This window comes from Alcanivorax hongdengensis A-11-3, assembly GCF_000300995.1.
Classification (GTDB): domain Bacteria; phylum Pseudomonadota; class Gammaproteobacteria; order Pseudomonadales; family Alcanivoracaceae; genus Alcanivorax; species Alcanivorax hongdengensis.
In genome coordinates, this window is the sequence record NZ_AMRJ01000002.1 from 114328 (window position 1) to 170235 (window position 55908).

A 55908-nucleotide genomic window follows, 5' to 3' on the forward strand; every position below is an offset into this window, starting at 1 on the left:
TCGATGATGTCGGCCACCACCGCCGAAGCGGTCGGCTCGGCGCCGGCACCGGCGCCGTAGAACATGGTCGGGCCCACCGCATCGCCGTGGATCATCACCGCGTTCATCACGCCGTTCACTGCCGACAGCATGGTTTCCTTGGGAATCAGGGTCGGGTGCACGCGCAGCTCGATGCCGTTACCGGTATCCTTGGCGATGCCCAGGTGCTTGATGCGGTAGCCGAAGTGGGCGGCACTGGCCACGTCTTCGGTGGTGATGCGGCTGATCCCCTCGGTGTACACCCGGGAAAACTGCAGCGGAATACCGAAGGCAATGGAGGCCAGGATGGTCAGCTTGTGGGCCGCGTCGATGCCTTCCACATCAAAGGTGGGGTCCGCCTCGGCGTAACCGAGCTGCTGGGCTTCGTCGAGCACGTCCTTGAAGTCACGGCCCCCCTCTTCCATCTCGGTGAGGATGAAGTTACCGGTGCCATTGATGATGCCGGCCAGCCAGTTGATATGGTTGGCGGCCAGGCCTTCCCCCAGGGACTTGAGGATGGGGATGCCGCCGGCCACGGACGCTTCAAAGGCCACGTCCACGCCATTGTCCTGGGCGGCCTGGAAGATCTCGTTGCCGTGCTCGGCGATCAGTGCCTTGTTGGCGGTGACCACGTGCTTGCCGTTTCTGATGGCCGTGAGCACCAGCTCGCGGGCGGTGTCGATGCCGCCGATCAGCTCCACCAGGATGTCGATATCCGGGTCGGTGGCCACGGCAAAAATATCCCGGGAAATACGCATACCGGTAGTATCGCAGGCCGGATTGTCGCGGCGGGCGCCAATATGGGTAATCTCAATGGGGCGCCCCACACGACGGGCAATATCCCGCGCGTTGCGCTTGAGTACATTTACGGTGCCCGAGCCAACCGTGCCCAGGCCTGCAATACCCACCTTCACCGGATTCACGTTACTTCCTCATGGTTAGTCCAGCAGGCCATCCTGGCGGAACATCTTCTTGATGCCGCGGATCGCCTGCCGGGTGCGTTGTTCGTTTTCAATCAGGCCGAAACGGACGTGATCGTCGCCGTATTCGCCAAAACCGACGCCCGGTGACACGGCCACCCCGGCATCGGCGAGCAATTTCTTGGAAAACTCCAGGGAGCCCAGCGCCTTGTAGTGGTCGGGGATCGGCGCCCACACGAACATGGTGGCACGGGGCTTTTCCACCTGCCAACCGATCTCCGCCAGGCCGTCCACCAGCACATCGCGGCGCTTGCGGTACATCTCGCAAATCTCGCTGACGCAGCTCTGGTCGCCCTCCAGGGCGGCAATGGCGGCCACCTGGATGGGGGTAAAGGTGCCGTAATCCAGGTAGGACTTGATGCGGGCCAGGGCGTGAATCAGCTCCTTGTTGCCGCAGCAGAAGCCCACCCGCCAGCCGGGCATATTGTAACTCTTGGACAGGGAGAAGAACTCCACCGCCACGTCCTTGGCCCCTTCCACCTCCAGGATGGAGGGCGCCTTGTAGCCATCAAAGACGATATCCGCATAGGCGATATCGTGGACCACCCAGATCTGGTGCTCGCGGGCAATGGCCACCACCTTCTCGAAGAACTCCCGTTCCACGCACTGTCCGGTGGGGTTGCCGGGAAAATTGAGCACCAGCATCTTCGGCCTGGGCCAGGATTCCTTGATGGCCCGCTCCAGCTCAACAAAGAAGTCCACGCCCTTGACCAGTGGCACATGGCGGATATCCGCATTGGAGATCACGAAGCCATAGGGGTGGATCGGGTAGCTGGGGTTGGGCACCAGCACGGTGTCACCCGGGCCCATGGTGGCCAGGGCCAGATGCGCCAGGCCTTCCTTGGAACCGATGGTGACAATGGCCTCGGATTCCGGGTCCAGGTCCACATTGTAGCGGCGCTGGTACCAGTCGGTGATGGCCTTGCGCAGGCGCGGGATACCCCGGGACTGGGAATAGCGGTGGGTGTCGCCGCGCTGCACCGTCTCGGTGAGCTTGTCGACGATGTGTTTCGGGGTGGGCTGGTCCGGGTTGCCCATGCCGAAATCGATGATGTCCTCGCCCCGCGCACGCGCCGCCTTCTTCAGCTCACCGACAATGTTGAACACATAGGGCGGCAAACGACGAATTCGCTGGAAATCGGTTTCCACGGCATCACCTTGAGGCGGGGTTGAAAGGAGCCGGACACATTAACGGCGCATCAAGGCGCCGTCAATGTATCCACGCTGTCCGGCCGCCGCAAAGCGCCGGCTGGCGGGGCTTGCACACCCCGTCAGGCATTACAGGTCGAGGGATTTCTTCATCTGATCCGGGGTCAGGTAACCACCCAGCTGCTTGCCATCCGTGGTAAAGATGGCGGGCGTGCCGTGCACACCGAATTTGACGCCCAGGTTGTAGTCCTGGTTAACGGTATCGGCGCAGTCACCCAGCGTGTTGTTGCTGACCGAATTGTTCAGCTTGGCGTCGGTGAGCGCCTTGGCGCGGTCCTCGGCGCACCACACATGGCGCATGCCCTGGGCCGCCGCAGAGCTGGGGCCGCCGCGGGGGAAAGCCAGGTAATGGACGGTGATGCCGTCAGCATTGTAGGCCTCGATATGGCGATGCAGCTTGCGGCAATAACCGCAGGTGATATCGGTGAAGACAAACACCTCGGCTTTCTGGTCCTTGGCCGCGAAGGTGATCATGTCGCTGCGATCCAGCTTGGCAATGCCTGCCTTGCGGACTTTCTCGAACTTGGCCTCGGCCACGTTGACCACATCCCCGTCCTTCAGCTCCAGCAGATCGCCGGTGAAGACATAATGACCATCCGGGGTACTGTAAACGGTATCGCGGCCGTTCACTTCCACTTCCACCATACCGGGCACCGGCGCCGCTTTGACGCTGGTCACCTTGACGTTGCCGAAGGCATCGGCAAAGGCTTTTTCCACGGCGGCCTTGTCGATCACAGCGGACTTGTCGGTCTTGCCGGAACTCGCCTCATCAGTCTGTGCACTACAGGCGGTGATGACCCCCAGCAATGCGAGAAACAGCCAACGTTTCATTCTTTTATACTCCTGGTTTTTCTGTTTGGAGCCCGGCCCGCTGGCTCAGGTTCCCGAACGGGGGTGGTGCTTTTGGTACAGATCCTGTAACCGTTGCTGCGCCACATGGGTGTAGATCTGGGTTGTCGACAGATCGCTGTGCCCCAGCAACAGCTGCACCACCCGCAGATCCGCGCCATGATTGAGCAGGTGTGTGGCAAACGCATGGCGCAGTGTATGGGGTGACAGGGATTTTTGCACCCCGGCCTTTACCGCCAGCTGCTTGATGCGGTGCCAGAACGTCTGCCGCGTCATGCAGGTACCGCGCCGACTGGGAAACAACAGCTCCTGGTCATTACCCAGCAGCAACGCCCTGGCCTCGCGCTGATAACGGCCCAGCCAGTGCAGCGCCTCCTCGCCCAGCGGCACCAGCCGCTCCTTGTTGCCCTTGCCGATCACGCGGATCAGCCCCTGGCGGGGGTTGATCTGCCCCTGGGTCAAGCTGACCAGCTCGGTGACCCGCAGGCCGGTGGCGTAGAGCACTTCCAGCATGGCCCGGTCACGCAGTCCCAGCGGATCGTCAAGGTCCGGGGCGGCCAGCAGCGCCTCCACATCCGCCTCGGACAGGCTCTTGGGCAGGGGCCGGCCGGTGCGCGGGCGCTCGATCAGCAACGCCGGGTCTTGCTCTATCATCCCCTCGCGTTTGAGCCAGCGGTAGAAACTCTTGATGGCCGATAGCTGACGGGCGACGGAACGGGCGCTGACGCCCTGCTGATGGCGGTCGGCCAGGAATTGCAGCAGCTGAAAACGCTGGCAACGGGCCAGCGGCAGGCTCTGCGGCCGGGCCCAGAGGGCCAGCTGCCGCAGATCCCGGCGGTAGTTGTCGAGGCTGTGATCACTGAGGCCCTTTTCCAGCCACTGCTGGTCAAGCCAGCGATCAATCAGCTGCTGATCGGCGTCGCTTACGGTATTCACGCTGGCAGTATTGACTCTTTGTACTGAGAAAACAACAAGTTAGAAATCCACTGACTTTTACGAATTATTACCCAAAAACGCCCGGCATCATGGCAATAATGAAAACTCAGCGTTGACGCCATTCAACAGGACCAAGGAGAGGAAAAATGGGCATTCTATCGTGGATCGTATTCGGCCTGATCGCCGGCATCATTGCCAAATGGATCATGCCGGGCAAGGACCCGGGCGGTTTTATCATCACCATCCTGCTGGGTATCGCCGGCGCCTTTGTCGGCGGCTGGCTGGGCTCGCTGGTGGGCATGGGGTCCATGGGCAGTTTCAGTCTTGGCAGCTTTGTCACCGCCATTGTCGGCGCCCTGATTCTGCTGGCGCTTTACCGGATGATGAAAAAGGCCTGAGCCCGCCCGCCAGGCACAAAAAAGGCCGCCCGAGAGGCGGCCTTTTTTGTGGAGCGGGTTTATCCGGCCAGAGGTTGGTTCCGCAGGTGCCCTACAGCAAAGGCTGAACCAACATTCGCGCTTCGATAAACCGGTGTTACCGGATTTTTTCCTTGATCCGGGCGGACTTGCCGGAGCGGTCGCGCAGGTAGTACAGCTTGGCGCGGCTCACGTCACCACGACGGTTCACTTCGATGGAATCGATCAGCGGGCTGTGCAGCTGGAAAACACGCTCAACGCCCACACCGTGGGATACCTTGCGCACGGTGAACGCCGAGTTCAGGCCGCGGTTACGACGGGCAATGACGACGCCCTGGAACGCCTGCAGACGCTCACGGTTACCTTCCTTCACCTTTACCTGCACGGTAACGGTGTCACCGGCGCCGAATTCCGGCACGTCGGTTTTCAGCTGGGCATTTTCCACGCCCTGGATAATCAGATTTTTGCCGCTCATGGCTGGCTCCTAATCATTCGGTTTTGCTGTATGCGACGACTGCTCGGCGATGTATTCGTCCAGCAGCTGCTGCTCTTCGTTGCTGAGGCCCCGCGCCCGGCGGCGCTCCAGCAGGTCAGGACGCTGTTGCCAGGTCCGTCCCAGCGCCTGTTTCAGGCGCCAGCGGCGAATCCGCTCGTGATTGCCGCTCAGCAGTACCTCCGGTACTGCCTGCCCCTGATACACCTCCGGGCGGGTGTAATGGGGGCAATCAAGCAGGTCTTCGAATTCGCCTGAAAACGAGTCCTGCTCGGCGGAGTCCTGGTGACCCAGCACTCCGGGTAACAGTCGGCTGACCGCGTCGATCAGCACCAGCGCCGGCAGTTCACCGCCGCTGAGTACATAGTCGCCAATGGAAACCTGCTCATCCACCTGGGCGTCGAGCAGGCGCTCATCCACGCCTTCGTAGCGCCCGGCCAGCAATACCAGGCCGGGCTGCGCCGCCAACGCCACGGCTTTTGCCTGGGTCAGCGGCTGCCCCTGGGGGGACAGGTAAATCACCCGGGCACCGGGGTTGCCCTCGCGGGCCGCCAGCAGTGCCTTTTCCAGCGGCGCCACCTTCATCACCATGCCGGGACCGCCGCCGAAGGGGCGATCGTCCACGGTGCGATGGCGATCCTCGGTGAAATCCCTCGGGTTCACCGTTTCCAGGGCCAGCAGGCCGTTTTCCACCGCCCGGCGGGTCACGCCGAAGTCGGTCACGGCGCGGGCCATATCCGGGAACAGGGTCACCAGGGTGACCGCAAAGGGTGCCTGACTCATCAGAAGTCCGGGTCCCAGTCCACGGTCAGCTCACCGGCGGCCAGATCCACCTTCATGACCACCTGGTCGGGCAGCCAGGGGATCAGCCGCTCGCGGCGATCGAGACTTTGGCCGTCGCCACGGACCACCAGCACATCGTTGGCGCCGGTTTCCATCATGCTGTGAACGCGGCCCAGATCGACCCCGTTCACATGGCGAACCCGCAGATCAATCAGGTCTCGCCAGTAATATTCATCGCCCCGGGACTGCGGCAGCAGCGCCTCGGGTACCGCGATATCGCGGCCGGCCAGGCTATTGACCGCATCGCGGTCATTCAGGCCGTCGATCTTGGCAATCAGTCCCTTGCCCTGGCGCCGAAACCCCTCCAGGGACAGCGGCTGCCAGCCCTGGTCGCCTTTCACGTACCAGGGCTGATAGCTGGACAGGTTGTCCATGGGATCGGTATAGGAAAAGACCCGCACCCACCCCTTGACGCCGTGGGCGCCCAGAAAGCGGCCCACTACGGTCAGCTCGGAGGACGACATCAGTCCTCTCTCCTTGATGCCGGTGGCAATCAGGCGCTCTTGCGCGCCTTCTTGGCCAGGGTTTTAACGCGCTCGGAAAGCTGCGCACCCTTGGCAACCCAGGCGTCCAGGCTTTCCAGGTTCAGTTTCAGGGGAATTTCACCGCCACGGGCGATGGGGTTGTAGAAACCCAGCTGCTCGATAAAACGGCCGTCACGGGCGTTACGGCTATCGGCAACAACGATGCTGTAGAACGGGCGCTTCTTGGAACCGCCACGGGCGAGACGAATAACTACCATGGTTTATCTACCTTTTATCAATCCGGTTTCCCGGCTCACCCTGCTGGGTGAACCATCGTATCCGCTTGAAAGCCAGCCCCGGACAAGGGGCAGGCCGCGAAGGGCGCGAATTATACAGGCAGTTGCCATGGGCAACAAGCCTTGAGGCCGGGCAGGCGCGCCGCCTGCGGCCATGCAGCCTGGCCGGGCTTACATCGGCGGCATGCCGCCTGGCCCCCCCATGCCGCCCATGCCACCGGGACCGCCCGGACCACCCTGGCCTCCCATCATGCCTTCCAGGCCACGCATCATGTTCTTCATGCCGCCCTTGGTGCGCATCTTCTTCATCATTTTGGCCATCATCTTCTGCTGCTTCATCAGACGATTCAGGTCCGGGATGTCCAGGCCGGCACCGGCGGCAATACGCTTCTTGCGCGAGCCCTTGATCAAATCCGGGTTACGACGCTCCTTGGGGGTCATGGAATCAATCAGGGCTTCCATGTGCTTCATCTGCTTGAGGGCCGCCGGATCCTGGGCAGCCTGCATCATGCCGCCCATGCCGGGCAGCTTGTCGAGCAGGCCGGCCATGCCACCCATGTTGCGCATCTGCTGGAACTGGTCCTTGAGGTCCTCGAAGTCCATGGCCTTGCCTTTCTTGAACTTCTTGGCAATTTTCTCGGCCTTGGACTTGTCCAGCTTGCGCTCGGCTTCTTCCACCAGCGACAGCACATCGCCCATGCCGAGAATCCGGCTGGCAATACGGTCCGGGTGGAACGGCTCCAGGGCGTCGGTCTTCTCGCCCATGCCGATGAACTTGATCGGCTTGCCGGTGAGATGGCGCACGGACAGGGCCGCACCACCGCGGGAATCACCGTCCGCCTTGGTCAGAATCACACCGGTGAGCGGCAGCGCCTCGTTGAAGGCCTGGGCGGTGTTGGCGGCATCCTGACCGGTCATGGCATCCACCACGAACAGGGTCTCTGCCGGGCTGATGGCGCCATGCAGGCGCTTGATCTCGGTCATCATGTCTTCATCGACATGCAGACGGCCGGCGGTATCGACGATCAACACATCCATGTAGCGACGACGGGCTTCATCCAGCGCCGCGTTGGCAATATCCACCGGGTCCTGGTCGCCGCTGGACGGGAAGAAATGGGTCTCCACTTCGCCGGCCAGGGTCTTGAGCTGCTCGATGGCCGCCGGGCGATAGACGTCGGCGGACACCACCATGACCTTTTTCTTCTCGCGCTCTTGCAGAAAACGGGCGAGCTTGGCCACGGAGGTGGTCTTGCCCGCCCCCTGCAGACCGGCCATGAGGATGATGGCCGGCGGCTTGGTGGCCAGGTTGAGGGCGTCGTTGGCGTCGCCCATGGTATGGATGAGCTCGTCATTGACGATCTTGACGAACGCCTGGCCCGGGTTGAGGCTCTTGAGCACATCCTGGCCCAGGGCCTTTTCCTTGACCTGTTCGACAAACTCTTTCACCACCGGCAGGGCCACGTCGGCCTCCAGCAGTGCCTTGCGCACTTCGCGCAGGGTGTCGCGGATATTGTCTTCGGTCAGCGAACCCTGACCTGCCAGGTTTTTAAGCGACGATCCCAACCGATCGGTGAGATTCTCGAACATGTGTTTCCACCTCCAAACGAACCGTGGCCCCGCTCAAACAGACATGTCGGGGTAACAGGGGCGCGATTATAGCCCCAGGCAGCCCCCAGCGTCATGGCCCTGTACCAGGAATCGCCGACAAGGGCACAGCCGACAGCCATCGCCGGGCGTGATAATGTTTCTTGAAGGACAACCAGCGGCTATGCCAGACTTCCGCGGGCTTACCACCGGATAACAAAGACTTATGAATCTTGCCATGCTCAGCGGCCTGACGGCCTTTGCCCTCTACGCTGTCGCCAGCCTGATCCTGTATCGACAGTTTCGCGGGCAGTCGGCGCCGTCACGCATGGCCATCCTTACCCACGGTGGCGCCGCCGTGGCCGCCCACTTTGTCTGCCTGTGGCAACTGATGATCACCCCGGATGGCCTGCAACTGGGTATTTTCCCGGTGACCTCGGCGGTGGCGGCCGTGGGTGGCGCCCTGGTGCTGCTATCCAGCCTGTACCGGCCGTTCGAATGGATCACGGCGCTGGTTTACCCCTTTGCCGCCGCCACCCTGCCCGCCGCCCTGTGGCTGAAAACCGGTTACACCGCCCGGCCCCTGGAGCACGGCCTGGGCGTGCATGTGCTGTTTTCCATTGTCGCCTACGCGGTACTGGCCCTGGCGGCCTGCCAGGCAATCCTGCTGTTCATCCAGCACCGCCAGCTCAAGGAAGGCCACATTCGCGGCGTCATGCGCCTGTTCCCGCCCATCCAGGTGATGGAATCCATGCTGTTCGAGGCCATCTGGCTGGGCGAAGTGCTGCTCACCGTGGCCATCATCTCCGGCTTTCTCTACGTGGACGACCTGTTCGCCCAGCATCTGGTGCACAAGACCGTGCTGACACTGGCCTCCTGGGTGGTCTTTGCGGTGCTGCTCGGTGGCCGCTATCTGCGCGGCTGGCGTGGCGTTACGGCGGTGCGGTTCACCCTGGTGGGCTTTGCCGTGCTGCTGGTGGCCTTTGTCGGCACCCAGTTCGTGCTGCAGGTGATTCTGCACGAACCGCCCATGGTATCTTGACACTGGCGAACCCCAGCCCGAACAATAGGCGGCCAACTGGCTGAAGAATTACATTTCCCTTGGATACGTTCTCGGATGGGTGGCTGATCGGCGCCCTGATATTCCTGATTCTCGGTTCCGCCTTTTTCTCCAGCAGTGAAACCGGCATGGTGGCCATCAACCGCTACCGTCTGCGTCACCTGGCGCGCCAGGGGCACCGTGCCGCCTCCCGGGTGGAAGCCCTGCTCAAGCGCACCGACCGCCTGCTGTCGGTGATCCTGATCGGTAACAATTTCGTCAACAATTTCGCCGCCACCCTGGCCGCCATTCTTGCCATTCGCTGGCTCGGCGACAGTGGTGCGGCCATCGCCCCGGTGGTGATCACCATCGTCATGCTGGTATTTGCGGAAATCACCCCGAAAACCTACGCCGCCATGAAGCCGGAGCGGGTGGCCTTCCCCGCCAGCCTGGTACTCAAACCCCTGCAGACGTTGCTGGCCCCCCTGGTCTGGCTGGTCAACGGCGTCAGCAGCCTGCTGCTGAGACTGGGCGGCATCAGGCCCGGCGAGCAGGATGACGACCACCTCAGCCCGGAAGAGCTGCGCACCGTGGTCAACGAGGCCGGCGGCCTGATCCCCGAACGTCACCAGAAGATGCTGCTCAACATTCTCGACCTGGAAAGCGTCACCGTGGAGGACATCATGATCCCCCGCAACGAGATGGTGGGCATCGACATCGACGATGACATGGCGGACATCGTCGCCACCCTGCGCTCCAGCCAGCACACCCGGCTGCCGGTCTACAACGGTGACCCCAACAACATGATCGGCCTGCTGCACCTGCGTAAACTCAGCCGCCTGATGCTGCGCGACGACATCAACAAGGCCGAGCTGATGCAGTACACGGTGGAGCCCTACTTCGTGCCCGAAGGCACGCCGCTCAATCGCCAGCTGATCAACTTCCAGAACGCCAAGCGGCGCATCGGCATCGTGGTGGACGAATACGGCGACGTGCTCGGCCTGGTGACCCTGGAAGACATTCTTGAAGAGATCGTCGGTGAATTCACCACCGACCTGGCCGCCACCAGCCAGGATATTCACCCGCAGGAGGATGGCAGCTACGTGATCGACGGCTCCACCCACCTGCGCGAAATCAACCGCACCCTGCACTGGGAACTGCCCACCGACGGGCCCAAGACCCTCAACGGCCTGATCCTGGAATATCTGCAGGACATCCCCGACGCCAACATCTCGGTGAAAATCGACCAGTACCTGATCGAAATCCTGCAGGTGAAGGACAATATGGTGAAGGCCGCGAGGATGAGGAAGGCGGAGGTTAGTTAATTGATAATTGAGAATGGATAATTGATAACGACGCGAGATGTGTTATCGAATCCTGAAAGCCAAGAGGCCGCGCATAGAATTTGAGCGCGGCCTCTTGCGTTGAGAAACAAAAACAACGGGAACGCGAGTTATCAATTATCCATTCTCAATTATCAATTATCAATTCCCATCAAACCCTATCCGCCAGTGGCGATCCCACCCAGGCACGGATGTCCGTGGCGTAGCGTTCCACCAGTTGGCGGCCCTCCTCGATGGCTTCGCTGGCGCGGTGGAAATCCATCAGGGCGAAGTCTTCCAGCAAGGGCACCAGAGTCACTTCCGGCGGGTCGCCGGCCATGCGTGAACGGGTGATGCGGTCCTGCATGATGTTGACGCTGGCGGCCACCACATCGAAAAAGCCCGGGTTTTCATCATCGCCGGGCGCGAAGTAGTTCATCATTTTCTGCCAGATACTGTGCTCTTCTTCACTGCCATGCTCCTGATCCGCCTGGCTGCGGGTATCTCGGGACAGGTGAGCGCCCACCAGCTGGGCATTGAGGTTGACGGCAATCACCACATCCGCGCCCATGGCGCGGGCGGCAGAGACCGGTACCGGGTTGACCAGGCCGCCATCGAGCATCCATCGACCCTGCATTTTCACCGGCGAGAACAGACCCGGCAGCGCACAGGACGCGCGGGCAGCATCCAGCATGGGGCCCTTGCTGATCCAGACTTCACGGCCACTGCGCATGTCCGTGGCCACGGTGACCAGCTTCTGCTCCAGGGTTTCGATATCCGGGTTGTGGTGGTGTTGCTCGAAATAGCCGAACAGCTTTTCACCCTTGACCACACCACCGGAAAAACTGATATCCATCAGCCCGAACACATCCTTGACGGTCAGGCGTTTCACCCAGTCGGCGAAATCGTCCAGGGTGCCACTCACGTAGGCACCGCCAACCAGGGCGCCGATGGAGGTACCGGCCACCACCTGGGGGCGAACGCCCATTTCTTCCAGCGCCTGAATCACGCCGATATGGGCCCAGCCCCGGGCGGAACCACTGCCCAGCGCCAGCCCCACCACCGGCTGGTGGCGGTTATCCGGTTGCACCCCGTCATTCATGTTATCGCTTCCTCACCACACAGGGCGCCGGCTCCCCGTCCATACGCAAGGGGATTCGGCGCATGACTTCCTGCTTCTCCGCGTGGGAAAGCAGGCCCCAGATGGAAATTTCCCCGCCGGTGCGAAAGCACCCCACGCAGATGTCGTTCTCGTCCAGCGCGCAGATCGACACGCAAGGGGACGCAATCGGCTGCGGCTCATCCGCCATGGAAGCGCTCATCCACTTCCAGGTGGGCATCGAATTCCTTGGCATGGGCCACATAATGCATGCTGCTCATGGTCAGCATGGCCTTGTGCCCGTCGGAAATTTCCTTGACCACCTTGGCGGGCGAACCCATGACCAGAGAATTGTCTGGGATTTTCATGCCTTCAGGGACCAGCGAGTTGGCGCCGATAATGCAGTTCTTGCCGATCACCGCCTTGTTGAGCACCACGGCGTTGATGCCGATCAGGCTGTTATCGCCAATGGTACAGCCATGCAGCATCACCTTGTGGCCGACGGTCACGCCCTTGCCGATTTTCATGGGCACGCCCGGGTCCACATGGAGGACCGAACCATCCTGAATATTGGTGTTCTCACCGATCTCGATCACATCGTTGTCGGCCCGCAGCACCGCGTTGAACCAGATACTGGTGTTGGCCTCCATGATCACCGAACCGATCACGGTGGCATTGTCCGCGATCCAGTGACCTTCACCGCGCTGCTCCAGACGACGTTCGCCAATTTTATAAATCATAAGTAAGAGCCTAATCCTGGTCGGTTACATCAAAGCGGATACCGGCATCATAGACGTGATTGATCAGGTCCAGAATCATGAAGGCCGTCAGCCCCCAGATCCGCTTGTCCTCAAAGTAGTAACTGGGAATGCACAGCCGACGGCCAAAAAAGTCGATCGGGCTGGACAGCTCCGGCGCCTGCTCCAGAAAGAATCCCAGGGGCACCTGGAAAATGGTATCAATCTCGCCGGGCTCGGCCACCAGCCGGGCCGCCGGGTCCACCACCCCTACAAAGGGCACCACCTTCATGCCATAACGGGAGGCCAGCGGCGACAACTGCCCGAGAATTTCCACCTGCGCCGGATCCAGCCCCACTTCCTCTTCGCTTTCACGCAGGGCTGTCATCAGCAGGTCCCGGTCACCGGGATCACGTTTGCCGCCCGGGAAGGCCACTTCACCGGCATGGGTCGGCATGGAACTGGAGCGCACCGTGAGAATCAGGTGCGGCTCCGGAAGATCCAGTACGGGCATCAACACCGCCGCCTCCGGCAGGGCCAGTGGCAATTCCGTGCGTTGGTAATCAGGCAGGCGCTGCCTGAGACGCTCAAGCACTCTCTTCTCCAGTCACTTGGATTCAAACGGTAGTTTGAACAGCCCGGCTGACAGGAGCAAGCCTGATCACACCGCCCCGGCACGGCAAGGCGTATTTTGTGGCGCTTGTCCTGCCCGTCGACATGGCTTACACCGAACGGCTAATCAACCGCGCCTGGCCGGCGCCCCGCTATTTCAGGCAGTTATCTCTTTGCCCCAGTATCCCCGGCCCATCACGGCCCGGCCAACCGTTCATGGCCCTACCCCGCAGGCTAGCCTGGCCCCTGCAAATTCGGCACCCCTGGCCAATTTTCCTGTCGTTTGCACAGCGCAACACTGTGTGTACAGGGACGTATCCATAACACCAAGTATCGCGCGCCAGGGGTGGCAATGAATTTCCAGGGATGGACAAAAACCATAATGCTGTGCGGCATGCTGCTGTGTGCCGCCAGCAGCCACGGGTGGGATCTTAGCCCCACACCGGAATTCCCCCTGGGCAATGGCGCGGACATTGCCCAGGACGGCAGTGACCTGCAGGCCGACATTCGCCAGGCGGGCAACAACCGCGCCAGCATTACGCAACAGGGCCAGTCCCATCAAGCCTCCATCCAGCAGTCCGGCGGCCACAACCAGGCCGAACTTCTTCAATACGGCACCGACCAGCAGGCGGACATTACCCAGCTGGGCTGGGAAAACCTGGCCGTGGTCAACCAGTACGGGCTTGGCAACCAGGCGGATATCTATCAGCGCGGTGCCTACAACAGCGCCACCGTACTGCAAAACGGCAGCTACAACACCGCCAGCGTCAACCAGATCGGCACCGCCAATACCGCCGTCATTAGCCAGAACGGTTTTTCCAACAACGTTTCGGTCACCCAGGTGGGGGCCGGAATGTATGTATCCATCCAGCAGTGGAATTGATTTAAACCTAGAGGAGAAAGACCATGAAAACCTTGAAACCGCTTGCCGCCGCCATCCTCGCCACCCTGGCAACGGGGGCCTGGGCAGACACGGCAACCACCAACCAGACCGGCTCCGGCAATACCGCCAGCACCACCCAGAGCAATACCTTTGCCGCTGACGCCACCATCGATCAGACCGGTGACAACAACGCGGCCACGGTATCCCAGAGCAACAGCGCCGCGCCCATGTCTGCGGACATCGACACCGTTGGCAACGACAACACTGCCAGCATCACCCAGGATGACAGCTGGTTTGCCCAGGGCACCATTTTGCAGGATGGCACCACCAACACGGCGGATATCACCCAGGTGAATATCTCTGATGTCAGTGATGCCACCATCAACCAGATCAATGGCGCCGACCAGTCCGCGGCCAGCATCACCCAGGATGGAGCCCAGACCAGCAGCGCCACCATCACCCAGGACACCACTGGCGCCGGCACCACCGCCACCGTGGGTCAGATCAACGTGGACACCGCCCTGGCCACCGTTACCCAGAGCAACGGCAGCGGCAGCATGACCAATGTGCAGCAGCATGATGGTGTCGACCTGACCACCACCGTGAACCAGAGCGACAGCAGCTTTGCCACTGCCCTGGTAGACCAGACCGGTGACACCAACAGCACCAACATCAGCCAGCAGAACGTGTCTGATTACGCCTATGCGGAAGTGAACCAGGCCGGTGACAACAGCTCCGTGGACGTGCTGCAGGATCAGTCCCACGACTCCTACGCCTATGTGGACCAGAACGGTTCCATGCTGACCGCAGAAGTGGATCAGGGTCTGGGCGATCGCAACCTGGCCGACATCAATCAGACCGGCACCGACAACTTTGCGCGGGTGGAACAGTCCGGCTCGGACAATGAAGGCATGATCACCCAGAGCGGTGGTAATAACAGCGCCGACATTGATCAGTGGGGTGGCAACGGCCATGCCGCCATCACCCAGAGCAACGTTAATAACGATGCCTATATCAACCAGACCGCCCCGGCGGAATTCGGTGTCGCCGATATTACCCAGAGCGGCAGCAACAACCAGGCAGACATTCTGCAAACCGGCCTGGGTACGGCACTGGACCCGAACACCGCCACCATTACCCAGACCTCCAGCTTTAACAATGCCAGCATTATGCAGGCCGGTGGTGCCGGAAACAGCGCCACTATTACCCAGATGTAACACAGCCCCCTGGGCCGCCCTTCGGGGCGGCCCTTTTTTGCTTGCCTTAGGATTACCCATGCGAGCGTTAACACTGGTAATGCTGCTGATGATTACCTACATCGCCCAGGCCGACTGCCGTCTGGCCATCTTACAATCCGAATCCTCTGCCAAAGGCACCGCGCGTTTTCGCCTGCAGGTGCACTGTGATCAGGCAAAACTGCCGCTGCAGTATCAATTGACATTGAACAAGCATGGCAAGAGTGGCCGAACCACCAGCAGCCAGTCCGGTTACTTCAACAGCACCGGAGAGGTTCAGGTGATCGGTAATGTGGGAATCAATCTGACCGGCGACGACCGGGTCGAGGTGGTTGGCAAGGTGCTTCACCAGTCGCGGTTACTGGCCCGCACCGAAAAGACCTTTCCCTGAGTGGTTATTGCACCGGTCCCATCATTCGGCCCCGCCGGCCAGGGTGGTCAGATAGGTCTGAATCACCGGGCTTTTCATATCGGCCGGATCTTTCAGTGACCAGTTGCCGTCCTTGACCCCCTTGACGATCAGGTTGGCCACCGCCGACTCGATGGCCAGCTTCACGCATTCCTGCACCGGCTCGTTGCTGGTGACGCCGGCTTCCGCCTCCAGCAGTTTCTTGAACTCGATAAACCGGAACACCCCCATCTGCAGCTCCTTGCTGTAGATTTTCTTGGTGGTGGAAACGGTATTGATAATCCGGCCGGTACGCACATCCACCGCCCGCAGGTTCACTGTCACCTGGTCGGCGCGATATTCATCCGAGGCACCAACACCCAGATAACGGGCCCCCAGGCCCCCGGTCTGAATATTGGTTTCATAGGCAATGATGCCGCCCTGGAAGAGAATGTCCGAGGACATCAGGTCCGGCACATCCGGGGTGGCGACACCCCGTTGCTGGCGTTTTTCCACCACGGCGCGGGCGATCTTCCTCTCGGTCAGCAGATCCTGCAGGCCTTCGCGCTCCAGCGTCACGAACCAGCCGGAGCGATTGAGCGCATCGACCAGATAGGCTGCCGCGCCCTGGGTCACCGCCGTGGAAAAGGACGACGCCGGCGCCGGCCGATACTGGCCGGTCAGATCGCGAAAACTGTAGACCGAAGCCTTGATCACCCCACGGGGTGGCGGCAGCTTTTCCAGGTCTTCACCGATCTCGGATTTTTGCACCAGGGCCGGGGCGTCGTTTTTCAGCGGCGGCGTCACACAGCCCCCCAGCGACGCCAGCATGAGCGCAGCACACAGCGTTTTTGTTTGTGTTTTCACTTTCAATGCATCCCTGCTCTGCCAGGCAGCTGGAAAACAGCCGGTTAGAAAGTATCGGGCACCAGACCATCCACATCGATCTGGGTCACTTCACCGCTGGCCAGGTCCTGGATCAGGATCGACAAACCGTCACCGGAATCGTTATTGACGATGTTGATACTGAAATCATCGGTGACGATGCTGCCCTCCTGGCCATCGCCCACATCCGATAACAGCTGACTGAGCAGACGGGACTGCAACGACGAGGCCAGACGCTCCAGGTCGGACGGCCGCTCATAGGTGGTGGCATCCGGGTCCTTGTAGTCGTTCTGTGCCTGGGCATTGCCCAGCAGATAATTGCCATTGAGGGGATTACCGCCAAAGTTCGGGTTGACCGGCTGGTAAACCAGCTCACTGGCGGTCGCATCCAGCGACAGGGCAAGCAGGGAAAAAGCGATAACCTGTTTCATCAGTAGCCATCCTTGGCCAGGTCCGGATTGTTCACCAGCAGGCTGTTCAGTTTGAGACGCCTGACCTCGATCTCAACTGCCCTAACCAGCGCCTGCACACGGTCATCATCCCAGTGGTAGGCGAACGAAAGCACAAAGCGTTTCAGGGGTGTATCAAATGCCTTGATGGTGATAATGCTGCCCGAGCGGGCAGAGGGTTGTTCGTAAATGGCAACGGTAAAAGGCGTGTCCGGGAACAGGTAGTGCCGCTCCGAGGAAAATTGCTGATAAAAGCGTTTGCCCACCGGGGAGATGGTCTGATCAACCACCAGCCCCATGTCCATTTCATTCTGCGCTGTCGCCGGCGGCGGCAGACAAAACAGGGCGGTGATGCACAATGCGGTCCGCGGTGCGCGCCACATCAACACTCCTGGCCTTCTTCCAGATGGTTGTCATGGACCCAGCGAATGACACCGACCCGGTTCTTGACCCCCACCTTGCGATAGAGACTCTGCAGGTGGGCCTTGACCGTGTGGGTACTCAGGCACAGCGCATCGGCAATCTCGTGGTTGCTCATGCCCCGAACCACATGATCCAGCATCTGCCGCTCACGACTGGTCAGGCTCTCGTAAATATGGCCGCAACGGGTGGGCGTCTTGCGGTGGCGGACCAGATAATCCATGTAACTGCGCGGAAACCAGCTGCGCCCCCGGCTAACCACCTCGATGGCCTTGGACACCAGAGCATCATTGTCCTGCTGGTAGATCACGCCCTTCACCACCGGCCAGTTGAGCAGGAAAAAGATATCGTCGCCGCGATCGGCATTGACCAGAATCACCCGGCAAAGCCCCTTGCGCTCCTGAATCTTGCCCAGCAGCTGCTCCAGTTCGGTGGCGGAAAAATCCAGCACATTGACCAGCACCAGCTCGTCCTGAATCTGGTCGTGGAAAAGGTCATCGCGATTGATTGCACGGCAGGTGGTGCCCCGTTGCGTTTCAATGGAGCGGGCCAACAACCGGATTGCCAGGTTGTTGCAGTGAGAGACCACCAGGTAAGTATTTCCCCCGTCACGCATATTGCGTGCCATTGACATGTCCATATCGAAAGTCCCTTATCCCCAATTTCATACTGCCTTGTGTCGGTATGAAGTTTTCCCCCCAGGCCTGGGGGACCAGCGGGTCCGGCTTCCATGACCGGGACAATCAGTCTAGAGTTGCCCACCGGCTCAATCACTAGCTCTTCTGGCTAATTTTTAAATTTCGTAAACTTGCGTAAGCAGTCGTAACTTCTACTGTATATACCGTCACAACCGAGCGGGACAATCAGCCGAATGGGTTATTGCCGGTAGCTTGGGTTAGGATACGAAATATCAGAAATCCGACTTGGGGTGGTTATGAAATTCTGCAGCCATTGTGGCAGCGGCGATCTGCAATTCAGTGTTCCAGAGGGCGATAACCGGCCCCGCTACTGGTGTGATCAGTGCCAGACCATCCACTACCAGAACCCCAAGATCGTGGTTGGCGCGGTCCCCATGTGGAAAGGGCGGGTGCTTTTGTGCAAGCGCGCCATTGAGCCTCGCAAGGGCTTCTGGACCCTGCCCGCGGGCTTCATGGAAAACGGCGAAACCCTGCAGGAAGGCGCCGCCCGGGAAACCTGGGAAGAAGCCTGTGCCACCGTGGCCATCGGCGACCTCTACACCGTATTCAACCTGCCGCACATCAACCAGGTGTATGTGTTTTTTCTCGGTGAACTGGTGGACGGCAAATACGACGTGGGCGATGAGAGCAGTGATGCCGGGCTGTTCGCCCTGGACGAAATCCCCTGGGACGAGCTGGCTTTCCCCACCATCGGCCGCACCCTCAAGTATTACATTGACGATCTGGCCCGCAACGACTTCCCCAGCCGCATCCAGGACATTCCGCCCCTGCGGGCACGGCCCAGGGACGATTAGCCGGGCAGCGGCTCCAGCCGCCACAGGTCGATGGCGGGCTCCTCATAGGGGTGCGCCAGGCGCAGGGCGCTGACCGCCGCCTGCAGGTATTGCTCCATGCAGACGGTCTCGATGCAGTACTCCTCCACCACCTCTACCTTGTCCTGACTGCCCAGGAAGGGGTTGCTGCCCTGCAACGGGCGAAACTGCCCCTGCCCCGCTGACTGAAAACAGCAGCAATCGTAATCCCCCATGTGGCCGGCACCGGCTTCAAACACCGCCTGCTTGACCTGCTCCACATGGGTCACCGGCACATAGAAACAGAGCTTGTAGAGGGCAGATGTGTCCATTAATCCTCCGTGACAACAGGCTGTGATTCAGCGTATTCCGGTTTGTAGACATAGTCACCGTGGGCGCTGATCCAGATTCCTTCCGCCGCCACGGTCTGCTGGCCATTGACCAGCACCTTGCCCTCGCAGCGCAGCTTGCGCCGCTCCAGCTGAATCAGACGTGCTTCAAAGTCTACCGGCGTATGGATCGGCGTGCCCGCCAGGTAGCGGATATTAAGCGTGCCGGTCATGCCGATCTGCTTGACCAGATCCTGCGTCTTGGCCATCAGCATATCCAGAGCCAGGGCGATGACGCCGCCGTGCACACGCCCGGGCGGGCCCTGAAAGGCCATGCCGAAGGTGGCACGGCCTCGCACCACATCCCCGTCCAGCCATAACTCCAGCGGCGGTGACATGGGCGACGCCTTGCCGGAGAGAATCTCGAAATCCACCAGGTCAGTGACATCATCACCGCTGCCCTCGCCGCGCAACAGCCGCTGCAGGATGGCGTTGTAATCACGCTGGCCATGGGACTGCATGTCCTGTCGCAGACGGCGCACCTGATCGATGTAGCCTTGCAACTCGGCTTGCGGGGCATCCAGGCGCAACAACTGCTCGTTGAGGGCCAGTAACTCTGCACCCAGCGTTCGGTGCAATCGGGCTCGCTCGGACGGGGCCGGCGTTTCCGCCACCCGGATATCACGAAAATGGTAGGTGTCACTCATGATTTACCCCAGACTCTTCGGTGTCAGCCAGATGCCTTCGGCGCTCACGGTCTGGGTCTCGCCCTGCCAGATACCGCCTTCCACAAAGATCTTGCGCCCCTCCTGGCCGGTAATTCGCGCGCGACAATGCAGGGTTTCCTCGATCGGCGAGGCGGCCAGATAACGGATATTGAGCGTGCCGGTCACCCCCAACCGGAAAGCGGCGTGCAGGGCCCGCGACAGGGCCGCATCCAGCAGCCAGGCGATCACGCCACCATGGACCCGACCCGGCGGGCCCTGATATTGCAGCCCCAGGTGCACGGCGCCTTCAATGCCGTCCTGATCCTCATGTAACCACGCCACCTGCGGCGCCACCGGGTTAGACGGCCCACCCACCGGGTCGTAGTCCATCATGTGAAAAATATCCTCGGCGGTGGCCGCGCCGGTGAACAGCTTGCGATTGGCCTCGCGGGTATCGCGCCGATCCGGCTCGCCAATGGCGGCCACCACGCTTTCCAGTTGCTGCGCCCAGCCCGCCAGCGTGGCCTCGTCCGCCTCCGCCCGGATCAAGCGCTCGGCCAGGGTATGCATGGCCGCACTAATACGACGACGCTGAACAAAATCCGCCGGAACGGGCTCGGTCTTGTAGGCCTTTTGCAGCTCGAAAGGGCCGAAGGTTTTTTCGGACACAGGGGCACCAATTGATAATGGATAATTGAGAACTGATAACGACTCGCCATCAAACGATCGTTTGATTCTGATGGCCAACCCGCCAAGCCACAAGCTCCATAAGTGACAGAAAAAAGGCGGAAATAGCCAAGCCATTTCCGCCTTTGTGTGTCGCTATTAATTATTAGCTATTCATTATTAGCTATTCATTATCAATTGCCGTTTACCCCACCCACTTGCGGGCATTGGCAAACATGCGCAGCCAGGGGCCGTTTTCGTGGCCGCGCCAGTCGTCCGGTACCCAGCTGTTCTGCAGCACACGGAATACCCGCTCCGGGTGCGGCATCATGATGGTCACGCGGCCATCATTGGTGGTGAAGCCGGTGACGCCCTGGGGCGAACCGTTGGGGTTGGCCGGGTACTGCTCGGTGGGGTTGCCCAGGCCGTCCACATAACGCAGTGCCACCAGGCGCTGTTCGATATTGCGGTTGAGGGCATCGTCGGCCAGTTCCACGCGCCCCTCGCCGTGGGCCACGGCAATGGGAATACGCGTGCCGGCCATGTCGCGCAGCAGGATGGACGGCGAATCCTGGATTTCCACCAGTGAGGTACGCGCCTCGAACTGCTCGGACAGGTTGCGCACAAACCGCGGCCAATGCTCGGCGCCGGGGATCAGGTCCTTCAGGTGCGACAGCATCTGGCAGCCGTTGCACACGCCCAGGGCGAAGGTATCTTCGCGGTAGAAGAACCGGTTGAAGGCCTCACGCAGGGCGTCGTTGTAGAGCACGGTCTTGGCCCAGCCACCACCGGCGCCCAGCACGTCACCGTAGGAGAAGCCGCCACAGGCCACCAGACCCTTGAAGTCTTCCAGCTGCACACGACCTTCCAGCAGGTCGCTCATGTGCACATCCACCGCCGAGAAACCGACCCGGTCAAAGGCGGCGGCCATCTCGGTCTGGCCGTTGACGCCCTGCTCTCGCAGGATCGCCATCTTCGGTCTGGAACCGGTGTTGATGTAGGGCGCCGCCGGGTTTTCGGTCATGTCGAAGGTCAGGCGCACATTCAGGCCCGGGGTATTGCTGGCCGGAATGGCATCGAATTCCTGGCGGGCACAATCCGGGTTGTCGCGCAGGCCCTGGATGCGATAACTGGTTTCCGCCCAGATGCGTTGCAGCTCCCGACGCGGGGTTTCCAGCAGGATACCGCCACCCAGGCGCAGGCGGATTACATCATCACCCTCCGGCTGGCCAAGGCGATGCACGCCCTGCCCCAGGCCGGCCTGGGCATAACGGCTGACCACCTCGTCGGCGTGCTCGCTGGCCACCTGCACAACCGCGCCCAGCTCTTCGGCGAACAGGGCCGCCACGGCTTCCGCGGTGTCACCGGCCAAGTGATCGAGAGTGATGTCCAGGCCGGTACGACCGGCAAAGGCCATTTCCACCAGGGTGGTGTAGAGGCCGCCATCGGAGCGGTCGTGGTAGGCCAACAGTTTGCGCTCGGCCAGCAGCTGCTGGGTTACCTCGAAGAAGGCAATCAGGTCCTTGGCGTCGTCCAGATCCGGCGGCACATCGCCCACCTGACCATAGACCTGGGCCAGAGCGGAACCGGCCAGGCGGTTCTGGCCACGGCCCAGATCCACCAGCAGCAGCTCACTGTCCAGCCCGCTCTTGAGTTCCGGAGTGACGGTCAGGTCGATATCGGTAACGGTGGAGAACGCGGAAATGATCAATGACAGCGGCGCAGTGACGCTCTTGTCGATCCCCTTGTCATTCCACACGGTGCGCATGGACAGCGAATCCTTGCCCACCGGAATGGCGATACCCAGCTGCGGGCACAATTCCATACCTACGGTCTTGACGGTATCGAACAGGGCCTGGTCTTCGCCGGGGTGGCCGGCGGCGGCCATCCAGTTGGCGGACAGACGAATCTGGCCCAGGTCGCCGATGTGGGCACTGCAGATATTGGTGATGGACTCGGCCACCGCCATGCGCCCGGATGCCGCCGCATCCACCAGCGCCACCGGGGTGCGTTCGCCCATGGCCATGGCTTCCCCCAGGTTCTGGTTGAAGCCGGTGGCCGTGACCGCGCAATCCGCCACCGGCACCTGCCAGGGGCCCACCATCTGGTCCCGGTGTACCAAGCCAGTGATGGAGCGGTCGCCAATGGTGATCAAAAAGCTCTTGGAGGCCACCGTGGGCAGGCGCAATACCCGCTCGCCGGCTTCCTGCAGGTCAATACCGTCGGTGGTGAAGGTCTGGCGCTGGAAGTCCTCGCGGTCGAAGCGGCGCTGCATCTTCGGCGGCTTGCCGAACAGCAGGTCCATGGGCAGGTCCACCGGCGCATTGCCAAAGTGCTCGTCACTGACGGTCAGGTGCTCTTGCGTGGTGGCCTCGCCCAGCACCGCGTAGGGAGTGCGCTCGCGCTGGCAGATGGCATCAAAGCGGTCGATATCTTCCGGCATGACCGCCAGTACATAACGCTCCTGGGCCTCGTTGCACCAGATTTCCACCGGGCTCATGCCCGGCTCGGTGCTGGGCACCTTGCGCAGTTCCAGGCGGGCGCCCATGTCGTGGTCGTGGACCAGCTCCGGCAGGGCATTGGACAGGCCGCCCGCCCCCACGTCGTGGATGGAAACAATCGGGTTGTTGTCGCCCTGGGCCCAGCAGCGATCAATCACTTCCTGCACCCGGCGTTCGATTTCCGGGTTGTCGCGCTGTACGGAGGCAAAGTCCAGGGTCTCGTCGGATTCACCGGAGGCCATGGAGCTGGCCGCGCCGCCGCCCAGGCCGATCAGCATGGCCGGGCCACCCAGCACGATGATCTTGGCCCCCTCGGGGATCGGATTCTTCTCCACATGGCCGTCACGGATGTTGCCCATGCCGCCGGCAATCATGATCGGCTTGTGATAGCCGCGAACTTCCTCACCGTGGACACCGGGCGCCTGAATTTCCAGAGTCCGGAAGTAACCACACAGGTTGGGGCGACCGAATTCGTTGTTGAAGGCGGCACCGCCGATGGGGCCCTCGATCATGATATCCAGGGCCGAAGCAATGCGTCCGGGCTTGCCGTAAGGAGTTTCCCAGGGCTGGACAAAATCCGGAATGTTCAGGTTGGACACCGAGAAACCGGTGAGGCCGGCCTTGGGTTTGGAGCCACGACCGGTGGCCCCCTCATCACGGATTTCACCGCCGGAACCGGTGGCGGCGCCCGGGTGCGGAGCGATGGCGGTCGGGTGGTTATGGGTTTCCACCTTCATCAGCAGATGCACCGGCTCGTTCACGAAGGCATATTCGGCGCTGTCCGGTGCCGGGAAAAAGCGGTCGGCCACCGGCCCGGCCACCACCGAGGCGTTGTCCTTGTAGGCACTGAGAACGCCATCCGGGGCGTTGTTGTAGGTGTTGCGGATCATGCCGAACAGGCTCAGGTCCTGGGCTTCCCCGTCGATGGTCCAGTCGGCATTGAAGATCTTGTGACGGCAATGCTCGGAGTTGGCCTGGGCAAACATCATCAGTTCGGCGTCCGAGGGGTTACGGCCCAGGGCGGTGAAACGCTCCACCAGATAATCGATTTCATCGTCGGCCAGGGCCAGGCCCAGCTCGCCGTTGGCCGCCGCCAGTGCCGCCCGGCCACCGGCAAGAATATCCACGGTGGTCAGTTGCCGGGGCTGGTGGTGGGTAAACAGGGCCTGGGCCTCATCCAGCTCCGCCAGCACCGCCTCCACCATGCGATCATGGAGGGCGGCCGCCAGACTCTGGCGATCCCCCTCGCCCACCAGGCGATATTCGATACCGCGCTCCACCCGTTCCACCTCGGTCAGGCCGGCGTTGTGGCAGATGTCGGTGGCCTTGGACGACCAGGGCGAAATGGTGCCAGGGCGCGGCACCACCACAAAACGCTGGCCGTCCACCTCGCTTTCCTCGATCGTCGGTCCGTACTGCAGCAACCCTTCCAGTACCTGCTGACGGGCACTGTCCAGCGGCTGGTGCAGCGCCACGAAGTGCACGTAGCGGGCCGACAGCGCGGTGACGCCGGGCAGGGACTCAAGCAGTTTTTCCTTGCGAAATGCGGACAGGGCCGGGCTTCCGGGGAGGATCAGCATAGTGCGCCTTATTTCATTGCCAGTGGGGGAGTCTGTGAAGCCATCACATCAGGGCCGCAATGATAAGGGATGCGCTGTTCGATTCCTACACGACCTTAGGCATTGGCGGGCGCCTTTTACGCCGCCGGCTGAGATACACGCTGTTGCCCTAGGACACATTACCGATAAGCAAATTAATGACTGTGCATGGAGTTTCCCTCCATTGTTCAAAAAGCCGTCAATTGTCAGACAAAGGGTTACAGAACATACAGTTGCCGATGGTAGAGTGCCCGCCGATTGCGTGATACAGATCACAGGTATGGCCGGTTACGCCATACACCGGTCGGCGGTAAGCAGTACCGACCCTGTCTGAAGGATTCGGCAGAGGGCATCACCAAGATGAAATTTTTGCGCTATAACAGAAAATACCTGAAGCACCTGCTGGCCTCGCTGGCCCTGTTCAGCGTGCTCGGCATGATGCTGGCCATGCGCCCGACTCCCACGGCCATGGAACGGGTTATGTCCCGTGGTGAACTGGTGGTGATCACTCGCCCCTCCAGCACCACCTACTACCAGGACCAGCACGGCTTTACCGGCATGGAATACGAACTGGCTCGCGGCTTCGCCGACAGCCTGGGCGTCAAACTGCGCGTGCTGGAATCCGATGATCTGGCCTATGTGCGCTATGCGGTACGCAAAGGCACCGCGGACCTGGCCGCCGCCGGCCTGGTGGCCACCCCGGAAAGCAGCGAAAGCCTGCGCTTCACCACCCCCTACCAGACCGTGCGTACGCTGGTGGTCCATCGCCGCAACAGCCCGTCTGTTTCCGACATGAGGGACCTGGAAGACCGCAACCTGGCCGTGGCTGCCGGCACCAGTCATGCCGAGCTGCTGCTCAAGGCCCAGCTGCAGGACCCGGCCATCAAGTACCAGGAAGTGGAAGATGCCACCCCGGAGCAACTGCTGGCGCTGGTGGAAAACGGCAAGCTGGATTACACCCTGATCAACTCCAACAGCTATACCCTGCAGCGCCCCCTGTACCCGGACCTGAAGGCCGATTACGTGGTGGCCGCCAAGCAGCCGCTGGCGTGGGCGTTCAGCCAGAAGGACGACCAGAGCCTCTATCTGGCCGCCCAGCGCTACCTGACCCAGGCCAAGGCCGACGGCACCATTGCCAAGCTGGAAGACCGTTTCTACGGCCATGTGGAGCAGTTCAATCCCTATGCGGCACGCAGCTTTATGCGCCACCTGGATGACCGCCTGCCCCGCTATGAGGCCACCTTCCGCCAGGCGGAAGGGGATACCGGCTTTGACTGGCGCCTGCTGGCCGCCGTGGCCTACCAGGAATCCCTGTGGGATCCGCGCGCCATTTCCCCCACCGGGGTGGAAGGCCTGATGATGCTGACCAACGACACGGCCCGGGAAATGGGTATCAGTGACCGCACGGACCCGACCCAGAGCATCACCGCCGGCGCGGCGTACCTGCGCAGCATCCATGACCGCATTCCCGAGCGCATCGCCGAGCCCAGCCGCACCTGGATGACCCTGGCCGCCTACAACGTGGGCATGGGTCATCTGGAAGATGCCCGGGTACTCACCGAGCGCCAGGGCGGCAACCCGGATAACTGGCAGGATGTGAAACAACGCCTGCCGATGCTGGCCAACAGCGCCTATGCCGGCCAGCTTCGTTATGGCCCGGCCCGTGGCGGCCAGGCGGTGGTCTACGTGCGCCACATCCGTCGCTACTACGACCTGCTGGTATGGGCGGAGAACAGCCGCCGCAAGAGCGATACCCTGCTGGCGCTGAACTAGAGCCCTAACGTTTAACCCGACGACCGGCGAAAAAGGTTTTCAGCAAGGTGGCGCTCTGCGCCGCCAGCAGCCCCCCTTCCACCACCATCCTGTGGTTATAGAAATCCACCTGCGGCAACTGCAGCTGGCTTTCACAGACACCGGCCCGCGGTTCACTGGCGGCGTATACCAGCCGTGACACCCGCGCATGGACCAGCGCGCCGAAACACATGGTGCACGGTTCCAGGGTCACGTAGAGCGTGCTGCCTGGCAGCCGGTAATTGGCCTGCGCCCGGGCCGCCTGGCGCAGAGCCACGATTTCCGCATGGGCACTGGGATCGCAGGCACGAATCGGCTGGTTGAAGCCTTCACCGAGCACCCGGTCATCGCGTACCAGCACCGCACCCACCGGCACTTCGCCCACGGCGGCGGCCTGTTCGGCCAATGCCAGCGCCCGCTGCATCCAGTCATGATCGTCCAAAAGCGTCCCCTTTTCCGTTCGCGCCAATGGTAAGAGGCTGCCCCCATGCTGGCTAGGGGCCTTTCCGTTACAATCGGGGCATTCATTTTTCAGGAGCCACTATGACTACCACCGGGACCATCATCGGCACCCCTTTCACCGACACCGCCACCCGCGTCATGCTGCTCGGCTCCGGCGAGCTGGGCCGGGAAGTGGCCCTGGAACTGATTCGCTATGGCTGTGAAGTGATCGCCGTGGATCGCTATGACCATGCCCCGGCAATGCAGGTGGCCCAGCGCAGCCATGTGATCAACATGCTGGACGGCGCCGCCCTGCGCGCCCTGGTGGAGCAGGAAAAACCGGCGCTGATCGTGCCGGAAATCGAAGCCATCGCCACCGATGAACTGGTGCGCCTGGAAAGCGAAGGCTACACCGTGGTGCCCACCGCCCGGGCCGCACAGCTGACCATGAACCGCGAAGGCATCCGCCGACTGGTCGCCGAAGAACTGTCGCTGCCCACCTCGCCCTATCACTTTGCCGAAACCCAGGAAGAATACCGCCAGGCCATTGCCGATATCGGCCTGCCCTGCGTGGTGAAACCGATCATGAGCTCCTCGGGCAAGGGCCAGAGCACGGTAAAGACCGATGCGGATATCCAGAAAGCCTGGGACTATGCCCAATCCGGCGGCCGCGCCGGCCAGGGCCGAGTGATTGTCGAAGGCTTTGTGGATTTCGATTACGAAATCACCCTGCTGACCGTGCGCCACCGGGCCGGTGACAGCATCCAGACCGCCTTCTGCGCCCCCATCGGCCACCGTCAGGAAAACGGTGATTACCAGGAATCCTGGCAGCCCCAGGCCATGAGCGACGCCGCCCTGCAGGCCTCACGCCAGGTGGCCGGCGCCATTACCGAAGCCCTGGGCGGGCTCGGTATCTTCGGGGTGGAGCTGTTCATCAAGGGCGACCAGGTGTATTTCAGCGAGGTCTCCCCCCGGCCCCATGACACCGGCCTGGTGACGCTGATTTCCCAGAACCTGTCCGAGTTTGCCCTGCATGCCCGGGCCATCCTCGGCCTGCCGATTCCGACCATCGAGCAGCGCGGCCCCTCCGCCTCCTCGGTACTGCTGGTACAGGGGGAATCCCGGGCCATGCGCTACCGGGGGCTGACCGAGGCATTGACTGACCCTGGCACCGAGGTGCGCCTGTTCGGCAAACCGGAAGTGAAAGGCAGCCGCCGGCTGGGCGTGGCCCTGGCCACCGGCAATGACATAGATAACGCCCGCGACAAGGCCAACCGTGCCAGCGCGGCCCTCCACGTGGATTTATAAGGACGACCTCCATGCAACAACCCAACCTGACCCAGGACACCCACAGCAAACTGTTTGGCTATCTGTTGTGGATTTTCGGTTTCATGGGCGCTCACCGTTTCTACTACGGTCGCCAGATCACCGGCACCATCTGGTTTTTTACCCTGGGACTGTTTTTCATCGGCTGGATCATCGACCTGTTCCTGATTCCGGGCATGGATGATGCCGCTGACCAGCGCTATCAGGCAGGCCCCATTGATTACAACATCAGCTGGATCCTGCTCACCTTCCTGGGCATTTTCGGCATTCACCGCTTTTACATGGGCAAGGTGATCACCGGCATTCTCTACCTGCTTACCGCCGGTTTTTTTGGTCTGGGCATTCTTTACGATTTCTGGACACTCAACGGCCAGATCGCCGAAAAAAATCGCCTGGCTGGCTAAGCGTCAGGCAGCAAAAAGGCCGCGTAACGCGGCCTTTTTTACAACGCCCGGTTTCAGTTTTTCATGGCGTACTTGCCTGCCCCCAGGAAAAACAGTGCCGCAGCGGTAAACAGGTAAAAGCCCTGCAACTCCAGCGCCCAACCACCCTGCTGACCGAGGGTAAAAATCTGCCCCATGTGCACCAGCACAATCGCCACCAGCATGTTGCCGACGATCAACGCCGCCCCCACCCTGGTGTAGTAACCGGCGATGATCATCAATGGCGCCACCAGTTCACCGATGAAAACCCCGTAGGCAAGAAACCCGGGTAGATGATGCTGGGCCAGCATGCCATCAATCCAGCCGACGCCATGCTGCAGTTTGTTGAGCCCATGCAGAATCAACATCAGGCCCAGGGACAGTCGCAGAATCAGTTTGCCGATATCCGGGTTGTTCATGTTTTTGCTCCGGTTGATGATGCGTTGGCCCTATTGAACGTTTTCGGCAGGCAAAAGAAAAGACACTCGCTACACTGTAGGCCCAGACCAACAAGGGCAGCCCATGGACCCCCGACAACGCTGGCGTATCCACAAGGCCGGCAACATCGCCAACCTGATCCTGGATGACACACCCCTGGGGCCGTTGGCCGAAGACCAGGTTCGCGTGCACGTGCAGGCGGTGGGGCTCAACTTTGCCGACATCTTTGCCCTGACCGGCCTCTACTCGGCCACCCCGTCCGGCCCCTTCACCCCGGGGCTGGAGTTTGCCGGCACGGTGGACGCCATCGGCGCCAGGGTTGCTGATTACCGTCCCGGCGACCGGGTTATGGGCGTGACGCGTTTTGGCGGTTATACCACCCGTATCGACAGCCCCGAAGGCTACCTGCGGATACTGCCCGATCACTGGTCTATGGAACAGGGTGCCGCCTACCTGGCCCAGACACTCACCGCCTGGTATGCCCTCACCGAGCTTGGTCAGGTACGACCAGGCCACCGGGTACTGATCCACAGCGCCGCCGGCGGCGTCGGGCTACAGGCCATGAAACTGTGTCAGGCTCTGGGCGCCCACCCGGTGGGCACCGTCAGCCACATCGACAAACAGGATTTTCTGCACCAGGCCGGGTTCGAGGCGGTACTGGTGCGCGAGAAGGATTTCGCCGCGCAGCTTCGCCGTCATTCCCTGCAGTTTGATCTGGTGCTGGATGCCATTGGCGGACACATTCAGAAAGCCAGCTTTGATGCCCTAGATGCCATGGGCCGTCTGGTGGTGTTCGGCGCCGCCGAGTTCACCCCGTCCGGTCAGCGGCCGGATTATCTGCGCGCCCTGTGGCGCTATCTGCGCCGGCCCCGCTATGACGTCATGGACATGATCAGCAGCAACCGTTCGGTGATGGCGTTCAACCTGATCTGGCTATGGGAGCAACAGGACACCCTGCAACGCCTGCTGGATGCACTGGAAAAGGTGCAAATCAGCCCGCCCCATGTGGGGCACCACTTCGCCTTCGAGCAGGCCCACCAGGCGCTGGATTGCCTGCGTAGCGGCAAAACCGTGGGCAAGGTGGTGCTAATCCAGCAGTAACGACAGCTGCTCGGCAATCACATCCGCATTGCCCGGGCGAACCAGTCGCGCCAGCTCCTGACCCTCGCGCATGAAAATCAGTGTGGGCCAGAGCTTGACCCGGAAACTGCGCCCCAGCGGCCGGCCCGGGCCATCTTCCACCTTGAGATGCGCCAGGGCATCGGCGCCGGCCAACTCAAAGGCACGGGCGATATCCGGCTGGGCGGCCAGACAGTAGCCACACCAGTTGGTACCGAACTCCACCACCCGCAAACCGGGCAGCGCATCCAGTTGCTCCCGGGTCAGGGTTTCCGGCTGATAGGTTTTTACATAGCCCACAATCATGACTCCTGGCCGGCAAGCCGGTCTTTGAGAAAGGCGACAAAACGACGCACCCGCGCCGGCACATGGTCACCGGGCGGATACACCGCATGGATGCCCCCTTCCGGCAACTGCCAATCAGGTAGCACCCTGACCAGCGTACCGTTTTCCACCGCAGGCCGTGCAATGGAATCGGCCAGCACCGACAGTCCGGTGCCTGCCTGCAACATGGCCCGGGTCACGGCGGTGGTGTTGGCCTTCAGGCGCGAATGCATTTTTACCTGACATTGCGCCTTGCCCCGCCGGAACTGCCAGGTCAGCGGCGCCACCAGCGGCGTAAAGGCCACCCAGTCATGGTCACTCAACGCATCGGGGTGCACCGGCGTGCCATGGCGGCGCAGGTAATCAGGCGAAGCGACCAGCCATTGCTCGAAATGCCCCAGCCGCGTGGCGCGCAGACTGGAATCCTTCAGCCACCCCAGGCGAATGGCCAGATCCACCCCTTCGCTGACCATATCCGCCACCCGGTCACCACTGCGCAACTCCACGTTCAGCTGCGGGTGCTGATGACAAAACGCCACCACCGCCGGCGTGATCACCTGTACGGCATAATCCTCCGGCGCACTGATGCGCAGTGTTCCCTGCAGGCTGGACTGATCCGCCTCCACTTCACTAACCAGTGACTGCATCTGCAGCAGCCAGGGCTGACAGCCCTGATAAAAGCGCTCGCCTGCCGGCGTCAGCTGTACCTGCCGGGTGGTACGGGTGAACAACGCCAGTCCCAGGGTTTTTTCCAGCCGCTGAATCGCCAGGCTGACCTTGCTTTTGTTGACCCCCAGTCGGTCGGCAGCGGCCGTAAAGGATCCCGCCTCTACCAGCGCCACGAATAACGGCAGGCTATTGAGATCCAGCTTGGGGTTAAGCGCCATCATTGTTCCTTTTTCAGCAACAATGAATTATTGATTGACCAGTTTATCAATGCAATAGCCCGGCGCACACTGTCCCCATCATTATCCCCTACCCAGGAGACACACCATGAATATTGCCTTGATCGGCGCCAGCGGTTTTATCGGCAGCGCCCTTCGCGAAGAAGCCCTGCAACGCGGTCACCGGGTTACCGCCCTGGTCAGCCACCCGGACAAACTGCAGGCTACGGACCGGCTGAGCGTGATAAAAAGTGACGTACAGGACAGTGCCACCCTGGCCCGGCAGCTCAATGACTTCGATCTGGTCATCAGTGCCTTTAGCGGCCACGCACAGAATGACATCCACGGTTACTATGTCAGCGGCATGCGCGCCATTATCCAAGCCAGCAAGGCGGCCGGTGCCCGCCTGCTGGTGGTCGGCGGCGCCGGCTCCCTGTCTGTGGGCGACGACACCCTGCTGATCGACACCCCTGAGTTTCCCGAGGCCTACAAGGCCACCGCCCGAGGCGCCCAGGACGCTCTGCGGATGCTGCGCGAAGAGACTGAGCTGAACTGGACCATGCTGTCGCCGGCGGCGGCGATCTTCCCCGGCGAGCGTACCGGTCATTTCCGCCTGGGAGGCGACCACCTGCTGGTGGACGATCAGGGCCAGAGTCGCATCTCGGTACAGGACTTTGCCGTGGCCATGCTGGATGAAGCCGAAAAGCCGGCCCACCCACGGCAGCGTTTCACCCTCGCCTACTGACCTGTAACAGGGGCTTCGCCACGGCATCAAAATCCCATCGCTGGATCACCGTTGCGGAGCCCCCTGATGCGAACCCTGACGATCCTGATACTGCTCAGCCTGCCGGCACTGGCAAGCGCCGACACGCTGACATTCAGCAGCGGCCCCGAGCAGGTGCCCCTGGTAGAGCTTTATACCTCCCAGGGGTGCAGCAGTTGCCCACCGGCGGATGCCTTGCTATCGCGACTGGCCGATGAGCCGGGCCTGTTCCATGACTTCATCCCCGTGGCATTCCATGTGGATTACTGGGATTACCTGGGCTGGCAGGACCCTTACGCTCGCCCGGCATTCAGTCAGCGTCAGCGCGATTACGCGCGCACCCCGGCTGTCGGTTCGGTCTATACACCGGGCTGGGTGGTGGCGGGTCGGGAATGGCGAGGTTATTTCCGCCATCCGGCACAATGGCGTTCACAGCTCCAACACCCGACAGTGGGCACCCTGTCGGCCACCCTGAACGCCGCCCATCTGCGGGTGCAATTCAGCGGCGAACTGCCGGCACACGGCCAGTTGCATCTGGCCTGGCTGGGCAACGGCCTGAGCACCCCGGTTGCCGGCGGTGAAAACGGCGGTCGCACCCTGCGCAATGACTTCGTTGTACTGTACAGCCAGGCCCTGCCCTTCGACGGGGAAACATCATTGACCCTGCCCCCAGTCCCTCAACGGGACCAACAACGCACGGCGCTGGTGCTGTGGGTGAGCCCGACGGACTCGCCGATACCAATTCAGGCCACCGGGGGTTATCTGCCGGACCATTGATACTGGCAGCGGATTGATAACAATAGGGGAAACGCCAACCAGAGACCGCCCATGAATGACCAGGTAATCACCGAACGTGACGGGTCGCTTTTCATCATTACCCTCAACCGGCCGGACAAGCGCAACGCGGTGGACCGGCCCACCGCCGATGCCCTGCGCCACGCCTTCGAACAGTTTGAAAAAGATGACGACCTGCATGTGGCCATCCTCACCGGCGCCGGCGGCAACTTCTGCGCCGGCGCCGACCTGGCTGCCATTGCCGACCCGGAAAAACGCAACCAGATCGAACCGCAGGGCACGGGCCCGGGCCCCATGGGCCCCTCGCGCATGACCCTCAACAAACCGGTGATTGCCGCCGTCAGTGGCTATGCCGTGGCCGGCGGCCTGGAACTTGCGCTGCTGTGTGACCTGCGCGTGGCCGAGCGCTCCGCGGTCTTCGGGGTCTTCTGCCGACGCTGGGGGGTACCACTGATTGACGGCGGCACCGTGCGCCTGCCTCGTCTGATCGGCCACAGCCGGGCCATGGACATGATCCTTACCGGCCGCCCTGTCGCCGCGGATGAGGCATTGCAGATGGGGCTGGCGAACCGGGTCGTGGACGATGGCCAGGCACTGTCAGCCGCCAGGGATCTGGCCAGGCAGATCGCCGACTTCCCGCAGCAATGCCTGCGCGCCGACCGGCAGTCCGCCTATCAGCAATGGGATCAATCCATGGCCGACGCCCTGCGCCACGAGGGCGCCGGCGGTTATCCGGTGGTCTTTGAGGAGGCCATCCAGGGAGCCCGACGCTTTAGTCAGGGGGCCGGCCGTCACGGTCAGTTCGAAGAATAATCCGCAACAGGTTCAAGGCGTTGGGCTAGCAGGCTGCGGCCTGCTAGAGTGCGCTCTCGTGCAGCGCTTCCAGTCCCTCAGCCGTTTTGCTTGGCACAAATTCAACAATATCGAAATCGGCAATACCTGCCTGATGAAACGGGTCCTGTTCGAGCAAGCTCAACAAGTCATTGCGGCTATCCGCCCGTGCCAGAATCACACCGCCGGTTCTCGGTACTTTACGCCCTGAAACGATGAAATGCCCTGCCGCATAGCCACGATCCAGATAGGCCAAATGAGCCTCAAGATACTGGTCAACCGTAGTGAGTGGGACTTTGTAGGTTAGTGTCACAACAAACATGGGTTACTCCTGTTCACACTTCACCCAGCCAGAATGTATGGCAGGTTTCACTGCGACAACGCATAGATGCCTTGATACCGGCAAGGTTGATTGACGCCCTGCGGCTCCCTCAATCATCAGGGATGGCTTTTACTATAATGACCCGGCCCCCCAGCGCAAAAAAAACCACTTCCGGGGAAGTGGCTTTTTTCAGATCACGGCATCCGTTATTCCCACTCGATGGTGGCCGGCGGTTTGGACGAGATGTCGTAGGTCACCCGGCTGATGCCCGGGATCTCGTTGATGATGCGGCTGGAAACCAGCTCCAGGAATTCGTAGGGCAGGTGTGCCCAACGGGCGGTCATGAAGTCAATGGTTTCCACGGCGCGCAGGGCCACCACGTATTCGTAGCGACGGGCATCACCGACCACGCCGACGGACTTGACCGGCAGGAACACGGCAAACGCCTGGCTGGTCTTGTGGTAGAGGCCGGCGGCCTTGAGCTCTTCGATGAAGATATTGTCGGCCAGACGCAGGATATCGGCGTATTCCTTTTTCACTTCACCGAGGATACGCACGCCCAGACCCGGGCCCGGGAACGGGTGGCGATAGACCATGTCGTAGGGCAGGCCCAGCTCCAGGCCGATCTTGCGCACTTCGTCCTTGAACAACTCGCGCAGCGGCTCCACCAGCTTGAGCTTCATGTCTTCCGGCAGGCCGCCCACATTGTGGTGGCTCTTGATCACATGGGCCTTGCCGGTCTTGCTGGCAGCGGATTCGATCACGTCCGGGTAGATGGTGCCCTGGGCCAGCCAGTTGGCATTTTTCAGCTTGCCGGCCTGGTCGTCGAAAATATCGATAAAGGTATTGCCGATAATCTTGCGCTTTTTCTCCGGGTCCGCTTCACCGGCCAGCTTGCCCAGGAAGGTGTCTTCCGCGTCCACACGGATAACGCGCACGCCCATGTTGTCGGCGAACATTTCCATCACCTGGTCGCCTTCCTGGTGGCGCAGCAGACCATTATCCACGAACACACAGGTAAGCTGATCACCAATGGCCTTGTGCAGCAGTGCCGCCACCACGGAGGAATCCACACCACCGGACAGGCCGAGAATCACCTCGTCACTGCCGACCTGATTGCGGATGGTCTCGATGGCGTCGTTAATGATGTTGCTGGGCGTCCACAGGGCCTCGCAGTCACACAGCTCACGCACGAAGCGTTCCAGCAGACGACCGCCCTGCAGGGTGTGAGTGACTTCCGGGTGGAACTGGATGCCGTAGAAACGCTTTTGTTCATTGGCCATGCCGGCAATCGGGCAGCTGCCGGTGGTGGCGATAGTCTGGAACCCGGCGGGCATTTCGCCGACCCGGTCACCGTGACTCATCCATACATCCAGGAATTCCTTGCCCTGCTCTTCATGGTCGACAATGCCGTCAAGCAGCGCATTGTTTTCCGCTTTTTCCACCCGGGCGTAACCGAATTCATGCTTCTCGCCGGCCACCACCTTGCCGCCCAGCTGCTCGGCCATGGTCTGCATGCCGTAGCAGATCCCCAGCACCGGCACGCCGGCATCGAACACTGCCTGGGGAGCGCGGGGGGTTTCTGCGGCGGTTACCGATTCCGGGCCCCCGGACAGGATGATGCCCCTGGGAGCAAACTCGCTGATTTCCGCGGCGCTCATGTCGAAGGCACGGATCTCGCAGTAGACACCGATCTCACGCACCCGGCGGGCGATCAGCTGGGTGTACTGGGAACCGAAGTCCAGAATCAGAATGCGCTGGGCATGGATGTCTTGCATGGGAGATGTCCCGGGTTATTGACCCAAAAAATATTTACCACAGAGGGCACAGAGTTCACTGAGGAAAACCATCCCCGGCAAACCGTACCGAGAGGAGCAAATAGGCGAATTTTCAGCATCCGGTAAAAGCAATCACGCCTCACACAACAGGGGCATCAGATGCTCAGAGAAAAAGGCTTTTTACTCTGTGAAATCTGTGCCCTCTGTGGTGAAAACGAATCACCCCACCGGGTAATTCGGTGCCTCTTTGGTGATGGTCACATCATGCACGTGGGATTCCTTCATCCCGGCGGCGGAGACCTTCACGAATTCCGGCTTGGTGCGCATTTCCTCGATGGTGGCGCAACCGGTGTAGCCCATGGAGGCACGCAGGCCACCCATCAGCTGGTGAACGATGGCGCTCATGGGGCCCTTGTAGGGCACCCGGCCCTCGATGCCCTCCGGTACCAGCTTCTCGATGCCGGCGGCAGCATCCTGGAAATAACGGTCGGAGGAGCCGGTCTTGCCGGACATGGCGCCCAGCGAGCCCATGCCACGGTAGGCCTTGTAATACCCCCCCTGGAACAGCTCCACTTCGCCCGGCGCCTCCTCGGTACCGGCCAGCAGAGAGCCGATCATGATGGCGCTGGCGCCGGCGGCAACGGCCTTGGCTATGTCACCGGAGAAGCGGATGCCACCATCGGCAATCAACGGCACACCGGTGCCCTTGAGGGCTGCGGCCACATCGGAAATGGCGGAAATCTGCGGCACACCGATACCGGCAACGATACGGGTGGTGCAGATGGACCCCGGGCCAATACCGACCTTGACGGCATCCGCGCCGGCGGCAACCAGATCCTTGGCCGCCTGGGCCGTGGCAATGTTGCCACCGACCACCTGAACCTCGGGGAAGTGTTTCTTCACCCAGGCCACCCGGTCGATCACGCCCTGGGAATGGCCATGGGCGGTGTCCACCACGATCACGTCAACCCCGGCTTCCACCAGGGCGGTAACGCGCTCGTCAGTGCCTTCACCGGTACCCACGGCGGCGCCAACGCGCAGGCGGCCCTGGGAATCCTTGCAGGCGTTGGGATACTTGGCCGCTTTCTCGATGTCCTTGACGGTGATCATGCCGCGCAGGGCGCCGCTGTCGTTCACCACCAGCACCTTCTCGATGCGATGCTTGTGCAGCAGAGCCTGAACCTGGTCGGCGCTGGCCCCTTCCTGCACGGTCACCAGCCGGTCCTTGCCGGTCATGATGTCACGCACCAGCTGGTCGTAGTTGGTGATGAAGCGGGTGTCACGGCTGGTGACGATGCCCACCACCTTGTCACCTTCCACCACCGGCACGCCGGAAATATTGTTGGCTTCGGTGAGACGCAGCAGCTCGGCCACGGTGGCTTCCGGGTTGATGGTGATGGGATCCTTCACCACACCGGATTCGAATTTCTTGACCATGCGCACATTGCGCGCCTGGTCCTCGGTATCCATGCTTTTATGGAGGATACCGACACCCCCTTCCTGTGCCATGGTGATCGCCAGGCGGTGCTCGGTCACGGTGTCCATGGCTGCGGACACCAGGGGAATATTCAGGGAAATGTCCCGCGTCAGCTGGGTCTTCAGTGACACGTCCTTGGGCAGCACATTGGAATGGGCGGGCACAAGCAGAACGTCGTCGAACGTCAATGCTTCTTGCACAATTCTGAGCATATTGCACCGTAGGAAGTGAGGGAGAGCCCGGCCGACCCGGTTTTGGATCTGGCGGGCGCACCCGGAGTTAAGGAGGAGGACCGGGTGCCGCCGGTTAAGGCGACCTGCTGGCCACCCCCGGAAATTAAGCGGGCAATTATACGCCATCCAGGGGGAAACGCACAATCTTGGCGCTGGCGAGCGGGCACAAAACTGGTTACCCTCCCGCGATGACCTTTTCATCCCGCGCCGAACCCCTGTCCATCAGTCAATTGAACCTGGAAGCCCAGGGTCTGCTGGAAGGCTCTTTCCCGCTGATCTGGCTGGAGGGCGAGCTGTCCAATTTCTCCCGGCCGGCCTCCGGCCACTGGTACTTCAGCCTGAAGGACAATCGTGCCCAGATTAATGGGGCCATGTTTCGAAATCGCAACAGGTTGCTGGATTTCTCGCCACAGAACGGCCAACAGGTGCTGGTGCGCGCCAAGGTCACCCTCTACGTTCCCCGCGGCAACTTCCAGATCGTCGTCGAGCACATGGAACCCGCGGGCCAGGGCGCGCTCAAGGCCCAGTTTGAGGCCCTCAAGGCCCAGTTGCAGGCCGAAGGCCTGTTTGCCCAGGAGCGCAAACAGCCGTTGCCGGCCTGGCCGCGTCAGATCGGTGTCATCACCTCGCCCAGCGGCGCCGCCATCCGCGATATTCTGCAGGTGCTGCGGCGACGCTGCCCGTCCATTCCGGTACTGATCTACCCGGCGGCCGTGCAGGGCGGCGACGCCCCCGGCCAGCTTCGCCAGGCGCTGGATACCGCCATTGCCCGCAATGAGTGTGATGTGCTGATCATCGGCCGCGGTGGCGGTTCACTGGAGGACCTGTGGGCCTTCAACGACGAAGCTCTGGCCCGGGCCGTGGCGGCCTGCCCGATCCCCATCGTCTCGGCGGTGGGCCATGAAATCGACACCGGCCTGACCGATTTTGCCGCCGATGTGCGCGCGCCGACGCCATCCGCAGCGGCGGAACTGGTGAGCCCGGATCTGAGTGTGGTCAGCCACCGCCATGGCACCCTGCAACGCCGCCTGCGCTGGGTCATGCAGCAGCAGCTGCAACAACCGGCCACCCGACTGCGCCACCTGCAGCAGCGGTTGCGCTCGCCGCGCCAGCACCTGGAACAGAGCAGCCAGCGCCTTGATGAACTGAACGCACGCCTGCAACGGCTAATGCAGCATCGGCTGGCGCTGCTGGACAGCCGCCTGCGGCCCACGGTACAGCGCCTCAGCCGGCTATCCCCCCAGCGCCTGCTGGTAGAACGCCACCGCCAGTGGCAACAATTGCAGCAACGACTTGCTCCACCGGTGCAGCGACAGCTGGAGCAACGCCAGCTCCGCCTGGCCGGCCTGGCCAAGCGCCTGCATACCGCCAGCCCCATGGAAACCCTGGCACGCGGTTACAGCATTACTTTCGTGGAGGAGCAGGCGGTACGCTCGGTGGCGCAGCTGCAAGCCGGCGACACGGTCACCACCCGCCTGCCGGACGGCCGCTTTAGCGCCCGGGTGGAGACGGTGCAGCCCGCAGATAAGGATCCAGAACCCTGATCAGGCCCTGACGGCGGAAGGGCTTGGTCAAATGGCCATTCATGCCCGCGGCCAGGCAGCGGTCACGTTCGTCACTCATGGCATTGGCGGTAAGCGCCACGATCGGCACCGACGGCTTGCCATGCATGCGTTCCCAGCGACGCAGTTCCCGGGTCGCTTCCAGCCCGTCCATGACCGGCATCTGCACGTCCATGAGAATACAGTCGATGTGCTGCTCACGGGCGATGGTGAGGGCTTCCTCACCATCATGGGCCACCACCACCGTCAGCCCCAGCTGCTCCAGCATGCGTTTGGCCACCAGGCAATTGACCGGGTTATCCTCCACCAGCAGCACCCGGCCCTGCAGGGCGGTTTCGCCGCTTTCTTCTGTGGCCAACTCCCGGCCCCGCTCACCGGCATCCTGACGGAACGGCAGATACAGGGACAGCTGGAAGGTGCTGCCCTGCCCCGGTTCGCTGCTAAGGGTCAGGGTGCCGCCGAGCATATCCGCCAGGCGCCGGGCAATGGCCAGGCCCAGGCCGGTGCCGCCATAACGGCGTGAGGTGGACGAATCCAGCTGCGAAAAGGCCTCGAACAGTCGGGCCTGCTTGTCCTCGGCGATGCCGATACCGGTATCGCGCACCTCGATCTGCAGGGACAGACGCTGGTTACTCTGGGGCTCGGCAGTGACTTGCAGGGTAATACCGCCCTGCTGGGTAAATTTCACGGCATTGGAAATCAGGTTGCTGAGAATCTGGCGCAGCCGCGTCGGGTCGGTGCGCACCACCAGCCCCTGCAGGGCCTGCTCGCCTTCCAGACGCAGATACAGGCCCTTGTTTTCCGCCAGGTAGCGGAAGGTGCTGACGCAGTTGTTGAGCAGGGACAACGGCGCGAAGAAAACCGGGTCCATGTCCATACGCCCGGCTTCGATGCGCGAGAAATCGAGAATGTCGTTGATCACATCCAGCAGATGCCCGGTGGACTCCAGCGCCGCCAGCGCATATTCCTGCTGCTCGCTGTTCAGCTCGGTGGTCTCCAGCAACTGCAACATGCCCAGCACACCATTCATGGGGGTGCGCAGTTCGTGGCTCATCATGGCCAGGAACTCGCTCTTCGCCTGGCTGGCACTCTGTGCCTGACTGTGTGCCTCGCGCAGCTCACGCAGGGCATTCTGCTGGTCACGCCGGCTGCTCTCCAGGGTACTGGCCAGCTCGTTGATGTCATCCTGCAACTCGGCCATTTCCCCGGCCAGCGGGCGACTCCCCCGAACATGGAAATCCCCGCCGCGCAATATGCGCACCAGCCGCGACAGGGAGCTGAGGGGAGCGGAAATCTGCCCGGCCAGGTAATGGGCAATCCACAGCCCCAGCACCACGGATAGCAGCGCGGGAATCAGGCTGGCCAGGATGATCTCTTTCTGCCGGGCCAGCAGCCGGGTGCTGGACATACCCAGCACCACCTCGCCGATGCGATCAGGCTCTTCCTGGTTGCCGACACTGGAATCCGCCACGTCCTCCACGACCGCCGGCTGGCGATAGATACCGGAATGAAACTCCAGCACCTCGGTATCGCCTTCATCCGCGGCTTCACTGTGACCATTGCGCCCCTCATAGAGCAGCACCTGGCCGTTTTCATCCCGGAATTCCACATAGCGCAGGTCCGCCTGCTGCATGGCCAGCCGGGCCTGGCGGCGCAGATCGGTATAGTTGCCCGCCAGCACCCCGTACTCCGAGGCCGAGGCGATCTGCTGGGCCAGGAAGCTGCCGAGCTCATGCAGGTCACGGTCGGCATCCTCGAAGCGCTGCCAGGTCAGAGCCACCAGCAGCAGCCCGAGCATGATCAGTGCCGGCACCACCCCCAGTATCTGCAGTTGCTGACGAATCCCCTTGCCGCCGGTCATGGTTTGCCTCCCAGCGCCTGCTCCAGGGAGTAGCTGTCCCGGTAGCGCAGATCAAAGCTGCCGGCTACATGCTCGTTGACGCTCAACGACGGTGAGTGCACGAAAGCACTGGGTAGCCAGCGCCCGGCCGCGGCAAAATGCTGCAATTGCTGACGGGTGGCAGCCACAAGGTCTGCCCCGCTGGCGTAGGCGCTGGCCACGCTGCCGGCGTTGACGAAGGCCAGGTCCGGCCCGAATACCGGGCGGCGTCGGCGATAACTGGTCAGCAATACCAGCTTGGCCGCCCCGGCATCCAGCAACTGGTCGTCCACCGGCAACAGCACCGCATCCAGCTCATTGAGATTGTCGCGCAACACGTCCCCCAGGTGGGCCGGCGTATCCGCCGGCAGGGCCTTCAGGGTCACGCTACCGGGCACCACCGCCAGTTCGGCCTCGCGCCAGGCACTGTTGGGGCTGACCACCACGCCCACCTTGCGAGCCAGCGGCATCATGGTGCGAATCACCGCCAGCTGGTCATCCAGAGAGACGCCGGCCCAGATGGCACTGCACTGGCAGCCCGCCTCCTGCCAGCGATTGGCCAGCGGCCGGCTGATATATACCCCCAGCACCGGCAGTTTGGTTTTCAGGGCCCGCTCGAAAGCGGCATCCCCGATGGCCACCAGGGCCTGGGCCTGATCCACGCTCACCAGGACCCAGGGACCGGACGATTCCTGCAAGGCGGACTCGAAGCCTCGCCGGAAAGTGTTGTCATCGCCCATCACGCCCACCGGCAAGGGTTCGGCCACGGCCAGGGCGCTGCACAGCAGGCAGCCGAGAAACAGAAACCGCAGGGGCAGGCGCGCAGCGCTCATGTCAGAAACTCACCGTGGCCGACAGCCAGTAGCGGTTGTCGTCCTGGTAACGGTTTTCCGGGAACACCACCGGCTCACTGTTGAGCGGATGCTCCAGGGTGGCTCGCCATTGAAGCTGCGCGTTACCGATGGGCTGGCGGAACAACAGCTGCAGATTGAGCTGTTCAAAGGGGTGGTCATTGTAGGAGCGCGCCAGATAGTAGGTGGTGGAGAACCCCCATTGGGAGGTCATCTGCCAGGCCCACAGGGCGCTGCCGGAATCCCGCGTCATCATGCGGCGCTCGGTATTGTCATTACTGCGGCTGTGCAGATGGGCTGCGGTAAGACGCAGCATCTGGCTACTGATCGGCCGCCAGGTGACCTGCCCTTCGGTGCCACGGTGGTCCACGCGGCCCTCGTTGTTGACGTCGAACTCGAACGGGGTGAGCGGATCACTGAGCAGGTTGGTCAGGGATTCATGAAAATAGCGTACATCCATTTCCAGCCCGGCAAAGCGACCATAATAGCCCAGCTCCCAGGAGCGGATTTCCTCCGGCTTCATGGTGCCCGGACTTTGCTGGGTGACAAAGAAGGCCGGCCGGGACCAGCCCAGCAGGCTCTGGGTCTGGCTGGCGAAGGGCTCGGACAGGTTATCGGCAAGAATATTGATGTCGGCCTGGTCTTCGTAGATATCCGGTGTGCGCACCGCCTTGGAGAACACGTAGCGCAGGTGATGTCCCGGCACGACCGCCCAGTTGACGCCCACCCTTGGGCTGAAATTCTCGCCGCTGATGGTGTCATGCTCCCAGTAACCGCCCAGGTTGACGATCACCGGGTCAATCACCGTCACAGCCAGGTTACCGAACGCCCGATAGCTGCTGTTCTCGGCATTGCCGCTGAGGTAGTACTGGGACTGGGTCCGGTCGCTGCGTACATCCACGCCACTCACCAGCCTCAACCTGTCGTTGATCTGCAAGGTATCCTGCACTTCCAGGTCATAACGAATCTCCTCGATATCCATGCGACTGTCCGCGCAGAAAGGCGCGCCGGCCCCCTGCACGGTCATGTAGCGCTGCAACAGGGCCGGGTCGGAGGCGGCATTGGCCAGGGTGGTATCCAGATCATTACCACTGGCGACAAACAAGTCACGCAGTTCCTTGCTGAACAGCAACGCGCCGCCCGGGCCCACGGCCTGATTGGGATCAAACGGGTCCCGGTAACAGACCGAATAGGGAGTCTGTTCGTTGTTGTACTGCCCGTAGCTGTTGACCTGCAACTGGTGATCGTCACTGAAAGCATGCTGCCACTGGATGGCACCGAAGGCCCGCTGGGTATGCTGAACCGGTAGCTGGCTGTAAACGCCGGCATCCTCCAGGGCCCCGGGGCGCTGCAGGCGGCTTTTGGTGCCGCCGGCCTGCAGGGTGAGGGTATTGCGCTCATCCAGTTCGCGTACCCATTCGGCATTGAGGGTGGTGATGTGCTTGGCATCCCGGGCCTCGCGGCCCTCGAATGGCTCGTCGTAGCCGTCATCGGCGCGCTGTGCCAGGTTCACTCGCCAGGCTCCGCCGGAAAAATGCTGGCCGGCGGAAACGCGCCCGTCAGCCACACCATTGTTGCCGCCACGCAGGGTCACCTGCTGGCCATCCACATCGCGGGGGTCGCGGGTAATGATGTTGATCACGCCGGTATAGGCGTTGGCACCATAGGCGGCGGCGGCGGGGCCGCGAGTGACCTCGATGCGCTCCACATCGTTGAGATCCACGGGCAGGTCATTCCAGCTCACCCGGGCCAGGCCGGGCTGGTAGACACTGCGCCCATCGATCAGCACCAGCATGCGACGGATATCGGTGGACTTGGTGGCGTGGTAGCTGACAGTGGGCACATTGCCATCCACCTTCACGGCAGTCATGCCCGGCACCAGGCGTAACACCTGGTAAAGCTCGCGGGCACCGCTGGCGTTGATCAGTTGCCGGTCAATCACCGTGACGCTGGCCGGCACTTCTGACTGCGGCTCACTGACCCGGGCCGGCGTCAGCACCACCTGGGGAATATCACTGGGGGCTGTCATCATGTCCATGTCCGACGCCACCGCCGCAACACTGAACACACTCAGTCCGATTATGCCTGTTGCCCTCAACACGTGACGCCTCTCCCCCTGAGGTGTGTGCGTGCCGGCTTGCCACCGGCTTTATTTTTTCATGCGCTTGATCATGCGCTTGCGGCGCTGTACCTGACGCTCGGTAAGCACATTTTTGCGCCCTTCGTACGGATTGTCACCGGACTTGAATTCCAGCCGGATCGGCGTGCCCTCCAGTTTCAGCATCTCCCGGAAGCGGTTCTCCAGGTAGCGCTTGTAACTGGCCGGCAAGGAATCGGTCCGGTTGCCGTGCAAAACGATGGTGGGCGGGTTGTTGCCGCCCAGGTGAGCATAGCGCAGTTTGGCCCGGAAGCGGCCATTGCGCGGCGGCGGATGGCCGGCACAGATGGCTTCCATGATACGCGTCATTTCGTTGCTGCTGACCCGGATAAAGGCACTGTCCCAGGCCTTTTCCACCATGGCCCACAGGTCGCCCACTCCGGTGCCGTGCAGGGCGGAGATGAACTTGATCTTCACCCAGGGAGCAAACTCCAGGCGCCGCCCCATTTCCGCACGCACCCTCTCCTTGTGGTCGGCCTCCAGGCCATCCCATTTATTGACCGCAATCATCAGGGCCCGGCCACTGTCGAGAATATAGCCCAGCAGGTGCAGGTCCTGATCGGTGATCCCTTCCCGGGCATCGATCACCAGCACCACCACCTGGGCGGCCTCCATGGCTTGCAGGGCCTTGATCACCGAGAACTTCTCGACCATCTCGAAGACCTTGCCGCGACGACGCACCCCGGCGGTATCAATCAGGGTGTAGGGCTTGCCGTCCCGCTCGAAGGGCACCTCGATGGCATCGCGGGTGGTGCCGGCATGGTCGAAGACCACCACCCGATCTTCACCCAGCATGCGGTTGACCAGGGTGGACTTGCCCACATTGGGGCGACCCAGCACGGCAATACGTATGCGCCCTTCGTCGTCCTCCTGCGGCTGGTCATCGTCCAGCGGCTGCAGGTCGGGAAAGCCTTCCATCACGGTTTCGATCATGGAGCGCACGCCGCGGCCATGGGCGGCGGCAATCGGCATCACATCGGTGAGACCCAGGGCATAAAACTCGGCCATGGCCGCATCCGCGTCCACGCCATCGGTCTTGTTGACCACCAGGTAGGTGGGCTTGGGCAGCTTGCGCAGCTCACTGGCGATCTGCTCGTCCGCCGCGGTCAGGCCGGCACGGCCATCGACCATGAAGAGAATGACATCCGCCTCACCGGCGGCCAGCAGAGACTGGCTGGTCATCGGCGCATCAATGCCATCTTCGCTTTCACCAATACCACCGGTATCCACCACCGTGTAGGGGTAGTCACCCAGCCGGCCATCCCCGTATTTGCGGTCACGGGTGAGGCCCGGGAAGTCTGCCACCAGGGCATCCCGGGTTCGGGTCAGGCGATTGAAGAGAGTGGATTTGCCCACATTGGGCCGCCCCACCAGGGCGATCACCGGTTTCATAGTCATCTCAGTATGGTATCAGGTGGGCGCTATGGTAACGCCAAACGAAAAAATCTGCGCGGCGCGCAGATCTTTCCGGAAATACAGAAGTGAAGTGTCCGGTCAGCGCGGCTTCATGCTGTAGGCGGACAATTTGCCGTCGGCGCTCAGGGCATACAACACCCCCTGATACACCACCGGAGTCCCGGCAAAGCCATCATGGTCATGGCGCTTGCGGGCCACCAGGGTGCCGTCGGCGGTATCCATCCAGTGCAGGTAGCCCTCGTAATCGCCCACGGCCACCAGGTTGCCCTGTACTGCGGTGCCGGTCAGACGACGACCATAGAGCTTGTCCTGCTCCCAGAGAATGCTGCCGGTGCGCTGATCCAGGGCGCGCACCACGCCTTTCTCGTCGGCCACGAACAAACGGCCATCGTTGGCGCTGATGATCTGGGCGCTGGACATGTCCTTGTTCCAGTAGGGGCGACCGTTGTCCTGGTCCACCACGCCCACGGAACCCTGGAAGGTCACCGCGAAGACCCCCCCGCCGTCAACGATCAGGTTACCGTCCACATCCACCAGACGGTCCAGCTCGGAGCGGCCCTTCGGCTCGGCGATACGTTGCTCCCATACCGGCACCCCGGTTTGCACGTCCAGCGCGGCCAGTTTGGCATTGGAGAAACCGGCATAAACCCGGTCATTGGCAATGGTCGGCTGCGCCAGCCCGCGCAGGGTCAGCGTTGGCACCGGTGTTTCGTAATCCCAGCGTTTTTCGCCGGTCTCGGCGTCCAGCGCGGTAACGTGACCATCTTCGGTCTGGAAGATATCCAGCACGCCATTGCTGACCGGAATGGCCAGCGCCTCACCGGAAAGCTGGGTACGCCACAGGGTCTCACCGGTCTCCATGGACAGCGCCACGGCCACGCCTTCGCGGGTGCCGTAAAGCACCTGCCCATAGCCGGCATAGACGCCACCACCGATACGATCACCGGTTTTCACTTTCCACTGGCGCTTGCCCTTGCTGCGGCTCAGGGCGTAGACACGGCCTTGCGCATCTGCGGCGAAGATACGCTGTTCGGTGACCGCCGGGCGCAATTGCAGCTGGCTGTCCTCCACGCCATCACCAACCCCTTCACTCCACAGGCGCTTGGCCTTGTAGGTGGCGTGAATATCCGGCAGATCATTGGGTTCGATCGCGTTCGGGTTGGAACTGCAGCCGGCCAGCATCAGGCCGGCCAGCATCAGGGGCAGGAGGATATATTTCATTAATGACTGGCCTTAAGAAGCGCTTTTGAGATCGTCCAGTTTCATCTGGACCCGGTCTTTCTCGGCACCGTCCTGCAGGGCATCCAGCGCCTCGGCATAGGCGTCGCGGGCACCCTGGGCATTGTCACGGGCCTTGGCAAGGTCACCCTTGAGTTCCAGCGCCATGCCGTTGAACGCTGACGGGAACGAGCCCTGCAGGCGTTTTTCCGCCTCGTCGTAGGCCTGCTGTTGCAGCAGTACCCGCACCAGACGCAGTTGGGCGGTGTACTGAAGGGCATCGGTGGCGCCCTTGTCAGCCACCCGGGTCAGCGGTTCCACCGCCGCCTTGAAGTCACCCTTGTCCACCGCCAGTCGGGCCTGTACCAGACGGGCATAGTCAGCATAGCTGCTGGAGGGGTAGTCCTCGATCAGGGTGGCCGCCCGGTCAGCAACCGGGCCGGCATCCTGGCCCGGCGACAGGGCCTGCAGGCTTTCTACCATTTGCTGATATTCCGCCGAGGCCGCCGCGGACTGGCCCGCGTCATGCTGCTGCCACTGGCGCCAGCCGATCAGGGCGGCCACGGCCAGCACCACGGTGATGATGGTGGCGGTGCCGTTCTTCTGCCACCACTCCTTGATCAGCTCAACCTGCTCTTCTTCGTCACGGATGTAGTCAACCACCCTGCTCTCCTTGTTCCCTTACTGGTTAATCGCCAACAGATCAGTCACCACTGCGGCAAGCTGATCCCGGGCCACTTGTTGTTGTTCCGCCTGACCACGCAGGGGCTTCACCGTAACGGTACCGTTGGCCAGCTCGTCCTCACCGACAATCAGTGCCAGTGACGCGCCGCTGCGGTCCGCCTTTTTCATCTGACTCTTGAAGCTGCCACCGCCGCAATGGAGCTGTACCGCCTTGCCCGGCAGACCGTCGCGCAGTTGCTCGGCCAGGGCCATGGTCGGTGCCAGCACATCGCCCATGGCCATCACATAGACGTCCACAGCCGGCGACAGTTCCGGCATTTGCTGCTCAAGCAGCAAAATCAGTCGTTCCACGCCCATGGCGAAGCCCACCGCCGGGGTCGGCTTGCCACCCAGCTGCTCCACCAGGCCATCGTAACGGCCACCGGCACAGACCGTGCCCTGGGCGCCCAGCGCCTCGGTGGTCCACTCGAACACGGTTTTACCGTAATAGTCCAGCCCGCGCACCAAGTAGGGGTTGATGCGATAGCGCACGCCGTTGGCATCCAGCAGCGCTTTCAGCCCGTCAAAGTGGGCGCGGGCATCGTCATTGAGGTAATCGGCCAGCTGCGGGGCGCCCTCCAGCACCTGGCGAGTGCCGGCATCCTTGCTGTCCAGTACCCGCAAGGGGCTGCGCTCCAGGCGCTTTTGCGAGTCTTCGTCCAGCTGATCGATGTGGCCCTTGAGGTAGCTCACCAGGGCCTGTCGATAACGGGCCCGATCATCACTGTCGCCCAGGGAATTGAGCTCCAGGGTAACCTTGTCAGCCAGGCCCAGGGCCTTCCAGAGCCGGGCGGTAAGCAGAATCACTTCCGCATCGATGTCCGGCCCGTCCATGCCGAAGGTTTCCACGCCAATCTGGTGAAACTGGCGGTAACGGCCCGCCTGGGGACGCTCGTGGCGGAACATGGGTCCGGCATACCAGAGACGCTGCACCTGGTTATAGAGCAGGCCATGTTGCTCACAGGCGCGCACGCAGCTGGCGGTACCTTCCGGACGCAGGGTGAGGCTGTCACCGTTGCGGTCATCGAAGGTGTACATTTCCTTTTCCACAATATCGGTCACCTCGCCGATACTGCGCTTGAACAGGTCCGTCTGTTCCACGATGGGCATGCGGATTTCCCGGTAGCCGTAACCGGCCAGCACGCCACGCACCCGTTCTTCCAGCCACAGCCAGAGGCCGGTCTGCTCCGGCAGGATATCGTTCATCCCCCGGATGGAGGTGATTTTCTTGCTCACGACATTTCCTTGGTAAAAAAGTCGGACGTCTGATGCCGAACGTCTGACGCACTCTCCCGACAGGGGGCTTGTGCGTCTGACGTCAGACCTCCGACGTCCGACCTGTGTTATTCACTTCTTGCAATGATGCCCTTGGCTTCGTCTTCGCGCTGTTTTTTGACCTTGGCCCGTACCATACGCTCCAGTTCATCCACCAGATTGTCGGCGGTGACGTGGTGGCTTTTTTCGCCATCCAGGTAGGACAGGTTGTTGGGGGTACCGCCGGTCAGGCCCACATCCGCCTCCCGGGCTTCGCCGGGGCCGTTGACCAGACAGCCGATCACCGCCAGATCCACGGATTCGTTAATGTCTTCCAGACGGGCTTCCAGCTCGTTGACGGTCTTGATGACGTCAAAGTTCTGCCGTGAACAACTCGGGCAGGCGATGATGTTCACGCCTTTCTTGCGCAGGTTCAGGCTCTTGAGGATATCAAAGCCCACGCGCACTTCCTCCACCGGGTCAGCGGCCAGGGAGATGCGAATGGTGTCACCGATACCTTCCATCAGCAGCGATCCCAGTGCCACGGCAGACTTGACCGTACCGGAGCGGAACGTGCCCGCCTCGGTGACGCCCAGGTGCAGCGGCTGCTCGATCTGTGCAGACAGCTTGCGGTAGGCCTGCAGGGTCATGAACACGTTAGAGGCCTTGACGCTGACCTTGAAGTCCTGGAAGTCATGACGATCCAGAATATCCACATGACGCAGGGCGGATTCCACCAGTGCATCGGAGGTGGGTTCGCCATACTTGCGCTGCAGCTCCTTTTCCAGGGAGCCGGCGTTGACGCCGATGCGAATCGGCAGACCCTTGTCCTTGGCGCACTGGATGACCGCCTTGATACGGTCTTCGCGGCCGATGTTGCCCGGGTTGATGCGCAGGCAGTCCACGCCCTTTTCGGCCACGGCCAGGGCGATCTTGTAGTCGTAGTGGATATCGGCCACCAGCGGCACATCCACCTGCTTGCGGATATGACCAAAGGCTTCCGCCGCATCCATGGTCGGCACCGAGACACGCACGATGTCCACACCGGCATCCTGCAGACGCCGAATCTGGCCAACGGTGGCGTCCACGTCACAGGTTTCCGTGTTGGTCATGCTCTGCACCGAGATCGGCGCATCGCCGCCCACCGGCACGTTGCCAACAAAAATCTGACGGGTCTTGCGGCGCTGGATTTTGACTTCCGGTTCCATGATTACTCCCGCGAATCAGGGAAGAGAGATTCGCACAACACTACCGGGCGCATTGGTCGGCAAGGTGACAGCCTCGCCGTTGAGGGTAATGGCGGACACCGCGCCGGCATCCCCGAGGGTGAGCTTGAACGGCGGTTTGCCATCCAGATCCAGATGACTGCCGTCGGTCTGCTTGCCCTGGTGCAGAGTGCGCCCGCGAGCATCGATGACACTGACCCAGCAATCACCGGAAAAATGCAGACTCAGGCGGTCCATACCCGGTGCCGGCGCCGTCACCGGCTCGGCCTCGGCCACGGCATTGCTGTCATCGGCCACCGGCTCGTCAGTGCTGGCGCTGTCGTCCATCGCTGTCGGGGCATCGGCGATGCCGGTATCAGCGGTATCGCCGATGCCCATATCGCCATTGTCCTCGCCGGTCGGCGCACTGTCATCCATGGACATGGCATCCGCCTGGGCATCATCGCCGGGCTGTGCTGCATCCGCCGGGGCTTGGGTTTGCGCCGGCGCCGTATCCGCAGATGGCGCCAGCGGCGGCAGCGTCTCGCTGGTCGGCCACAGGGCCCAAACCAGCAACGCAATAATGATCAGGATGGCCACGATGATGGCCGGCCGGCGCCAGGCCGGTGCCGGCGGAGCAAGCTCAGGCAGGTTCAGCGGCTTGTCGAAGGCATCCTCGTTGACCATCTGCTGGAAGGTGTTGGCGATTTCATCCGCCGGCAGCCCCAGCACCCGGGCATAATTGCGCAGATAGCCCTTAACAAAGGTGGCTTCCGGCAGACGTTCGTAATCGTCCGCCTCCAGCGCCAGCAGGTAGGTGTGTGACAGGTGCAGCCGCTCTGCAGCCTGCGCCGTGCTCATGCCCTGCTCTTCGCGGGCCTGGCGACAACGCTCGCCCGGCAATACCAACCTGTTCTCGGTCATGAACGACTCTCCTTCGCTGCCTTCCATTCCTGCCACTTCCGATATTCCTCGGAATTGCGGTAGAGGTTTTCCAGCGCCAGCTCGTAGCTGGATTGCTGGTCTGCATAATGCAGTTCACTGGCAAGGCGAATGCCCAACCACAGCGCTTCGGCGCTCTGTCGGCCACTGCGCTGCAAGTACTGCTGATAATAGTCCCACGCCAGCTTGGTGCGCTTGTCCTGGTAATACAGCTCGGCCAGGTCCAGGTTCGGCTCCACCGCACGGGGATTGAGGCGCAACTCCTTAATGAAGGCGTTGCGGGCCCGGTCCGACTCGCCCAGTTTCAGATAGCAGCGCCCCATGTTGCCCCAGGCACTGCCTCGCCCTTCGTAGTTGGGATCATTGGCAGCCCGCTCGAACAATTCCAGCGCCTTCTGGTAATCACCGCGGGAATACAGCAGCGTGCCATAATTATTCAACGCCGGGGCGAAATGACTATCGGCATCCAGTGCCTTCTTGTAGTGGTATTCTTCGCGGTCCGGGTCCATCTCGTATTTGTAAAGCAGGGCCATGGCGTTATGGGCCACCGGGCTGTCGTCGTCCAGCTCCAGCGCGCGGGAAAAGTGACGGCGCGCTTCAGCCGGATTGCCCTGCTGCAGGTATTCCAACCCGGCCGCCACACGGCTGGTGACAGCTTCCTGAACCTTGACCTTGGGCTTGTCGTCCACCGTCACACAGCCGGCGGCTAAAAGACCTGCAAAAAGCAGGCAGAAAATCACTCTGACAGATTGTCTCATTGTGCTGGCGCTGTTTTGTTATCCGTTTGCTCAGACCGGTGAAATATCGATTCTTTCCAGCGCTCACTGCGCCGGGTACGGTCCTGAACCTGGCCAACTAGCTGACCACAGGCCGCGTCGATATCGTCACCCCGCGTGGTACGCACCGTCGTTAACAATCCATTGTCATTCAGGTATTTGTGGAATTCCAGAATGTCGCTCTTGCGGGACCGCTCATAGCCCGCATGAGGAAAAGGATTAAAGGGAATCAGGTTGATCTTTACCGGAATTCCGTTGAGCAGCTTCACCAGCTGGCGAGCATGCTCGGGTTTGTCATTCACATCACGCAGCATCACATATTCCATGGTAATGGTGTTGTGGCGATGGGTGATGTTCTTGCTGTAGCGACGACAGGCCGCCATCAGCTCCTTGAGCGGATATTTGCGATTCAGCGGCACCAGCTCGTTACGCAGTTCATCATTGGGGGCGTGCAGGCTTACCGCCAGCGCCACATCCAGATCATCACTGAGCTGGTCCATCTTGGGGATCACCCCGGAGGTGGACAGGGTGATGCGCTTCTTGCCGATGCCGTAACCGAGATCATCCTTCATGATCCGCATGGCGGTCAGCACATTGTCATAGTTGAGCAGGGGCTCGCCCATGCCCATCATCACCACATTGGTGATCGGATGCTCGCCCAGGTTGCGACGCGGGCCAAAGGCACGGCTGGCCTGCCAGACCTGGCCGATGATCTCGGCACTGGTCATGTCACGCTGAAAGCCCTGCTTGCCGGTGGAGCAGAAGCTGCAGTCCACCGCACAGCCCACCTGGGACGACACGCACAGGGTGCCGCGGCGACCATCGGGAATAAATACGGTTTCCACCGCGCCGCCGGTATCCAGGCGGAACACCCACTTGCGGGTGCCATCACGGCTGATGCTTTCGTGTTCCACGTCCGGGCCACGGATTTCCGCCACCTCGGACAGTTTCTGGCGCAACGCCTTGCCCACATCGGTCATCTGCTCGAAGGAATCCGCCTGGTGGTGGTGAATCCATTTGAGCACCTGCTGGGCACGGAACTTCTTCTCGCCCATTTCCAGGAAGAACGCTTCCATCTGGGGGCGCGACATTCCGAGCAGGTTTACCTTTTGTTGGGCAGTCATAGCATTCTCCAGATATGCCCGCGGCCGCCCGGGGGCGGCCGTCGGGTATATGGCTCGGGCCTTAGCGGGTGCGCGGGCAGAGCTCGTCGTCGGCGAAGAAATAGGCCACTTCGCGGGCTGCAGACTCGGTGGAGTCAGAACCATGGACCGCATTTTCGTCGATAGTTTCCGCAAAATCTGCGCGGATGGTGCCAGCGGCCGCATCTTTCGGGTTGGTAGCGCCCATCAGATCACGGTTCTTGGCCACAGCGTCTTCGCCTTCCAGAACCTGAACGATCACCGGACCGCTGGTCATGAAGGACACCAGGTCCTTGAAGAAGGGACGCTCTTTGTGCTCGGCGTAGAAACCGCCGGCCTGCTCGTCGCTTAGGTGTACCATTTTCATGGCAACCACTTTCAGGTCAGCCTTCTCGAAACGGGAAACAATTTCACCGATAACGTTTTTGGCCACGGCATCAGGCTTGATGATGGAAAGGGTGCGCTCAACAGCCATCAGTCAGTTCACTCCAGATTGATCGTAAATGGTCCCCGCTAAGGGTTCAGTAGAGAGGCCCGAGGGCCGGCCACGGACGGGCGGCCGTCTCTGACCCCTTGGAACCGGCGGATTATACGCAAGCGGGGTGAATTATGATACCGTTGCGCCCCCGTCGGCGCGGCCCCGCCACACTGGCCCACCGGTCCCACGGGGTCATTCGACAGCGCCGGCTTTTGGCGTATAATACCTGACTAAATTACTCTGGTATTACGGATTCAACCACCGACAGGCCCTGACCTATGAGCCAAGCCGAACTGGACAAGCTGATCCGCTCCAATTACGAGGCCGGTTTCACCACCACCGTGGACACGGAAACCCTGCCTCCCGGTCTGAGCGAGGACGTTATCCGCTTTTTGTCCGACAAAAAGGGCGAACCGGATTGGATGCTCCAGTGGCGCCTGGACAGCTACCGCAAATGGCAGGAAATGCCCTCCCCGACCTGGGCCCACCTGCACCATCCGCCCATCGACTTCAACGAGGTGTCCTACTACTCCAAGCCCAAGAGCCTGGATGACGCCCCGAAAAGCCTGGACGAGGTGGACCCGGAGCTGCTGGCCACCTATGAAAAACTGGGCATCCCCCTGCACGAGCAGGAAATGCTGGCCGGCGTCGCCGTGGACGTGGTGTTCGATTCCTCCTCGGTGTTTACCACCTTCAAGGAAAAGCTGGCCGAAGCCGGGGTGATCTTCTGCTCCATCTCCGAGGCCATCAAGAACCATCCGGAACTGGTGAAGAAATACCTGGGCTCCGTGGTGCCCCAGGGCGACAACTTCTACGCGGCACTCAACAGCGCGGTGTTCTCCGACGGCTCCTTCGTCTATATCCCCAAGGGCGTGCGCTGCCCCATGGAGCTGTCCACCTATTTCCGCATCAACGAGGCCAACACCGGCCAGTTCGAGCGGACCCTGATCATCGCCGATGAAGGCAGCTACGTGAGCTACCTGGAAGGCTGCACCGCCCCTCAGCGTGACGAGAACCAGTTGCACGCCGCAGTGGTCGAGCTGGTCGCCCTGCCCGGCGCCGAGATCAAGTACTCCACCGTGCAGAACTGGTACCCCGGTGACGAGGAAGGCAAAGGTGGCATCTACAATTTCGTCACCAAACGCGGCGTCGCCCACGACAACAGCAAGATCAGCTGGACCCAGGTAGAAACCGGCTCGGCCATCACCTGGAAATACCCGTCCGTGATTCTGCGCGGCGACAACAGCATCGGCGAGTTCTATTCCGTGGCCCTGACCCGTCACATGCAACAGGCGGACACCGGCACCAAGATGATCCACCTGGGCAAGAACACCAAGAGCACCATTATATCCAAGGGCATCTCCGCCGCCCGCAGCCAGAACAGCTACCGTGGCCTGGTGCGCATCAGCCCCCGCGCGGAAAACGCCCGCAACTTCACCCAGTGCGATTCCCTGCTGCTGGGCGATCAGTGCGGTGCACACACGTTCCCGTACATCGAGTCAAAAAACCCCACGGCCACCATCGAACACGAGGCCACCACCTCCAAGGTGAGTGATGACCAGATGTTCCTGTGCCGCCAGCGCGGTATTGACCCGGAAAAGGCGGTCTCCATGATCGTCAACGGCTTCTGCAAGGAAGTGTTCAAGGAGCTGCCCATGGAGTTTGCCGTGGAAGCCGGCAAACTCCTGGAAGTGAGCCTGGAAGGCGCAGTGGGCTGAGCCCCAGGACAAATGACGCCGTAGGAGCTTGCCTGCAGGCGATATCGCACAGAGCAAGCTCAATTCGCTTGCAGGCAAGCTCCTACAGAACCCTGAATTAACCCGGTGCCGGAATCCCGGCCCAACCGAAAGGCGCATCGAAACATGCTGGAAATTCGTGATCTGCACGCCACCGTGGCGGACAAGCCGATTCTCAAGGGCCTGAACCTGACCGTGAACCCGGGTGAGGTGCACGCCATCATGGGCCCCAACGGCTCCGGCAAATCCACCCTGGCCAATGTGCTGGCCGGCCGTGACAACTACGAAATCACCGGCGGCGAAGCCCTGTTCGAAGGCAAGAGCCTGGCCGACATGGAACCGGAAGAGCGCGCCCAGGCAGGCCTGTTCCTGGCCTTCCAGTACCCGGTGGAAATCCCCGGTGTGTCCAACATGGAATTTCTCAAGGCGGCCCTGGAATCCGTGCGCGGCGCCCAGGGCAAGGAAGAGTGGGATTCGGTCACGCTGCTGCGCCAGGCCCGTGCCGCCTGCAAACAGGTCAACCTGGATGCCAGCTTCCTCAAGCGCGGTGTCAACGAAGGCTTCTCCGGCGGCGAGAAAAAGCGCAATGAAATCATGCAGATGCTGCTGATGGAACCGAAGCTGGCGCTGCTCGACGAAACCGACTCCGGCCTCGACATCGACGCTCTGCAAGTGGTCGCCAAGGGGGTCAATTCCCTGCGCAGCCCGGAGCGCGGCATCGTACTGGTGACCCACTACCAGCGCCTGCTCGACTACATCGTGCCGGACTTCGTGCACGTGCTGTCCAACGGCCAGATCATCAAATCCGGCGGCAAGGAACTGGCGCTGGAACTGGAACAGAAAGGCTACGGCTGGCTCACCGGAGAAGAGGAGTCCGCATGACTGTCTCTGCCAATGATCTGGCACTGGCGCTGAAGACCCAGGCACTGGCCAGCGCCCGCCGACTTGGTGGCGAAGGCGATGCCCTGGCCGCCCTGGAAGCCACCCGCTTTCCCGAGCGCAAAACCGAGCGCTGGAAGTACACCTCGGTACAGGCCCTGGCCGATGGTCACCTGAACGCCGTGGCGGCCGGCGACCTGCGCCAGCCGCTGCCGGCGCTGAGTGAATCCGTTGTCACCATCAATAATGGCGAGCTGGTAACCAGCAGCCTGCCCGACGGGGTCACGCTGCACCACAA

At 61.7% G+C, this 55908-nt stretch carries 58 protein-coding genes (2 of these 58 cut by a window edge); 18 read left to right on the top strand and 40 right to left on the bottom strand.

The window, feature by feature from the left end; all coding sequences use genetic code 11:
• From A11A3_RS02105 to xerD, 4 genes are all read right to left on the bottom strand, one after another.
• Positions 1-941 carry the 5' portion of a homoserine dehydrogenase gene (locus A11A3_RS02105; protein ID WP_008927610.1) on the bottom strand. 361 nt of this gene lie to the left of the window's left edge, so 941 of the gene's 1302 nt are visible here — the first part of the coding sequence; its start codon is at positions 939-941; its stop codon lies off the left edge, out of view.
• A 15-nt stretch (positions 942-956) separates the two neighbouring features.
• Complete coding sequence (gene alaC / locus A11A3_RS02110; protein ID WP_008927611.1) at positions 957-2147, bottom strand: alanine transaminase; 1191 nt, start codon at positions 2145-2147, stop codon at positions 957-959.
• Between the two features lie 129 nt (positions 2148-2276).
• Positions 2277-3038, bottom strand: coding sequence for a DsbC family protein (locus A11A3_RS02115; protein ID WP_008927612.1), 762 nt, complete (start codon positions 3036-3038; stop codon positions 2277-2279).
• A 45-nt stretch (positions 3039-3083) separates the two neighbouring features.
• Positions 3084-3992 (bottom strand): site-specific tyrosine recombinase XerD, encoded by a 909-nt coding sequence (gene xerD / locus A11A3_RS02120; protein WP_008927613.1) that lies wholly within the window; start codon positions 3990-3992, stop codon positions 3084-3086.
• A 146-nt stretch (positions 3993-4138) separates the two neighbouring features.
• Between xerD and A11A3_RS02125 the strand changes: the two genes are divergently transcribed.
• Positions 4139-4390, top strand: a complete 252-nt coding sequence (locus A11A3_RS02125; protein ID WP_008927614.1) for a GlsB/YeaQ/YmgE family stress response membrane protein — start codon at positions 4139-4141, stop codon at positions 4388-4390.
• A 136-nt stretch (positions 4391-4526) separates the two neighbouring features.
• On the opposite strand, the gene rplS is transcribed toward A11A3_RS02125, so the two are convergent.
• The 5 genes from rplS to ffh all read right to left on the bottom strand — a co-directional run bounded on the left by rplS (position 4527) and on the right by ffh (position 8091).
• Positions 4527-4883 carry a 50S ribosomal protein L19 gene (rplS, locus tag A11A3_RS02130; protein WP_008927615.1) on the bottom strand — a complete coding sequence of 119 codons (357 nt, stop codon included), beginning with the start codon at positions 4881-4883 and terminating at the stop codon, positions 4527-4529.
• A 9-nt stretch (positions 4884-4892) separates the two neighbouring features.
• Positions 4893-5684, bottom strand: a complete 792-nt coding sequence (gene trmD / locus A11A3_RS02135; RefSeq protein WP_008927616.1) for a tRNA (guanosine(37)-N1)-methyltransferase TrmD — start codon at positions 5682-5684, stop codon at positions 4893-4895.
• On the bottom strand, positions 5684-6208 hold the full coding sequence (gene rimM, locus A11A3_RS02140) for a ribosome maturation factor RimM (RefSeq protein ID WP_008927617.1): 525 nt from the start codon (positions 6206-6208) through the stop codon (positions 5684-5686). The genes trmD and rimM overlap by 1 nt, the downstream gene beginning before the upstream one ends.
• A gap of 29 nt (positions 6209-6237) precedes the next feature.
• Positions 6238-6486 (bottom strand): 30S ribosomal protein S16, encoded by a 249-nt coding sequence (gene rpsP, locus A11A3_RS02145; RefSeq protein ID WP_008927618.1) that lies wholly within the window; start codon positions 6484-6486, stop codon positions 6238-6240.
• Positions 6487-6675: 189 nt separating this feature from the next.
• Positions 6676-8091, bottom strand: a complete 1416-nt coding sequence (ffh, locus tag A11A3_RS02150) for a signal recognition particle protein (RefSeq protein ID WP_008927619.1) — start codon at positions 8089-8091, stop codon at positions 6676-6678.
• A gap of 223 nt (positions 8092-8314) precedes the next feature.
• On the opposite strand from ffh, the gene A11A3_RS02155 reads away from it, so the two are divergent.
• The gene (locus A11A3_RS02155; protein WP_008927620.1) at positions 8315-9130 is read left to right on the top strand and encodes a cytochrome C assembly family protein; all 816 of its coding nucleotides are present in this window, start codon (positions 8315-8317) and stop codon (positions 9128-9130) included.
• A gap of 59 nt (positions 9131-9189) precedes the next feature.
• Entirely contained in the window at positions 9190-10452 is a 1263-nt protein-coding gene (locus A11A3_RS02160) for an HlyC/CorC family transporter (protein WP_008927621.1), read from the top strand.
• A 169-nt stretch (positions 10453-10621) separates the two neighbouring features.
• On the opposite strand, the gene rssA is transcribed toward A11A3_RS02160, so the two are convergent.
• Genes rssA through A11A3_RS02180 form a run of 4 tightly spaced genes read right to left on the bottom strand, consistent with a single transcriptional unit; the run spans position 10622 to position 12880 of the window.
• Positions 10622-11551 (bottom strand): patatin-like phospholipase RssA, encoded by a 930-nt coding sequence (gene rssA / locus A11A3_RS02165; RefSeq protein WP_008927622.1) that lies wholly within the window; start codon positions 11549-11551, stop codon positions 10622-10624.
• Between the two features lies 1 nt (position 11552).
• Entirely contained in the window at positions 11553-11813 is a 261-nt protein-coding gene (locus A11A3_RS02170) for a DUF1289 domain-containing protein (protein WP_370695891.1), read from the bottom strand.
• The gene (locus A11A3_RS02175; protein ID WP_008927624.1) at positions 11749-12288 is read right to left on the bottom strand and encodes a gamma carbonic anhydrase family protein; all 540 of its coding nucleotides are present in this window, start codon (positions 12286-12288) and stop codon (positions 11749-11751) included. Before A11A3_RS02175 ends, A11A3_RS02170 begins: the two co-directional genes overlap by 65 nt.
• Before the next feature lie 10 nt (positions 12289-12298).
• Positions 12299-12880: a CoA pyrophosphatase gene (locus A11A3_RS02180; protein WP_008927625.1), complete on the bottom strand. Its 582-nt coding sequence runs from the start codon at positions 12878-12880 to the stop codon at positions 12299-12301.
• 369 nt (positions 12881-13249) lie between these two features.
• On the opposite strand from A11A3_RS02180, the gene A11A3_RS02185 reads away from it, so the two are divergent.
• The 3 genes from A11A3_RS02185 to A11A3_RS02195 are packed head-to-tail and all read left to right on the top strand — an operon-like array spanning position 13250 to position 15406.
• Positions 13250-13780 carry a hypothetical protein gene (locus tag A11A3_RS02185; RefSeq protein WP_083851650.1) on the top strand — a complete coding sequence of 177 codons (531 nt, stop codon included), beginning with the start codon at positions 13250-13252 and terminating at the stop codon, positions 13778-13780.
• Between the two features lie 23 nt (positions 13781-13803).
• The gene (locus A11A3_RS17205) at positions 13804-14997 is read left to right on the top strand and encodes a curlin-associated protein (protein ID WP_008927627.1); all 1194 of its coding nucleotides are present in this window, start codon (positions 13804-13806) and stop codon (positions 14995-14997) included.
• A 58-nt stretch (positions 14998-15055) separates the two neighbouring features.
• Positions 15056-15406: a hypothetical protein gene (locus tag A11A3_RS02195; protein WP_157375243.1), complete on the top strand. Its 351-nt coding sequence runs from the start codon at positions 15056-15058 to the stop codon at positions 15404-15406.
• A 21-nt stretch (positions 15407-15427) separates the two neighbouring features.
• Here A11A3_RS02195 and A11A3_RS02200 read toward each other — a convergent pair whose 3' ends face one another.
• The 4 genes from A11A3_RS02200 to A11A3_RS02215 are packed head-to-tail and all read right to left on the bottom strand — an operon-like array spanning position 15428 to position 17785.
• A complete protein-coding gene (locus A11A3_RS02200; RefSeq protein ID WP_237738812.1) occupies positions 15428-16270 on the bottom strand; it encodes a CsgG/HfaB family protein in 843 nt (280 codons plus the stop codon).
• Positions 16271-16314: 44 nt separating this feature from the next.
• Positions 16315-16719 (bottom strand): curli assembly protein CsgF, encoded by a 405-nt coding sequence (locus A11A3_RS02205; RefSeq protein WP_008927630.1) that lies wholly within the window; start codon positions 16717-16719, stop codon positions 16315-16317.
• Positions 16719-17120: a CsgE family curli-type amyloid fiber assembly protein gene (locus A11A3_RS02210; protein WP_008927631.1), complete on the bottom strand. Its 402-nt coding sequence runs from the start codon at positions 17118-17120 to the stop codon at positions 16719-16721. The genes A11A3_RS02205 and A11A3_RS02210 overlap by 1 nt, the downstream gene beginning before the upstream one ends.
• Positions 17120-17785: a helix-turn-helix transcriptional regulator gene (locus A11A3_RS02215; protein WP_237738813.1), complete on the bottom strand. Its 666-nt coding sequence runs from the start codon at positions 17783-17785 to the stop codon at positions 17120-17122. Before A11A3_RS02215 ends, A11A3_RS02210 begins: the two co-directional genes overlap by 1 nt.
• A 306-nt stretch (positions 17786-18091) precedes the next feature.
• Here A11A3_RS02215 and A11A3_RS02220 point away from each other — a divergent pair, with 306 nt between their 5' ends.
• Positions 18092-18649: an NUDIX hydrolase gene (locus A11A3_RS02220; protein ID WP_008927633.1), complete on the top strand. Its 558-nt coding sequence runs from the start codon at positions 18092-18094 to the stop codon at positions 18647-18649.
• On the opposite strand, the gene A11A3_RS02225 is transcribed toward A11A3_RS02220, so the two are convergent.
• The 4 genes from A11A3_RS02225 to purL form a co-directional block, all read right to left on the bottom strand.
• Positions 18646-18978, bottom strand: coding sequence for a YqfO family protein (locus tag A11A3_RS02225; protein ID WP_008927634.1), 333 nt, complete (start codon positions 18976-18978; stop codon positions 18646-18648). The genes A11A3_RS02220 and A11A3_RS02225 overlap by 4 nt on opposite strands.
• Entirely contained in the window at positions 18978-19682 is a 705-nt protein-coding gene (locus A11A3_RS02230; protein ID WP_008927635.1) for a PaaI family thioesterase, read from the bottom strand. The genes A11A3_RS02225 and A11A3_RS02230 overlap by 1 nt, the downstream gene beginning before the upstream one ends.
• 3 nt (positions 19683-19685) lie before the next feature.
• Positions 19686-20351 (bottom strand): PaaI family thioesterase, encoded by a 666-nt coding sequence (locus tag A11A3_RS02235; protein WP_008927636.1) that lies wholly within the window; start codon positions 20349-20351, stop codon positions 19686-19688.
• Positions 20352-20553: 202 nt separating this feature from the next.
• A complete protein-coding gene (gene purL, locus A11A3_RS02240; RefSeq protein ID WP_008927637.1) occupies positions 20554-24429 on the bottom strand; it encodes a phosphoribosylformylglycinamidine synthase in 3876 nt (1291 codons plus the stop codon).
• 378 nt (positions 24430-24807) lie between these two features.
• Here purL and mltF point away from each other — a divergent pair, with 378 nt between their 5' ends.
• On the top strand, positions 24808-26220 hold the full coding sequence (mltF, locus tag A11A3_RS02245) for a membrane-bound lytic murein transglycosylase MltF (RefSeq protein ID WP_008927638.1): 1413 nt from the start codon (positions 24808-24810) through the stop codon (positions 26218-26220).
• Positions 26221-26224: 4 nt separating this feature from the next.
• On the opposite strand, the gene tadA is transcribed toward mltF, so the two are convergent.
• Positions 26225-26680 (bottom strand): tRNA adenosine(34) deaminase TadA, encoded by a 456-nt coding sequence (tadA, locus tag A11A3_RS02250; protein ID WP_008927639.1) that lies wholly within the window; start codon positions 26678-26680, stop codon positions 26225-26227.
• A gap of 101 nt (positions 26681-26781) precedes the next feature.
• Here tadA and purT point away from each other — a divergent pair, with 101 nt between their 5' ends.
• On the top strand, positions 26782-27987 hold the full coding sequence (gene purT / locus A11A3_RS02255; RefSeq protein WP_008927640.1) for a formate-dependent phosphoribosylglycinamide formyltransferase: 1206 nt from the start codon (positions 26782-26784) through the stop codon (positions 27985-27987).
• Between the two features lie 11 nt (positions 27988-27998).
• Positions 27999-28409: an NINE protein gene (locus A11A3_RS02260; RefSeq protein ID WP_008927641.1), complete on the top strand. Its 411-nt coding sequence runs from the start codon at positions 27999-28001 to the stop codon at positions 28407-28409.
• 53 nt (positions 28410-28462) lie between these two features.
• On the opposite strand, the gene A11A3_RS02265 is transcribed toward A11A3_RS02260, so the two are convergent.
• Positions 28463-28846: a DoxX family protein gene (locus A11A3_RS02265; RefSeq protein ID WP_008927642.1), complete on the bottom strand. Its 384-nt coding sequence runs from the start codon at positions 28844-28846 to the stop codon at positions 28463-28465.
• A gap of 103 nt (positions 28847-28949) precedes the next feature.
• On the opposite strand from A11A3_RS02265, the gene A11A3_RS02270 reads away from it, so the two are divergent.
• Positions 28950-29966, top strand: a complete 1017-nt coding sequence (locus A11A3_RS02270) for a synaptic vesicle VAT-1 family membrane protein (RefSeq protein ID WP_008927643.1) — start codon at positions 28950-28952, stop codon at positions 29964-29966.
• Here the strand turns inward: A11A3_RS02270 and A11A3_RS02275 are convergent.
• Positions 29952-30290, bottom strand: a complete 339-nt coding sequence (locus tag A11A3_RS02275; RefSeq protein ID WP_008927644.1) for a thioredoxin family protein — start codon at positions 30288-30290, stop codon at positions 29952-29954. The two genes, A11A3_RS02270 and A11A3_RS02275, sit on opposite strands and share 15 nt — an antisense overlap.
• The gene (locus tag A11A3_RS02280; protein ID WP_008927645.1) at positions 30287-31195 is read right to left on the bottom strand and encodes a LysR family transcriptional regulator; all 909 of its coding nucleotides are present in this window, start codon (positions 31193-31195) and stop codon (positions 30287-30289) included. The genes A11A3_RS02275 and A11A3_RS02280 overlap by 4 nt, the downstream gene beginning before the upstream one ends.
• Before the next feature lie 106 nt (positions 31196-31301).
• Here A11A3_RS02280 and A11A3_RS02285 point away from each other — a divergent pair, with 106 nt between their 5' ends.
• The 3 genes from A11A3_RS02285 to A11A3_RS02295 all read left to right on the top strand — a co-directional run bounded on the left by A11A3_RS02285 (position 31302) and on the right by A11A3_RS02295 (position 33563).
• Entirely contained in the window at positions 31302-31937 is a 636-nt protein-coding gene (locus A11A3_RS02285) for an NAD(P)-dependent oxidoreductase (protein ID WP_008927646.1), read from the top strand.
• Positions 31938-32003: 66 nt separating this feature from the next.
• On the top strand, positions 32004-32732 hold the full coding sequence (locus tag A11A3_RS02290) for a DUF1223 domain-containing protein (RefSeq protein WP_008927647.1): 729 nt from the start codon (positions 32004-32006) through the stop codon (positions 32730-32732).
• A gap of 51 nt (positions 32733-32783) precedes the next feature.
• A complete protein-coding gene (locus A11A3_RS02295; RefSeq protein ID WP_008927648.1) occupies positions 32784-33563 on the top strand; it encodes a crotonase/enoyl-CoA hydratase family protein in 780 nt (259 codons plus the stop codon).
• A 43-nt stretch (positions 33564-33606) separates the two neighbouring features.
• Here A11A3_RS02295 and A11A3_RS02300 read toward each other — a convergent pair whose 3' ends face one another.
• The 3 genes from A11A3_RS02300 to guaB form a co-directional block, all read right to left on the bottom strand.
• A complete protein-coding gene (locus A11A3_RS02300; protein WP_008927649.1) occupies positions 33607-33903 on the bottom strand; it encodes a YciI family protein in 297 nt (98 codons plus the stop codon).
• Positions 33904-34109: 206 nt separating this feature from the next.
• A complete protein-coding gene (gene guaA / locus A11A3_RS02305; protein ID WP_008927650.1) occupies positions 34110-35681 on the bottom strand; it encodes a glutamine-hydrolyzing GMP synthase in 1572 nt (523 codons plus the stop codon).
• Positions 35682-35900: 219 nt separating this feature from the next.
• Positions 35901-37370 carry an IMP dehydrogenase gene (gene guaB, locus A11A3_RS02310; RefSeq protein WP_008927651.1) on the bottom strand — a complete coding sequence of 490 codons (1470 nt, stop codon included), beginning with the start codon at positions 37368-37370 and terminating at the stop codon, positions 35901-35903.
• A 209-nt stretch (positions 37371-37579) separates the two neighbouring features.
• On the opposite strand from guaB, the gene xseA reads away from it, so the two are divergent.
• Positions 37580-38935: an exodeoxyribonuclease VII large subunit gene (gene xseA / locus A11A3_RS02315; protein WP_008927652.1), complete on the top strand. Its 1356-nt coding sequence runs from the start codon at positions 37580-37582 to the stop codon at positions 38933-38935.
• Here the strand turns inward: xseA and A11A3_RS02320 are convergent.
• From A11A3_RS02320 to ndk, 12 genes are all read right to left on the bottom strand, one after another.
• The gene (locus tag A11A3_RS02320; RefSeq protein WP_008927653.1) at positions 38883-40814 is read right to left on the bottom strand and encodes an ATP-binding protein; all 1932 of its coding nucleotides are present in this window, start codon (positions 40812-40814) and stop codon (positions 38883-38885) included. The two genes, xseA and A11A3_RS02320, sit on opposite strands and share 53 nt — an antisense overlap.
• Complete coding sequence (locus tag A11A3_RS02325) at positions 40811-41665, bottom strand: hypothetical protein (protein ID WP_008927654.1); 855 nt, start codon at positions 41663-41665, stop codon at positions 40811-40813. The genes A11A3_RS02320 and A11A3_RS02325 overlap by 4 nt, the downstream gene beginning before the upstream one ends.
• Position 41666: 1 nt before the next feature.
• Positions 41667-43715 carry a TonB-dependent receptor plug domain-containing protein gene (locus A11A3_RS02330; protein ID WP_272942969.1) on the bottom strand — a complete coding sequence of 683 codons (2049 nt, stop codon included), beginning with the start codon at positions 43713-43715 and terminating at the stop codon, positions 41667-41669.
• Between the two features lie 117 nt (positions 43716-43832).
• A complete protein-coding gene (gene der, locus A11A3_RS02335) occupies positions 43833-45233 on the bottom strand; it encodes a ribosome biogenesis GTPase Der (protein WP_008927656.1) in 1401 nt (466 codons plus the stop codon).
• A gap of 102 nt (positions 45234-45335) precedes the next feature.
• Positions 45336-46478 (bottom strand): outer membrane protein assembly factor BamB, encoded by a 1143-nt coding sequence (gene bamB / locus A11A3_RS02340; protein WP_008927657.1) that lies wholly within the window; start codon positions 46476-46478, stop codon positions 45336-45338.
• A 12-nt stretch (positions 46479-46490) separates the two neighbouring features.
• A complete protein-coding gene (locus tag A11A3_RS02345; protein ID WP_008927658.1) occupies positions 46491-47138 on the bottom strand; it encodes a YfgM family protein in 648 nt (215 codons plus the stop codon).
• An 18-nt stretch (positions 47139-47156) separates the two neighbouring features.
• Positions 47157-48434, bottom strand: coding sequence for a histidine--tRNA ligase (hisS, locus tag A11A3_RS02350; RefSeq protein ID WP_008927659.1), 1278 nt, complete (start codon positions 48432-48434; stop codon positions 47157-47159).
• 107 nt (positions 48435-48541) lie between these two features.
• Positions 48542-49660 (bottom strand): flavodoxin-dependent (E)-4-hydroxy-3-methylbut-2-enyl-diphosphate synthase, encoded by a 1119-nt coding sequence (gene ispG, locus A11A3_RS02355; protein ID WP_008927660.1) that lies wholly within the window; start codon positions 49658-49660, stop codon positions 48542-48544.
• Between the two features lie 15 nt (positions 49661-49675).
• Positions 49676-50581: a helix-turn-helix domain-containing protein gene (locus A11A3_RS02360; protein ID WP_008927661.1), complete on the bottom strand. Its 906-nt coding sequence runs from the start codon at positions 50579-50581 to the stop codon at positions 49676-49678.
• Positions 50578-51357, bottom strand: a complete 780-nt coding sequence (gene pilW / locus A11A3_RS02365) for a type IV pilus biogenesis/stability protein PilW (RefSeq protein WP_040296605.1) — start codon at positions 51355-51357, stop codon at positions 50578-50580. Before pilW ends, A11A3_RS02360 begins: the two co-directional genes overlap by 4 nt.
• On the bottom strand, positions 51354-52499 hold the full coding sequence (gene rlmN / locus A11A3_RS02370) for a dual-specificity RNA methyltransferase RlmN (RefSeq protein ID WP_008927663.1): 1146 nt from the start codon (positions 52497-52499) through the stop codon (positions 51354-51356). Before rlmN ends, pilW begins: the two co-directional genes overlap by 4 nt.
• A 61-nt stretch (positions 52500-52560) precedes the next feature.
• On the bottom strand, positions 52561-52992 hold the full coding sequence (ndk, locus tag A11A3_RS02375) for a nucleoside-diphosphate kinase (protein WP_008927664.1): 432 nt from the start codon (positions 52990-52992) through the stop codon (positions 52561-52563).
• 281 nt (positions 52993-53273) lie between these two features.
• Here ndk and sufB point away from each other — a divergent pair, with 281 nt between their 5' ends.
• From sufB to sufD, 3 genes are all read left to right on the top strand, one after another.
• On the top strand, positions 53274-54713 hold the full coding sequence (gene sufB / locus A11A3_RS02380) for a Fe-S cluster assembly protein SufB (protein ID WP_008927665.1): 1440 nt from the start codon (positions 53274-53276) through the stop codon (positions 54711-54713).
• Between the two features lie 144 nt (positions 54714-54857).
• The gene (gene sufC, locus A11A3_RS02385) at positions 54858-55613 is read left to right on the top strand and encodes a Fe-S cluster assembly ATPase SufC (protein ID WP_008927666.1); all 756 of its coding nucleotides are present in this window, start codon (positions 54858-54860) and stop codon (positions 55611-55613) included.
• Positions 55610-55908, top strand: the 5' portion of a protein-coding gene (gene sufD, locus A11A3_RS02390) for a Fe-S cluster assembly protein SufD (RefSeq protein WP_008927667.1). The gene runs 928 nt beyond the window's last position; 299 of the gene's 1227 nt are visible here — the first part of the coding sequence; its start codon is at positions 55610-55612; its stop codon lies beyond the right edge, outside the window. Before sufC ends, sufD begins: the two co-directional genes overlap by 4 nt.

Excerpts from the sequence above, each read along its gene's own strand:
- A11A3_RS02115 (WP_008927612.1), bottom strand. The coding sequence starts at position 3,038 with ATGAAACGTTGGCTGTTTCTCGCATTGCTGGGGGTCATCACCGCCTGT.
- A11A3_RS02125 (WP_008927614.1), top strand. The coding sequence starts at position 4,139 with ATGGGCATTCTATCGTGGATCGTATTCGGCCTGATCGCCGGCATCATT.
- rplS (WP_008927615.1), bottom strand. The coding sequence starts at position 4,883 with ATGAGCGGCAAAAATCTGATTATCCAGGGCGTGGAAAATGCCCAGCTG.
- trmD (WP_008927616.1), bottom strand. The coding sequence starts at position 5,684 with ATGAGTCAGGCACCCTTTGCGGTCACCCTGGTGACCCTGTTCCCGGAT.
- rimM (WP_008927617.1), bottom strand. The coding sequence starts at position 6,208 with ATGTCGTCCTCCGAGCTGACCGTAGTGGGCCGCTTTCTGGGCGCCCAC.
- rpsP (WP_008927618.1), bottom strand. The coding sequence starts at position 6,486 with ATGGTAGTTATTCGTCTCGCCCGTGGCGGTTCCAAGAAGCGCCCGTTC.
- ffh (WP_008927619.1), bottom strand. The coding sequence starts at position 8,091 with ATGTTCGAGAATCTCACCGATCGGTTGGGATCGTCGCTTAAAAACCTG.
- A11A3_RS02155 (WP_008927620.1), top strand. The coding sequence starts at position 8,315 with ATGAATCTTGCCATGCTCAGCGGCCTGACGGCCTTTGCCCTCTACGCT.
- rssA (WP_008927622.1), bottom strand. The coding sequence starts at position 11,551 with ATGAATGACGGGGTGCAACCGGATAACCGCCACCAGCCGGTGGTGGGG.
- A11A3_RS02170 (WP_370695891.1), bottom strand. The coding sequence starts at position 11,813 with ATGTGGCCCATGCCAAGGAATTCGATGCCCACCTGGAAGTGGATGAGC.
- A11A3_RS02175 (WP_008927624.1), bottom strand. The coding sequence starts at position 12,288 with ATGATTTATAAAATTGGCGAACGTCGTCTGGAGCAGCGCGGTGAAGGT.
- A11A3_RS02185 (WP_083851650.1), top strand. The coding sequence starts at position 13,250 with ATGAATTTCCAGGGATGGACAAAAACCATAATGCTGTGCGGCATGCTG.
- A11A3_RS17205 (WP_008927627.1), top strand. The coding sequence starts at position 13,804 with ATGAAAACCTTGAAACCGCTTGCCGCCGCCATCCTCGCCACCCTGGCA.
- A11A3_RS02195 (WP_157375243.1), top strand. The coding sequence starts at position 15,056 with ATGCGAGCGTTAACACTGGTAATGCTGCTGATGATTACCTACATCGCC.
- A11A3_RS02205 (WP_008927630.1), bottom strand. The coding sequence starts at position 16,719 with ATGAAACAGGTTATCGCTTTTTCCCTGCTTGCCCTGTCGCTGGATGCG.
- A11A3_RS02210 (WP_008927631.1), bottom strand. The coding sequence starts at position 17,120 with ATGTGGCGCGCACCGCGGACCGCATTGTGCATCACCGCCCTGTTTTGT.
- A11A3_RS02215 (WP_237738813.1), bottom strand. The coding sequence starts at position 17,785 with ATGGCACGCAATATGCGTGACGGGGGAAATACTTACCTGGTGGTCTCT.
- A11A3_RS02220 (WP_008927633.1), top strand. The coding sequence starts at position 18,092 with ATGAAATTCTGCAGCCATTGTGGCAGCGGCGATCTGCAATTCAGTGTT.
- A11A3_RS02225 (WP_008927634.1), bottom strand. The coding sequence starts at position 18,978 with ATGGACACATCTGCCCTCTACAAGCTCTGTTTCTATGTGCCGGTGACC.
- A11A3_RS02230 (WP_008927635.1), bottom strand. The coding sequence starts at position 19,682 with ATGAGTGACACCTACCATTTTCGTGATATCCGGGTGGCGGAAACGCCG.
- purL (WP_008927637.1), bottom strand. The coding sequence starts at position 24,429 with ATGCTGATCCTCCCCGGAAGCCCGGCCCTGTCCGCATTTCGCAAGGAA.
- mltF (WP_008927638.1), top strand. The coding sequence starts at position 24,808 with ATGAAATTTTTGCGCTATAACAGAAAATACCTGAAGCACCTGCTGGCC.
- purT (WP_008927640.1), top strand. The coding sequence starts at position 26,782 with ATGACTACCACCGGGACCATCATCGGCACCCCTTTCACCGACACCGCC.
- A11A3_RS02260 (WP_008927641.1), top strand. The coding sequence starts at position 27,999 with ATGCAACAACCCAACCTGACCCAGGACACCCACAGCAAACTGTTTGGC.
- A11A3_RS02265 (WP_008927642.1), bottom strand. The coding sequence starts at position 28,846 with ATGAACAACCCGGATATCGGCAAACTGATTCTGCGACTGTCCCTGGGC.
- A11A3_RS02270 (WP_008927643.1), top strand. The coding sequence starts at position 28,950 with ATGGACCCCCGACAACGCTGGCGTATCCACAAGGCCGGCAACATCGCC.
- A11A3_RS02275 (WP_008927644.1), bottom strand. The coding sequence starts at position 30,290 with ATGATTGTGGGCTATGTAAAAACCTATCAGCCGGAAACCCTGACCCGG.
- A11A3_RS02280 (WP_008927645.1), bottom strand. The coding sequence starts at position 31,195 with ATGGCGCTTAACCCCAAGCTGGATCTCAATAGCCTGCCGTTATTCGTG.
- A11A3_RS02285 (WP_008927646.1), top strand. The coding sequence starts at position 31,302 with ATGAATATTGCCTTGATCGGCGCCAGCGGTTTTATCGGCAGCGCCCTT.
- A11A3_RS02290 (WP_008927647.1), top strand. The coding sequence starts at position 32,004 with ATGCGAACCCTGACGATCCTGATACTGCTCAGCCTGCCGGCACTGGCA.
- A11A3_RS02295 (WP_008927648.1), top strand. The coding sequence starts at position 32,784 with ATGAATGACCAGGTAATCACCGAACGTGACGGGTCGCTTTTCATCATT.
- A11A3_RS02300 (WP_008927649.1), bottom strand. The coding sequence starts at position 33,903 with ATGTTTGTTGTGACACTAACCTACAAAGTCCCACTCACTACGGTTGAC.
- guaA (WP_008927650.1), bottom strand. The coding sequence starts at position 35,681 with ATGCAAGACATCCATGCCCAGCGCATTCTGATTCTGGACTTCGGTTCC.
- guaB (WP_008927651.1), bottom strand. The coding sequence starts at position 37,370 with ATGCTCAGAATTGTGCAAGAAGCATTGACGTTCGACGACGTTCTGCTT.
- xseA (WP_008927652.1), top strand. The coding sequence starts at position 37,580 with ATGACCTTTTCATCCCGCGCCGAACCCCTGTCCATCAGTCAATTGAAC.
- A11A3_RS02320 (WP_008927653.1), bottom strand. The coding sequence starts at position 40,814 with ATGACCGGCGGCAAGGGGATTCGTCAGCAACTGCAGATACTGGGGGTG.
- A11A3_RS02325 (WP_008927654.1), bottom strand. The coding sequence starts at position 41,665 with ATGAGCGCTGCGCGCCTGCCCCTGCGGTTTCTGTTTCTCGGCTGCCTG.
- A11A3_RS02330 (WP_272942969.1), bottom strand. The coding sequence starts at position 43,715 with ATGATGACAGCCCCCAGTGATATTCCCCAGGTGGTGCTGACGCCGGCC.
- der (WP_008927656.1), bottom strand. The coding sequence starts at position 45,233 with ATGAAACCGGTGATCGCCCTGGTGGGGCGGCCCAATGTGGGCAAATCC.
- bamB (WP_008927657.1), bottom strand. The coding sequence starts at position 46,478 with ATGAAATATATCCTCCTGCCCCTGATGCTGGCCGGCCTGATGCTGGCC.
- ispG (WP_008927660.1), bottom strand. The coding sequence starts at position 49,660 with ATGGAACCGGAAGTCAAAATCCAGCGCCGCAAGACCCGTCAGATTTTT.
- A11A3_RS02360 (WP_008927661.1), bottom strand. The coding sequence starts at position 50,581 with ATGACCGAGAACAGGTTGGTATTGCCGGGCGAGCGTTGTCGCCAGGCC.
- pilW (WP_040296605.1), bottom strand. The coding sequence starts at position 51,357 with ATGAGACAATCTGTCAGAGTGATTTTCTGCCTGCTTTTTGCAGGTCTT.
- rlmN (WP_008927663.1), bottom strand. The coding sequence starts at position 52,499 with ATGACTGCCCAACAAAAGGTAAACCTGCTCGGAATGTCGCGCCCCCAG.
- ndk (WP_008927664.1), bottom strand. The coding sequence starts at position 52,992 with ATGGCTGTTGAGCGCACCCTTTCCATCATCAAGCCTGATGCCGTGGCC.
- sufB (WP_008927665.1), top strand. The coding sequence starts at position 53,274 with ATGAGCCAAGCCGAACTGGACAAGCTGATCCGCTCCAATTACGAGGCC.
- sufC (WP_008927666.1), top strand. The coding sequence starts at position 54,858 with ATGCTGGAAATTCGTGATCTGCACGCCACCGTGGCGGACAAGCCGATT.